This window comes from Actinoplanes campanulatus (assembly GCF_014647795.1).
In the GTDB taxonomy this organism is placed as follows: Bacteria; Actinomycetota; Actinomycetes; order Mycobacteriales; family Micromonosporaceae; genus Actinoplanes; species Actinoplanes campanulatus.
The window spans coordinates 57,672-115,342 of sequence record NZ_BMPW01000015.1; the positions used below are offsets into that span (position 1 = coordinate 57,672).

General features: G+C 70.0%; 43 protein-coding genes and 1 tRNA gene (2 of these 44 cut by a window edge). 21 read left to right on the top strand and 23 right to left on the bottom strand.

Going from position 1 to position 57,671, the window contains the following annotated elements; translation table 11 throughout:
- The 7 genes from IEZ13_RS27075 to IEZ13_RS27105 all read left to right on the top strand — a co-directional run.
- Positions 1–558 carry the end of a hypothetical protein gene (locus IEZ13_RS27075; protein ID WP_183218253.1) on the top strand. It extends 2,403 nt beyond the left edge of the window, so 558 of the gene's 2,961 nt are visible here — the last part of the coding sequence; the start codon falls outside the window, past its left edge; it ends in the stop codon at positions 556–558.
- A 199-nt stretch (positions 559–757) separates the two neighbouring features.
- Positions 758–1,807 (top strand): 3-oxoacyl-ACP synthase III family protein, encoded by a 1,050-nt coding sequence (locus IEZ13_RS27080; RefSeq protein WP_229795078.1) that lies wholly within the window; start codon positions 758–760, stop codon positions 1,805–1,807.
- Positions 1,808–1,809: 2 nt separating this feature from the next.
- Positions 1,810–2,700 (top strand): hypothetical protein, encoded by an 891-nt coding sequence (locus IEZ13_RS27085; RefSeq protein ID WP_203833871.1) that lies wholly within the window; start codon positions 1,810–1,812, stop codon positions 2,698–2,700.
- The gene (locus IEZ13_RS27090) at positions 2,700–4,541 is read left to right on the top strand and encodes a fatty acid CoA ligase family protein (RefSeq protein ID WP_183218252.1); all 1,842 of its coding nucleotides are present in this window, start codon (positions 2,700–2,702) and stop codon (positions 4,539–4,541) included. Before IEZ13_RS27085 ends, IEZ13_RS27090 begins: the two co-directional genes overlap by 1 nt.
- Positions 4,538–5,569, top strand: a complete 1,032-nt coding sequence (locus IEZ13_RS27095) for an NAD-dependent epimerase/dehydratase family protein (protein ID WP_183218250.1) — start codon at positions 4,538–4,540, stop codon at positions 5,567–5,569. Before IEZ13_RS27090 ends, IEZ13_RS27095 begins: the two co-directional genes overlap by 4 nt.
- A complete protein-coding gene (locus IEZ13_RS27100) occupies positions 5,566–6,702 on the top strand; it encodes a condensation domain-containing protein (RefSeq protein WP_183218248.1) in 1,137 nt (378 codons plus the stop codon). Before IEZ13_RS27095 ends, IEZ13_RS27100 begins: the two co-directional genes overlap by 4 nt.
- Positions 6,703–6,743: 41 nt before the next feature.
- Positions 6,744–7,304, top strand: a complete 561-nt coding sequence (locus IEZ13_RS27105; protein ID WP_183218246.1) for a GNAT family N-acetyltransferase — start codon at positions 6,744–6,746, stop codon at positions 7,302–7,304.
- 50 nt (positions 7,305–7,354) lie between these two features.
- Here IEZ13_RS27105 and IEZ13_RS27110 read toward each other — a convergent pair whose 3' ends face one another.
- Positions 7,355–9,205 (bottom strand): two-component system sensor histidine kinase NtrB, encoded by a 1,851-nt coding sequence (locus IEZ13_RS27110; protein WP_183218245.1) that lies wholly within the window; start codon positions 9,203–9,205, stop codon positions 7,355–7,357.
- Positions 9,206–9,605: 400 nt separating this feature from the next.
- Here IEZ13_RS27110 and IEZ13_RS27115 point away from each other — a divergent pair, with 400 nt between their 5' ends.
- Both IEZ13_RS27115 and IEZ13_RS27120 read left to right on the top strand, forming a co-directional pair.
- Positions 9,606–11,183 (top strand): methyl-accepting chemotaxis protein, encoded by a 1,578-nt coding sequence (locus IEZ13_RS27115; RefSeq protein ID WP_183218243.1) that lies wholly within the window; start codon positions 9,606–9,608, stop codon positions 11,181–11,183.
- Between the two features lie 162 nt (positions 11,184–11,345).
- Complete coding sequence (locus IEZ13_RS27120; protein ID WP_183218241.1) at positions 11,346–12,770, top strand: WGR domain-containing protein; 1,425 nt, start codon at positions 11,346–11,348, stop codon at positions 12,768–12,770.
- 51 nt (positions 12,771–12,821) lie between these two features.
- Here the strand turns inward: IEZ13_RS27120 and IEZ13_RS27125 are convergent, their stop codons facing one another.
- Together IEZ13_RS27125 and IEZ13_RS46830 are read right to left on the bottom strand one after the other, a co-directional pair.
- Positions 12,822–14,513, bottom strand: a complete 1,692-nt coding sequence (locus tag IEZ13_RS27125) for a cellulose binding domain-containing protein (protein WP_183218239.1) — start codon at positions 14,511–14,513, stop codon at positions 12,822–12,824.
- A 457-nt stretch (positions 14,514–14,970) separates the two neighbouring features.
- Positions 14,971–15,570, bottom strand: coding sequence for a PH domain-containing protein (locus IEZ13_RS46830; protein WP_203833872.1), 600 nt, complete (start codon positions 15,568–15,570; stop codon positions 14,971–14,973).
- 247 nt (positions 15,571–15,817) lie between these two features.
- Between IEZ13_RS46830 and IEZ13_RS27135 the strand changes: the two genes are divergently transcribed.
- On the top strand, positions 15,818–17,248 hold the full coding sequence (locus IEZ13_RS27135) for a sigma-70 family RNA polymerase sigma factor (protein ID WP_183218237.1): 1,431 nt from the start codon (positions 15,818–15,820) through the stop codon (positions 17,246–17,248).
- A gap of 53 nt (positions 17,249–17,301) precedes the next feature.
- Here IEZ13_RS27135 and IEZ13_RS27140 read toward each other — a convergent pair whose 3' ends face one another.
- Positions 17,302–18,789: a non-reducing end alpha-L-arabinofuranosidase family hydrolase gene (locus IEZ13_RS27140; RefSeq protein ID WP_183218235.1), complete on the bottom strand. Its 1,488-nt coding sequence runs from the start codon at positions 18,787–18,789 to the stop codon at positions 17,302–17,304.
- Between the two features lie 284 nt (positions 18,790–19,073).
- Positions 19,074–19,520, bottom strand: coding sequence for a MarR family winged helix-turn-helix transcriptional regulator (locus tag IEZ13_RS27145; RefSeq protein ID WP_183218233.1), 447 nt, complete (start codon positions 19,518–19,520; stop codon positions 19,074–19,076).
- A 42-nt stretch (positions 19,521–19,562) separates the two neighbouring features.
- On the opposite strand from IEZ13_RS27145, the gene IEZ13_RS27150 reads away from it, so the two are divergent.
- Positions 19,563–20,195 carry an MBL fold metallo-hydrolase gene (locus tag IEZ13_RS27150; RefSeq protein WP_183218231.1) on the top strand — a complete coding sequence of 211 codons (633 nt, stop codon included), beginning with the start codon at positions 19,563–19,565 and terminating at the stop codon, positions 20,193–20,195.
- 21 nt (positions 20,196–20,216) lie between these two features.
- Here the strand turns inward: IEZ13_RS27150 and IEZ13_RS27155 are convergent, their stop codons facing one another.
- The 6 genes from IEZ13_RS27155 to IEZ13_RS27180 form a co-directional block, all read right to left on the bottom strand.
- Positions 20,217–21,431: an ABC transporter permease gene (locus IEZ13_RS27155; protein WP_203833873.1), complete on the bottom strand. Its 1,215-nt coding sequence runs from the start codon at positions 21,429–21,431 to the stop codon at positions 20,217–20,219.
- Positions 21,428–22,099: an ABC transporter ATP-binding protein gene (locus tag IEZ13_RS27160; protein WP_183218229.1), complete on the bottom strand. Its 672-nt coding sequence runs from the start codon at positions 22,097–22,099 to the stop codon at positions 21,428–21,430. The genes IEZ13_RS27155 and IEZ13_RS27160 overlap by 4 nt, the downstream gene beginning before the upstream one ends.
- Entirely contained in the window at positions 22,096–23,286 is a 1,191-nt protein-coding gene (locus IEZ13_RS27165; protein ID WP_183218227.1) for a peptidoglycan-binding protein, read from the bottom strand. The genes IEZ13_RS27160 and IEZ13_RS27165 overlap by 4 nt, the downstream gene beginning before the upstream one ends.
- A complete protein-coding gene (locus IEZ13_RS27170; RefSeq protein WP_183218225.1) occupies positions 23,276–24,190 on the bottom strand; it encodes a hypothetical protein in 915 nt (304 codons plus the stop codon). Before IEZ13_RS27170 ends, IEZ13_RS27165 begins: the two co-directional genes overlap by 11 nt.
- Before the next feature lie 102 nt (positions 24,191–24,292).
- On the bottom strand, positions 24,293–24,715 hold the full coding sequence (locus IEZ13_RS27175) for a hypothetical protein (RefSeq protein ID WP_183218223.1): 423 nt from the start codon (positions 24,713–24,715) through the stop codon (positions 24,293–24,295).
- Between the two features lie 95 nt (positions 24,716–24,810).
- On the bottom strand, positions 24,811–25,596 hold the full coding sequence (locus tag IEZ13_RS27180; protein ID WP_183218221.1) for an AfsR/SARP family transcriptional regulator: 786 nt from the start codon (positions 25,594–25,596) through the stop codon (positions 24,811–24,813).
- Between the two features lie 169 nt (positions 25,597–25,765).
- On the opposite strand from IEZ13_RS27180, the gene IEZ13_RS27185 reads away from it, so the two are divergent.
- Complete coding sequence (locus IEZ13_RS27185) at positions 25,766–26,602, top strand: DUF1028 domain-containing protein (protein ID WP_183218219.1); 837 nt, start codon at positions 25,766–25,768, stop codon at positions 26,600–26,602.
- A gap of 3 nt (positions 26,603–26,605) precedes the next feature.
- Here IEZ13_RS27185 and IEZ13_RS27190 read toward each other — a convergent pair whose 3' ends face one another.
- Genes IEZ13_RS27190 through IEZ13_RS27205 form a run of 4 tightly spaced genes read right to left on the bottom strand, consistent with a single transcriptional unit; the run spans position 26,606 to position 31,710 of the window.
- Positions 26,606–28,570 carry a right-handed parallel beta-helix repeat-containing protein gene (locus IEZ13_RS27190; protein WP_183218217.1) on the bottom strand — a complete coding sequence of 655 codons (1,965 nt, stop codon included), beginning with the start codon at positions 28,568–28,570 and terminating at the stop codon, positions 26,606–26,608.
- 34 nt (positions 28,571–28,604) lie between these two features.
- Positions 28,605–29,429, bottom strand: coding sequence for a carbohydrate ABC transporter permease (locus IEZ13_RS27195; RefSeq protein ID WP_183218215.1), 825 nt, complete (start codon positions 29,427–29,429; stop codon positions 28,605–28,607).
- Positions 29,430–29,431: 2 nt separating this feature from the next.
- Positions 29,432–30,418 (bottom strand): carbohydrate ABC transporter permease, encoded by a 987-nt coding sequence (locus IEZ13_RS27200; protein WP_183218213.1) that lies wholly within the window; start codon positions 30,416–30,418, stop codon positions 29,432–29,434.
- Positions 30,419–30,420: 2 nt separating this feature from the next.
- Positions 30,421–31,710, bottom strand: a complete 1,290-nt coding sequence (locus tag IEZ13_RS27205; protein ID WP_183218211.1) for an ABC transporter substrate-binding protein — start codon at positions 31,708–31,710, stop codon at positions 30,421–30,423.
- 251 nt (positions 31,711–31,961) lie between these two features.
- Here IEZ13_RS27205 and IEZ13_RS27210 point away from each other — a divergent pair, with 251 nt between their 5' ends.
- A complete protein-coding gene (locus IEZ13_RS27210; protein WP_183218209.1) occupies positions 31,962–33,482 on the top strand; it encodes an alpha-N-arabinofuranosidase in 1,521 nt (506 codons plus the stop codon).
- A gap of 55 nt (positions 33,483–33,537) precedes the next feature.
- Here IEZ13_RS27210 and IEZ13_RS27215 read toward each other — a convergent pair whose 3' ends face one another.
- Together IEZ13_RS27215 and IEZ13_RS27220 are read right to left on the bottom strand one after the other, a co-directional pair.
- Positions 33,538–34,755 (bottom strand): pectate lyase, encoded by a 1,218-nt coding sequence (locus tag IEZ13_RS27215; RefSeq protein ID WP_183218207.1) that lies wholly within the window; start codon positions 34,753–34,755, stop codon positions 33,538–33,540.
- A 154-nt stretch (positions 34,756–34,909) separates the two neighbouring features.
- Positions 34,910–37,216: a glycoside hydrolase family 9 protein gene (locus IEZ13_RS27220; RefSeq protein ID WP_183218205.1), complete on the bottom strand. Its 2,307-nt coding sequence runs from the start codon at positions 37,214–37,216 to the stop codon at positions 34,910–34,912.
- 179 nt (positions 37,217–37,395) lie between these two features.
- Between IEZ13_RS27220 and IEZ13_RS27225 the strand changes: the two genes are divergently transcribed.
- Positions 37,396–38,436, top strand: a complete 1,041-nt coding sequence (locus IEZ13_RS27225; protein WP_189285754.1) for a GH12 family glycosyl hydrolase domain-containing protein — start codon at positions 37,396–37,398, stop codon at positions 38,434–38,436.
- 9 nt (positions 38,437–38,445) lie between these two features.
- Here the strand turns inward: IEZ13_RS27225 and IEZ13_RS27230 are convergent, their stop codons facing one another.
- Positions 38,446–38,709, bottom strand: coding sequence for a hypothetical protein (locus tag IEZ13_RS27230; RefSeq protein ID WP_229795080.1), 264 nt, complete (start codon positions 38,707–38,709; stop codon positions 38,446–38,448).
- Between the two features lie 177 nt (positions 38,710–38,886).
- Between IEZ13_RS27230 and IEZ13_RS27235 the strand changes: the two genes are divergently transcribed.
- Positions 38,887–39,975 carry a hypothetical protein gene (locus IEZ13_RS27235; RefSeq protein WP_183218199.1) on the top strand — a complete coding sequence of 363 codons (1,089 nt, stop codon included), beginning with the start codon at positions 38,887–38,889 and terminating at the stop codon, positions 39,973–39,975.
- A 220-nt stretch (positions 39,976–40,195) separates the two neighbouring features.
- The gene (locus IEZ13_RS27240; RefSeq protein ID WP_189285755.1) at positions 40,196–41,656 is read left to right on the top strand and encodes an MFS transporter; all 1,461 of its coding nucleotides are present in this window, start codon (positions 40,196–40,198) and stop codon (positions 41,654–41,656) included.
- A gap of 576 nt (positions 41,657–42,232) precedes the next feature.
- Here the strand turns inward: IEZ13_RS27240 and IEZ13_RS27245 are convergent.
- Complete coding sequence (locus IEZ13_RS27245; RefSeq protein WP_183218195.1) at positions 42,233–44,392, bottom strand: TerD family protein; 2,160 nt, start codon at positions 44,390–44,392, stop codon at positions 42,233–42,235.
- An 84-nt stretch (positions 44,393–44,476) separates the two neighbouring features.
- Positions 44,477–44,605 (bottom strand) — tRNA-OTHER (locus IEZ13_RS27250).
- Positions 44,606–44,735: 130 nt separating this feature from the next.
- On the opposite strand from IEZ13_RS27250, the gene IEZ13_RS27255 reads away from it, so the two are divergent.
- A complete protein-coding gene (locus IEZ13_RS27255; protein ID WP_183218193.1) occupies positions 44,736–47,822 on the top strand; it encodes a DUF4132 domain-containing protein in 3,087 nt (1,028 codons plus the stop codon).
- A 171-nt stretch (positions 47,823–47,993) separates the two neighbouring features.
- On the opposite strand, the gene IEZ13_RS27260 is transcribed toward IEZ13_RS27255, so the two are convergent.
- Complete coding sequence (locus IEZ13_RS27260; RefSeq protein WP_183218191.1) at positions 47,994–49,715, bottom strand: hypothetical protein; 1,722 nt, start codon at positions 49,713–49,715, stop codon at positions 47,994–47,996.
- Positions 49,716–49,802: 87 nt separating this feature from the next.
- Positions 49,803–51,197: a M28 family peptidase gene (locus IEZ13_RS27265; RefSeq protein ID WP_229795082.1), complete on the bottom strand. Its 1,395-nt coding sequence runs from the start codon at positions 51,195–51,197 to the stop codon at positions 49,803–49,805.
- Positions 51,198–51,530: 333 nt separating this feature from the next.
- On the opposite strand from IEZ13_RS27265, the gene IEZ13_RS27270 reads away from it, so the two are divergent.
- From IEZ13_RS27270 to IEZ13_RS27280, 3 genes are all read left to right on the top strand, one after another.
- Entirely contained in the window at positions 51,531–52,493 is a 963-nt protein-coding gene (locus IEZ13_RS27270; protein WP_183218190.1) for a pectate lyase family protein, read from the top strand.
- Between the two features lie 1,066 nt (positions 52,494–53,559).
- Entirely contained in the window at positions 53,560–55,455 is a 1,896-nt protein-coding gene (locus IEZ13_RS27275; RefSeq protein ID WP_183218188.1) for a Pr6Pr family membrane protein, read from the top strand.
- 265 nt (positions 55,456–55,720) lie between these two features.
- On the top strand, positions 55,721–56,335 hold the full coding sequence (locus IEZ13_RS27280) for a hypothetical protein (RefSeq protein WP_183218186.1): 615 nt from the start codon (positions 55,721–55,723) through the stop codon (positions 56,333–56,335).
- On the opposite strand, the gene IEZ13_RS27285 is transcribed toward IEZ13_RS27280, so the two are convergent.
- Positions 56,336–56,869: a TetR/AcrR family transcriptional regulator gene (locus tag IEZ13_RS27285; RefSeq protein WP_183218184.1), complete on the bottom strand. Its 534-nt coding sequence runs from the start codon at positions 56,867–56,869 to the stop codon at positions 56,336–56,338. It lies immediately after the preceding gene.
- A gap of 87 nt (positions 56,870–56,956) precedes the next feature.
- Here IEZ13_RS27285 and IEZ13_RS27290 point away from each other — a divergent pair, with 87 nt between their 5' ends.
- A protein-coding gene (locus tag IEZ13_RS27290; protein WP_183218182.1) for an FAD-dependent monooxygenase crosses the window boundary here: on the top strand, positions 56,957–57,671 show its 5' portion. Its footprint extends 485 nt past the window's final position; only the first 715 of its 1,200 coding nucleotides appear in the window; the start codon lies at positions 56,957–56,959; its stop codon lies off the right edge, out of view.

Sequence of the window (57,671 nt, forward strand, 5' to 3'; positions counted from 1 at the left end):
CGTGACCCGTACGCGCTGTGGACGGTGATCGGCGGTGTGGCGCTGCTCCGCACGGTTCTGCTGCTGGCCGTGCTGGCGGTCCGCGGCCCGGGCCTGTACTGGTTCCAGTTCTGGACCGATCCGGTCGCGCGGACGGCGTACGTCACCGTCGCTTTCGCATCTTTCGCCTGGCTGTTCGTGGCCGTCGGCTCGGTGCTGCGCAGCCGCTACGGCTGGTCGCGCCGCCGGGTCACCGGCGGCGTCATGCTCGCGGCGGGCGTTCCGGTGCTCGCGGTCGGCGCGCTGATCCGGTCGGTCGGCTTGGAACGCGCGCTCAGCGCCTGGAACGACCAGATGGCGCTGCTGCCGTGGGGCCTGCACCGGATCCTGGGCATCGTGACGTTCCTCGACATCCCGCCCGCGCTGCCGACCTGGATCATCGTGACCGGCGCCGCCCTGTCGATCATCGGCGGCCTGACCGTCGCGGTCGGCGGTGGCACGGCGCAACCCGACCCGCGTACGCCCACCCCGCCGGTCGCGCCCGAACTCGACAGCGCGACTTCGTCATCGCCGAGTTGACGTCCGGCCCCGCCGTAGCCGGAATACGGTTTCCTGCACGTGTCGCGGTGGCGGCGTGCGAGTTTCCGGCACGAATTTCGGCATGACACATCTCTCATTCGCTTGATTGGATGAATGCCTGGCGAAAGCATTGCTCACAGTCAATTCGCGGGACCTCAGCGCGGCCATCCGGGGTGGCCGCCCATCCGAAGGTGTTCTGGTGATTCACACCCGTTTCGAATCGGTCGGCGCCTACCTTCCGACGGCCGTCGTCACCACCCGGGACCTCGTCGCACAGATGAGCTACCAGCCACCGTTCGACCTCCAGAGCATCACCGGAATCGCGGAACGACGGGTTCACGACAAGCGCCCGGAGACCTTCGAGGACTCGTTCGTGCTGGCCCGGCGAGCGGCCGAGGACTGCCTGTCCCGCTCGCGGTACGCCGCCGCCGACCTCGATGTGATCATTTCCACGTCGATCACCCGGTTCAAGGACGGTGACGACTTTCATTTCGAGCCGTCGTTCGCCCACCAGCTCGCCCGGGCGCTCGGCGCCCGGCGGGCGATTCACTTCGACGTCTCCAATGCATGCGCCGGAATGATGACCGGCGTCGCGATCCTGGACCGGATGATCAAAGCAGGAAACATTCGTAACGGAATCGTCGTCAGCGGTGAACGGATCACCGCGATAGCGGAAACCGCGGTCAAGGAGATCGGCGAGGTGTACGACCCGCAGTTCGGCTCGCTGACCGTCGGCGACTCCGGGGCGGCGGTCATCGTCGACGAATCCACGTCTGAGGCCGACCGGATCCATTATGTCGAGCTGATGACCTGCTCGGAGTACTCGCACCTGTGCATCGGCAAACCGAGCGACCGCAACCAGGGCATCGCCCTTTACACCGACAACCATCAGATGCACAAGGAAGAACGCTCCCGGCTGTGGACCCGGTTCCAGAGTGACTTCCTGGCCAAACGCGGGTCGAGCTTCGCCGCCGAAGACTACGACTACGTCATCCACCACCAGGTCGGCAGCAAGTTCATCCGCAACTTCAACGGCCACGGCGAGGCCGCATTCGGTACGCCGATGCCCGAGTCGCTGTCCGTGGTCGAGAAGTACGGCAACACCTCCACCACCTCGCACTTCCTGGTCCTGCACGACCATCTGCGCAAAGCCGGGGCCCGGGCCGGGGCGAAATACCTCTTCGTGCCGGCCGCCTCGGGTGTGGTCACCGGTTGCGTCTCCGCCACCATCAGCTCGCTGGAGGTCTGAGCATGCCCACCGCCATCGTGTCCACGGCCGTGAGCACCGACCCGCACCTCGGCGGCTCCGTCGCGCACGCCTCGGCCGCCGCCACGGCCTGCCTCGAACGAGCCGGCATCGGCCCCGACCAGGTGGACCTCCTGATCAACGTCGGTGTCTACCGCGACGAGAACATGGCCGAACCGGCGATGTCGGCGCTGATCCAGAAGAACGTCGGCACCAACCTGGACTACCTGCGCTCGGGCCGCGCGGCCCTGTCCTTCGACCTGATGAACGGCGCCTGCGGGGTACTCAACGCGGTGCAGGTGGCCGGTGCGTTCCTGGACACCGGCGACGCCGAGTTCGTCCTGGTCGTCTCCGGCGACGCACACCCGTCCGGCCGGCCGGACCCCGGCTTCGGGTATGCCTCGGTCGGCGCGGCGATACTGCTGTCGCGCACGACCGATGCCGGCGCCGGGTTCGGCCGGGTCGGCACCGCGGCCGATGACGGCGACACACCGGGCGTCGTCGGCTACATCGACCTCGACGCGGTCGGGACGCTGGGACGCGAACGGATCACGGTGGAACGCGACGCCGACTACACCGACCGGCTGGTCGAGTTCGCGGCGGCTGAGGCGGCCCGGTACGCCGCCGCGGAAGGCATCGACCTGTCGGAGGTCCTGCTGGTCGCGTCGCAACCGACGCCCACGTTCGCGGCCGAGCTGGCCGGACGCCTGGGGATCGCGCCGCCGGCCGTGGTCACCGTGCGGGGCGTCGACGCGGACCCGCACTCCTCCGCGCTGACCTTCGCGTACCACCAGGCGGTCAGCACCGGCCAGGCAGCCGCGTACCCACAAGCACTGTTCGTGGCGGCCGGCGCCGGTCTGTCGGTGGCCTGCTCGGTCTACCGCGGCGTCCGCTGATGGCCACCTCGACCGTGGCCGGCGTCGCCGCCCGGCTCGCCGCCCACGCGGGTGACCTCGGCACCCGGGACGCCGTGATCCGGCCCGGCCACGGCCGGCTGACCTTCCGCGAGCTCGACGAACAATCCGACACGTACGCCGCCGGCCTGCACGCGCTGGGCATCGGCAAGGGCACCAAGACCGTCCTGATGCTGCGCCCGGGGCTCGAGCTGTTCCCGGTGCTGTTCGGGCTGCTCAAGCTCGGTGCGGTGCCGGTCGTCGTCGACCCCGGCATGGGCGTACGCCGGATGCTGCACTGCTACCGCAGCGCCGGGGCCGACGCGTTCATCGGCATCGGGGCCGCGCATGTGGTGCGGTTGCTGAACCGGCGCGCGTTCGCCGGGACGCGCATACTCGTCACCGCCGGACGGCGCTGGGGCTGGGGCGGGACCACGCTGCGTGCGCTCGCCACCCACCGGAGCCCGGCGCCGACCGTCCCGCCGGACGCCGGCGACCTGTTGATGATCGGCTTCACCACCGGCAGCACCGGGCCGGCCAAGGGCGTCGAGTCCACCCACGGCGCCCTGGAGGCGACGGTCGAGCAGGTGATCGCCGCACACGGCCAGTCGGCCGACGACGTCGCGCTGGTCACCTCGCCGATGTTCGGCGTCCTGCACCTGCTGATCGGCTCCACCTGCGTACTCGCCCCGATCGACCCGGCCCGTGTCGGCGCCGCGGCCCCGGCAACAATCGCCGACACGATCGAGGAATACGGCGTCACCACCATGTTCGCCTCTCCGGCACTGCTCGGCCCGTTCGGCCGGTACCTGCGCGACACCGGGCGACGGTTGCCGTCGCTGCGCACCCTGGTTTCCGGTGGCGCACCGGTCCCCGATCGGCTCGTCCCGCTGCTGCACCGCCATGACCTGCGGTTCCACACCACCTACGGCGCGACCGAAGCGCTGCCGATCGCCTCGATCGAAGCACGCGAGATCCTGCGCGACGCCGGCGCCGGCAGCCGCGCCGGGGCGGGAACGTGCGTCGGCCGTCCGGTGGACGGCATCGAAGTGCGCGTCGTGCACATCACCGACGAGCCGATGCCGGTGTGGCGCGAGGACCTGCGTACGGCGCCCGGCGAGATCGGTGAGATCACCATCGCCGGCCCCACCGTCAGCCCTCGGTACCATCGGCTGCCCGAGGCCGACGCGGCCGCCAAGATCGCCGACGGTGACCGGCGCTGGCACCGTACCGGTGATCTCGGCTGGATCGACGACCAGGGCCGGATCTGGTTCTGTGGGCGCAAGAGCCAACGGGTCGGTGACCTGCACACCGTGCAGTGCGAGGGCGTCTTCGACGCCCACCCGGACGTGCACCGCACGGCTCTGGTCGAGGCCGACGGCCGTCCGGTGGTGTGCGTCGAGGCCGGCCCCGGCGTCGCCGATCACGACCGGTTGCGCCGCGAACTGCACGAGCTGGCGCAGAGCCAACCGATGACGAAAACCCTGGACACGTTCGTGTTCCATCCGTCCTTCCCGGTCGACATCCGGCACAACGCGAAGATCAACCGGGAGTACCTGTCGCGCTGGGCGGCACACCGGCTGCGGCCGAACCGCCGGCGCGACCTCGCACCGCGCCTCCTCCCGCTGGCCGGCTGGGCATTCCTCGGGTACGGCCTGCTCGGGCCGATGCCGCACCCGGCGCTGTGGGCACTGTGGTGGATCGACGCGTTCCTGAGCATCGTCGTGCACCTCATGCAGCTCCCGGTCGTGCTGCCCCGGGCCCGCCGGGCCGGCATCACCCGGGCGCGCGCCGCCGCGATGACCGTCGTATTCGGCGCGACCTGGTGGCGAGGTCTGCCGTGAAGGTCCTGGTGACCGGCGCCTCCGGCTTCCTCGGCGGGCACCTCGCCGAGGCGGCCGTCGCGGCCGGCGACGATGTACGCGCCCTGCTGCGCCCGGGTGCGACCCTGTCCATGGATGTCGGCGCGCATCGCGTCGAACCGGCGAGCGGGGATCTGTCCGACCCGGCGTCACTCGACGCGGCGACGCGCGAGGTGGAGGTCGTCTACCACTCGGCGGCGCGGGTGACCGATCACGGCACCCGGGCACAGTTCCACGACACCAACATCGCCGGCACCGAACGGCTGCTGGCGGCGGCTCGCGCCAACGGCGTACGCCGGTTCGTGTTCGTCAGCAGCCCGAGCGCCGTGATGGACGGCGGCGATCAGGTCGCCATCGACGAGAGCACGCCGTACCCGGCCAGATATCTGAACCTGTACTCGGAGACCAAGGCGGCGGCCGAACGCCTGGTGCTGGCCGCGAACGCGCCCGGGTTCACCACCTGCGCGCTGCGCCCGCGCGGCATCTGGGGGCCGCGTGACTGGTTCGGCTTCATGCCCCGGCTGATCGCGAAGCTGCGTACCGGACGCCTGCCCGACCTCTCCGGCGGGCGCGCCGTGCACGCCTCGCTGTGCCACGCCACCAGCGCCGCCCGGGCCTGCCTGCTCGCCGCGGGTTCGGACCGGGTCGGCGGCCGGGCCTACTTCGTGACCGACGCCGAGATCACCGACGTGTGGGCGCTGATCGCACAGGTCGCCCGGCTGTTCGACGCGGCGCCACCGACGCGCCGGGTGCCGCCGGCCGTCCGCGACGCGCTGGTCGCAACGGTCGAGACCGTATGGCGCATCCCGTACCTGCGCCATCGGCACTCCCCGCCGCTGTCGCGGTACTCGGTCGCGCTGCTGACCCGATCGAGCACGTACGACACGAGCGCCGCTACCCGCGATTTCGGGTACGCCCCCGTGATCGACCAGCAGACCGGGCTCCGGCAGTTGCGCGCGTGGGCCGACGGCATCGGTGGCGTCGACGCGTTCACCAGGCACGTCCGGTGAGCCGCTACCAGCGGCCGGTGTCGCCGACCGAATGGTTCTACCTGGCGGCCGAGCGCGCCATGCCGCCCTTCGCCGTCCAGCTCGTCGTCGAAGGAGAGGGACGCCTCGAACCCGAAGCGCTGACCCGGGCGGTGCGGGTGGCGTCGGCCGCATGCCCGGGAGCACGCCTGGCCCGGCACGGCCGCGCCTGGGCCGACACCGGGCAGGCCCCGCCGGTGACCGTCGCCGACGGCACTTCGCGGTGGACCGATCACGCGTCCGCTCCGCTGGAACGCACCTGTGAGGTCGTGACCGCCGAGGGCGGGGTGCTGTTCCGGGTGTCGCACACCGTGATGGACGGCCAGGGCGCGCTGACCTGGATCGCGGACGTGTTCCGGGCGCTACGCGGCGAGCCGCCGCTGGGCGCCCCGGCGGCGGTCACCGACTACGAGCTGGTCGAGCGGCTGGGCACGCCCGGCCGGCGGCCTCGCACGAGCCTCGGCTGGCGCTCACCCGTCGCCGGGCCACCCGTCGAACCCCCGGCGGCGCGGCACTGGGCCCGGCGAACCATCGACGGCAACCATCCCGGACTGGTCGCAAAGCTCGCCGCGGCGGTGGCCGCGTTCACCGGCGCCGGCCGGTCCCGCTTCATGGTGCCGGTCGACCTGCGCCGGCACGACACGGCGATGCGCAGCACCGCCAACCTGAGCCTGCCGGTGTTCCTCGCCGCGGGGCCGGACGAGACGTGGCAGGACCTGCACAAACAGATCCTGCGCGCCCTCGTCGAGCGCCACGAGGTCACCGGCGGGGCACTGGAACGGGCCGCATACCGGCTGCCGCTGGGTGTGCTCTCCCGGTTCTTGACGGTGGCCGGTGACCGGCACCTGTGCTCGGCGATCCTGTCGCACCTCGGTCGCGTCGATCCGGCCGACTTCAGCACCGGCGGATTCCGGGCGTCGACGGTCTTCGCCCTGCCGACGCACGCGCCGATGGCCCCACTGTCGATCGTGGCGACGGCGCCACCCGGGCATACCGAGCTGACCGTGGCCCACCACGGCAGGCCCGAAAGCGCCGAGGCGCTGCTGGACGCGGTCGAGGCGGCGCTCTCGCCGCACCGGCTCCGGCCGGGCGCGACCCCCGTCACGTACGGATAATCGGGTGTGCCGCCGTGGTGTGTTCACTAACGTCCCGCCGCATGGGGAACGACATTCTGCGCACCGAACGCCTGGAACTTCGCCCGGTGTGTGACGAGGACATCGACCGGATCCTGGAGTATCGCAATCTGCCGGAGGTCACCCACTGGCTGTTGCGCACGAATGTGGACCCGGAGTCCTTCCGGGCGGCGTGGCGGCGCGCGGTGGCGGACCCGGACGACCACAGCAAGGCGGTCGTGCTGGACGGTGTGGTGATCGGAACCGTCTCGCTCGAGGCTCTCGACGGCATGGGGCAACCCGGCATGCCAACGAGGACGGAGGCCCTGCTCGGCTACACCTTCGATCCGGCCTTCGGCGGCCGGGGTTACGCGACGGAGGCGGTCACCGCGATGGTGGCGTACGCGTTCGAGCGGCTCGGTATTCGACGGATCACCGCCGGCTGTTTCGCGGACAATCTCGCCTCGGTGCGGGTCCTCGAAAAGGTCGGCATGCGTCGTGAGCAGCACGGAGTCGGCGATTCCTGGCACGCCGAGCTGGGCTGGGTGGACGGGTACACATACGCCCTGCTCGCCGGGGCCTGGCTTCGGGAGGCAGCCCCGTAGGCGTTGCACCGGGCCGGGCCGGCGGGCCGCGATCAGGTCCGGGTCGCCGATCATCCGCTGCCCGTCCGACGACCAGCCGCTATCGAACTGGTGCGGTGGTCCGGCGCCGGCTCCGGCCGGACGAACGGTGACAGGGGCAGTAGGATGCGAAAGGTGGTGCCGGCGCCGAGCGTCGAGTCCACGGTGATGGCGCCTCCGGCGTCGCCGACGATGCCGTAGACGGTGGCGAGCCCGAGACCGGTGCCCTGGTCTGCCGGCTTGGTGGTGAAGAAGGGCTCGAAGAGGCGGTCCTTGACCTCCGCGCTCATGCCGGTGCCGTTGTCGCTGACCGTCAACTGGGCGTAGCGACCGGCCGGCAGGCTCTGGGCCGGATCTTCCGAAAGCTCGACGACGCTGGTCGCGATGGCTACGAATCCACCGCCGGGCATCGCGTCACGGGCGTTGATGACGAGGTTGAGCAGGATCTGGTCGAGGCGGCTGCGGTTGGCGTACACCGGCAGGGCCTTGGAACAGGTGTGGCACCGCAGGGTGATGCCGGCGCCGATGGCCCGGCTCAGCAGGTCGGTGGCGTCCGTGACGACCGTGTTCAGGTCGACGATCTCGACGTGGGTCGGCTCCCGTTTGGCGAACAGCAGTAGCTGGCTGGTCAGTTCCTGGGCCTGGTGGGCGGCGTTGCGGATCCGGGCCAGGTCGTCCGCCACCTCGGTGCCGGTGTCCTCGGCGATGAACTCGACGCAGTTGAGGATGATGGCGAGCAGATTGTTGAAGTCGTGTGCCACGCCGCTGGCGAGCTGACCGAGGCTCTCCAGCCGGGCGGCCCGGGCCGCGCGGCTGTCGGCGACCTTCTGTTCGGCCTCCCGCTGTCTGCGGGCGGTGACGTCGCGTTCGGTGGCCGCGCCTCCGATGAGCTTCCCGTCGTCGTCGCGGATCGGCCAGACGTTTGTCGACACGAAGATCTCGCTGCCGTCCTTGCGCCGTCGTGGCGTCTCCTCGAACTGGAACTGGATGCCGTCGGCCAGACCTTTGAGCACCCCGGCGTGCCGGGCTTCGCCGTCGGGTTGCAGCAGCATCGCCACGCGACGGCCGATCGCCTCGTCGGCGGTGTAGCCGTAGAGGCGCTCAGCGCCGCTGTTCCAGGTCGTGATGGTTCCGTCGAGAGCGAGCGTGAGGGTGGCGTCGGCGGACTGTTCGACGATGGCGGCCAGTATCGCCTTGTTCCGTGCCCGGTCCACGAGGTTGCGTGCCGCCGTCCAGGTGAGCACCGTGGCGATCACGAGACAGGCGACACCGACCACGACCATGAGCGTCAACCCTCGGGTGCTGGTCGTTCGTGCCGCGGCGGCGTCGCTTGCGGTGTCGGCCTGCGCCTGCATGGCGAGTTGATCGACCGCGGCGGCGGCCTGGTCGAACCAGTGCAGTGCCTCACCCGCGACCAGGTCGTTGGACGCCGCGATCGTGGCGGGCGTGCCGGCCCGGTACCCGGCCACGATCCGCTCGTCTATTGCCATGAAGCGGTCGAAGGCGTACTCGGCTTCGGCCAGTAGCCGCCGCTCGTCCACGCTGAGGTCATGGGTTCCGATCCGGGCGAGATCCTGCCTGAGGGCCTCCGCTGAGGTCAGGAACTTCGCGCGCAGACCGACCGCGTCGGTGGTGGCGCCCGGCACACCCCGGATCGCGTTGAACGCGTACCCGGTCTGCCAGCCGTTGAGGTCGGCGGCGCGGAATTTGGCCATCAGCGCGTCACGTTGCAGCGCCGCGGAGGCGGCCACGCGTTGGTCCGCGTGGCGCTGCGCGACGATGTTCCAGACGGCAGCACCGATCATGACGACCAGCAGTAGCGTGACCGATCCGAAAGTGGCGCTGAGTCGCGCGCCGACACGAACTCGACGCAACCTCTGCATGTCTCCACTCCTGGGGAGGTGTCACACATAAGGCCAGTTCACGTCGATTTCGCGATTCCGCGACATCGCGAGGCGCGTCTCTGGCTGTTTACCTCACATTAGCGGCAGATCGGCCACGGAAAGGGCGGATCAACCGCGCTGCCCGGGGTGATCGGCTCCGCGATCGAGGCCGGCATTCAACGCGCGGCCGCCTCCGGGTGGTCGCGTGGATCCGCTCACTGTGGACCGATCGTCGTCCGAATATTTCCTGCGCTGAAGTATTCAGCGTTTCCGCCGCCCATCCGATCTGTATCGCAACGTGGTGGGGGCCACACCCGGCTGAGCCGGTGTCGAGTACGGGGGTGTTATGAGCAGGTCGGACGAGGTACGTGGGTTCCGCGGCCACCGGTGGACGCGGCTGGTGACCGACCTGAGGGTCGGCACCAAGATCGGGATGGCTGTCGGCGCGATGGCGTTGGCGACCGCCGGGGTGGCCGGCGTCGCGCTGACCAAGATGAGCGATATGCAGAGCCAGTCCGACTACATGTACGGCCAGACACTGGTGCCGATCACCGACCTGACCCGCATGCAGCACGCGGCCGATCTCCTGCAGAACCGTCTGCTCAACGCCGCGGTATCCACCGACCCCGCCCAGGTGCGCTCGTACCTGCAGGCCAGCCAGGACCAGGACGCGCTCTTCGACCAGGCGTTCGCGGCCTACACCGGCACGGACATGACCGGCCGGGAGGAGGCGGTGGCCCAGGTCGAGCAGGCCGTCGCCGCCGTCCGGCAACTGCGCGACACCAAGCTCGGCCCGGCCGCCGAGAAGGATGATCGGGAGGAATTCGGCCGCATCCGGGACGAAGAGGCCAAGCCGATCCTCACCGACCTCAACGATGGGGTGCAGAGCCTCATCGAGATCGAAGGCGCCGCCGCCCGCGCCCGCAACGACGAGTCGCGTGCCACCTCCGACAGCGCCCGAACCACGGTGACCGTGTTCGTCATCCTCGGGGTGCTGCTGGCCGGCGCCGCCAGCTGGCTCATCGCCCGCGGGATCACCGGCCGGCTGTCACGGTGCGTATCGGTGCTCACGCGGGTGCAGGGCGGGGATCTCACCCAGCGGACCGGGCTCACCGGCCGCGACGAGGTGGCACAACTGGCCATGGCTCTGGACGCCTCGACGGGGTCGACGGCGGCGATGGTACGTGAGGTGACCGACAACGCCACCCAGGTGGCGGCGGCCGCAGAGGAGTTGTCAGCGGTGTCGACGCAGCTGTCGGCGTCGTCGGAGGAGACGTCGGCCCAGGCGGGGACGGTCTCGGCGGCCGCGGACCGAGTGTCGGGCAACGTGCAGACGGTGGCGGCAGGCGCGGAGCAGATGTCGGCCTCCATCGGTGAGATCGCGGGCAATGCGGGTGAGGCGGCGAAGGTGGCCACCGAGGCGGCCGAGGCGGCCGCCCGGACCAACAAGATCGTGGCGCGGCTGGGGCAGTCCTCGGCGCAGATCTCCGGCGTGGTGCAGCTGATCACGTCGATTGCCGAGCAGACGAACCTGCTGGCGCTGAACGCGACGATCGAGGCGGCGCGTGCGGGTGAGCACGGCAAGGGATTCGCGGTGGTGGCGACCGAGGTGAAGGACCTGGCGCAGGAGACGGCGCGGGCCACCGGTGACATCGCGGCGCGGATCTCGTCGATCCAGGACGAGACCACACAGGCGATCTCGGCGATCGGGGAGATCGCGGAGGTGACCGGCCGGATCAACGACTACACGTCGACGATCGCCGCGGCGGTGGAGGAGCAGACCGCGACGACCAGCGAGATGGTACGGAACGTGGCGCAGGCGGCATCGGGCACCGGGGAGATCGCCGGGAACATCGCGGGGGTGGCGACGGCGGCGGATTCGGCGGCGTCGGGCGCGTCGGAGACACAGGCGACGGCGAACAGCCTGGCCGCGATGGCGACGGGGTTGCAGCAGCTGGTCTCCACCTACCAGACATAGCGGTCGAACTCACACCGGTGGCCGGGCCTGAACAGGTCCGGCCACCGGCTCGTCTGCGCGACGGAACACTTCATTTACCCAAGCAGTTCGCGCTGAGCCGAGAATGTCGTACCCCCTGGCTATGTTCGTCGGCGTTCCCCCCTCTGCCGAAAGGTGGCCCGGATGCCGGCCGAAACGACGTACCTCGAGCTCTCCGAGGACAACGGGAGCTCCCACAAGTTCTACGAGGTGACCGTCGACGGCGCCGATCTCACCGTCCGCTACGGGCGGATCGGTGACCGGGGCCAGGTCAAGCAGTCGTCGTTCGCCAACGAGGACAAGGCCCGAAGCGAAGCGGCCAAGAAGATCGGCGACAAGGTCCGTAAGGGGTATGCGCCGGCGGTCATCGGTCAGCGGCAGCCTCGCTCGGTCACCCGCCGGCAGATCGTCAGCACCCGCTCGACCGCCAAGCGCGCCCCCGTCCTGTGGCGCTACAAGACCGGCAGTCCCGCGTTCGGTGTCTTCGTCGACGACGACGTCTGCATGGTCGGCAACGAGGCCGGCCTCATCACCACGCTGAACCACCAGGCCGAGGTGCAGCAGCAGTTCCGGCTTCCCGACGGCGTCAAGTGCATCGTCGCCGACGACCGCTGGATCTACGCCGGATGCGACGACGGCAACGTGTACGACCTGTCCGGCAAGGTGCCCCGCCTGGCGTACCGGATCGCACCGGAGATCGACATCTACTGGCTGGACATCCACGACGGTGTTCTCGGCGTCTCGGACGCCAACGGCGGCATCGCGGCCATCGACCACGAGGACGAGTTCCTGTGGCAGCGGCCCGGCCGCGGCTCGTCGGCCTGGATGGTGCGCTGCGACGACAACGCCGTCCACCACGGGCACAGCGCCGGCGTCACCAGCTACGACTGGCGCACCGGCCAGGAGCTGTGGCACACCGGCACCCGCGGCGCCGTCCTCTTCGGCTGGCAGGAGCGCGACACCGTCTACGCCGGCACGTCCGCCCGCCAGGTCGCCGAGCTCGGCAAGGACGGCCGGCACCGCCAGACCTACCAGTGTGACGCCGCCGTGTTCTCGTGTGCCGCCGCCGAGGACGGCCGCTATGTCTTCGCCGGTGACAGCGCGTCCTCGGTCTACTGCTTCGACGCCGCCGGCACCCGCCTGTGGAAGCTCGCCACCGGTTGCGGCTCCGCGTATTCCATGCAATACCACGGCGAGCGCCTCTACATCGTCACCACCGACGGCTCGCTGGCCTGCATCGACGCCAGTGAGCAGGCCATCCGGTCTGCCGTCGACGGCACGGTCCCCGTGGTGGTGGACGTCAAGGCCCCGCCTCGCATGGCGGAGGTGGCTCCCTCCACCACCGTCGAGATCGTCCACGACCCGGCCGACGGCATCGTCGTCGAATGCGTCGAGGAGTCCGGCCGCCTCCGCATTCGCGTGGTGTCCGCCGGTTACCACCACGACTGGCAGGTCCAGTTCCCCAAGGGCATCCGGGAGAGCGGCACCCGCTACGTGGTCACCGGGATCCGGGAGGCCTCCCGCGGCGGCTTCTACCGCGCCTACGGCGACATCCGCCGTCTCGGCTGACAGAGATCCGGCCGGGTGTCGCTGCCGCGCAACCCGGCCGGAGACCTGCCGTCAGGGGGTGAGAACGATGGTGGAGATGCTGCGGGCGGGGACATTCACGGTGACCTGTCCGCCGTTGACGGTGGCCGGCTGGCTCGCGGCGTTCGCGTTGAGCGAGGTCACGTAGTAGTCGGCGCGGCTGATGTTCTGCGGCGCCTGGATGACGGCGTTGTTCACAGCGCCGGCCGAGCGGTTGAGGACGACCAGGGTGATCTTGCCGCCGCCCTGGTAGGCGGTGATCTCCAACGGCGACGCCTTGGTGCTCTTGGTCAGGGCGACACGCTGGTAGCCGGGGCGGACGTACTTGGCGAACTGGGAGAACGCGTAGCCGCGTTTGAGCGGGGCGCCGGCCGTGGTGCCGTAGGCGGCCTCGCCGTCACCGATGAACGAGTAGAAACGCTTGCCGTACCACCAGATGTAGGCGCTCCAGTTGGATTCCATCGACCTGTGGACCGTACGCATGATGTCATCGAGGGTTTCGTTCCAGACCGTCTGGTCGGCGGGGTTGCCCCAGATGTCGGAGCCGCTGCCGTCGGCCTCGTGGAAGTTCCATTCGGTCATCCACACCGGTTTGCCGTTCTGCGCGGCGAGCGGGTAGTCCTTCAGGCGGCCGGACGCCTCGGTGCCGTAGAGGTGGCCGCCGATGTAGCCGATGTTGTCGCGGGCGACCGGGTCGTTGAGGGTCGGATCGGTGTAGCCGTAGTTGAGGTTCACCGCCTCGGCGACCATGAGCTTGGTGTTCTGGACTTTGGCGCCCTGGTCACGGACGAAGTCGCGCAGTTCGGTGCCGCTCCAGTCCATCGAGTCGTAGTCGGGATGCCAGTCCGGCTCGTTCTGGATTGACGTGACGTCAATGGTGACGCCCTGTCCACGCATGTACTGGACGTAGCTGTTGAGGTGGTTGGCGTAGTCGTCGTAGTAGTCGGTCTTGAGTTTGCCGCCGTTGACGCGGCTGTTGTTGGTCTTCCACGCGGCCGGGGCGGTCCAGGGCGAGGCGAGGATCTTGACGCCTGAGCCGTACGATTTCGCGGTCTTCAGTGCGTTGACCTGCGTGCCCCATTCGCCGGAGACCGGTGAGACGCCGGTCCGCACGATCGACAGGCCGAACTGGTTGGCGCCCAGGCCGACCAGGGTCTGTGTCTCGGCGGTCGACCAGGCGCTCCCCCAGATCGACACCGCCGCCCCGAAACCGTCGACGGTCTGATATCTGGTCGCCGTGTTCACGGTGATGTCCGGTGTGGCGCCGGGCGGGGCGCTCGGCGAGGTGGCCGGTGAGGATGGCGGCGTGGTGCCACCGGTGCAGGCCACCCCGTTGACGGCGAAGCTCACCGGTGCCGGGTTGGCGGCGGTCCATGTGCCGTTGAAGCCGAACGAGACGCTGCCGTTGGTGGCGATCGCGCCGTTGTAGCTGACGTTCCTGGCGGTGACCGCGGCGCCGTTCTGGGCCACCGTCGCGTTCCACGCCTGGGTGACGGTCTGCCCGGCGCTGTAGGACCAGGTCAGCGTCCATCCGTTGATCGCGTCGCCGAGGTTGGTCACGGTCACGGCGGCGCCGAATCCGCCCGCCCACTGCGACGACACCGCATAGTTCACCGAACAGCCCGCGGCCGCGGCGGCGGGGAGCGCCACCACGATCGCCGTCGAGCCGGCCAACAGGACGCCACCCAGCGCGGCGCCCAACCGGGCGCCTTCGACTCTGCGCATGCTTCTCTCCTGACGGGGGACAACGGCTTGACGATCGCGGGGATCGATCGTTTTGCATGAGCTGAAAGCCGTTTTCCGCATGCTACGGGAGCGCTCCCAAGCATTCAAGGAATCGCTTTCGCCCCCTTTTGATCAGCGAGTCCGCGCGACCGAGAGCGCCATCGACTTTCCGCGCGAAGAAATCTTCATGGAAAGTGTTATGTCGAGAACCGCGGGATGGTCCGCCGCCATGAGCGCCCGATCCCCTTGAAATCCCTGGAAACCCTCTGGCAACATTCCGCTCTATCGATGCATCTCACGCCTTGCGTCGTCGGCGATCCAAATTGTTAGCGATAACAGGAAGCGGTCCCACTATGAGGAGCATGCTGAGAACCCTGGTGGCTCTCCCCACCCAGGCTCTCGGCCGCTCGGTCACGGTCACGTTGTTCCAGATGACCGCCCCATGAGCGTTACCGCACTACGCGAGCAGTTTCGCCTTGGCCGCGGTGAACTCCTCGTCGGTGAGAAGGCCGGCGGTCTTCATCTCGCCGAGCCGGACGAGCTGTGCCATCAGGTCGCCCGTGGCAGCGGCGGGCTCAAGCGCCGGCGCCGGGGCGGTGACGGGAGCGGGGACCACGGCCGGGACGACGACGTTGGTCGAGGTCGCGCCGGCACGGCGGAGTTCGACGTCGCGCTGGTAGTAGTGCTGGGACCAGTACTGGCGTACCGCGTTCGCCTGCCGGAGGATCAGATCGCGTACGGCGGCGGGGTTCTCGATGGCGAGGAGCGTCAGCACACGCTGTCCGAACCTGCCGGCGTGCGCCGGATCCAGGCGGAGGGTGAGGTCGCCGACGCCGCGCATCCGCTGCGTGATGTGCTGGGTGATGTCGGCGTCCACGACCATCCAGATCGGAATGATCTCCTCCCGGGTGGAGATGACGCCGGACGCGAACCGGATGGCGTCCTCGGTCACCGTGTAGGAGCCCGTCTGCACCCGGCCACCGGTGGCGATCGACGTGAGGTCCTGAGAGGACCCCGACCACAGCACGTTGACGCTCTCCGGGTGCATCTCGGTCATCCCCGTCATCGTTTCCTCTTTCTCGATCGCCGGTGGGCAAGGCACGATATCCGGCCCGCCCCGATCGGTAAATGGCCAGGTCACCGACCCGCGGGTATCTCGCTGATATGCCCGGAAACTCCCGAGGCGACAACAGGCCCGGCGAACCGCATACATTGACTCTGTGAACAGGGTCGTCCACAGTCAGAGGCCCGCCCGGAAGCGTCCGCACGCCGTCGGGCCACGCACCCACGGGCGGTGACGACAGATGCCAGCCACGCGTACGGACGGCACCACGCTTGTCCGCGCCGCGCGGGCCGGGGACCGGGATGCGCTCGAGGAACTCGTGTCGGCGCACCTGCCGATGGTCTACGCGCTCACCGCGCAGGCGCTCGACGGGCACCCGGATGTCGACGACGTGGTCCAGGACGTCATGGTGCGCGCCCTCCGGCAACTGCCGTCGCTGCGTTCCCCGGAGAGCTTCCGCCCGTGGCTGGCCGCCATCGCGTTACGCCAGATCAGCACCCACCAGCTGCGGACGAGGCAGGCCGCCGAGCGCAGGGCCGCGGTCGACGAGGCGGACCTGTTGCCGGGCGCGGGCTTCGAAGGTCTCACCCATCTGCGCCTGGAGCTGTCCGATCAACGCCGTCAGGTACGACAGGCGGCGCGCTGGCTCGACACCGGCGACCGGGCGCTGCTGGCGCTGTGGTGGCTGGAGGTCGCCGGCCGGCTGTCGCGATCGGAGCTGGCGGAGACGTTGGGCGTGACGGTGAGCCATGCCGGGGTGCGGATCCAGCGGATGCGCGGTCAACTCGATCTGGCCCGGGGCGTCGAGGCGGCCCTCGCCGCCCGGCCGATCTGCGCCGGCCTGGCCGGCGAGACCACGGGCTGGGACGGTGTCGCCGGGCCGCTGTGGCGCAAGCGCCTGGCCCGGCACCTGCACTCGTGCCGTTCCTGCCGCCGTGCGGCGGACGATCTGGTGCCGGCCGACCGCCTGCTGGCCGGTCTGGTCCTGATCCCGGTGCCGGCCACGGTGACCGCGGCGGTCCTCGCCAACTGGACGCCGGAGAACGTGGTCGCCGCCCTCGCCCGGCCGGCGGCCTCCGCTTCCGGTCCGGCGGCGGACCGGGTCCGGTGGCTCGGCGCACGGGTACGCCCGACGGTCATCGCCGTGGTCGCGGGCGCCTTGGCCATCGGTGCGGCAGTGGCCGTGCTCACCACCCCCGACGAGCCGGAGGCGACGACGCCGTCCGCGCTCACCACCTCCGAAAGGCCGGGGGCGGCGATGCCGGACGGTCCCGTCTCGCTGGAGTCGGCGAACGCCGCGGGAAGATACGTGACCGTCTCCGATGAGGCCGGTGTGCTGGCCACCGCGCGGGAGCAGGCCACGTTCCAGCCGGTCGCCGGACTGGCCGATCCGGATTGCTTCTCGTTCCGTACGGCGGACGGCAGCTACCTGCGGCACGCGTCGTGGCAGTTGCGAGCCCACAAGGACGTGGGAACGAACCTGTTCCACGGGGACGCCACGTTCTGCGTCCGGGCCGGGTCGATCCCCGGTTCGGTGGCGCTGGAGTCGTCGAACTACCCCGGTTGGTTCCTGCGGCACCGCGGTGACGAGCTGTGGGTCGACCGGTCCGACGGCAGCGCCGCCTTCCGCGCCGACGGCTCCTTCCTGATACGGCCGGCGTCGCAACGCTGAGCACAGCGAGGAACACGGCGAGGGGCGGGCCGGCCCCTCGCCGTGCGGCGGTGTCAGCGCTGGAGCGTCAGCAGGCCCGGCCGGTACGGCAGGAGCCCGTAGTCGCCGCCGGAGCTGGGCGAACGGCCCTGGTAGAGCAGCTTCAGGTTGCAGGGGTCGATGGTCATGGTCTGGTCGGCGCCGGTCCGGATCAGCTCGCCGTGGCTGATGTCGTTGGTCCAGGTGGCGCCGCTGTTGGCCTTGCCCGCGAACGGGTTGCTCTCGGTGGCGGCCTGCGGGGTCCACGTGCCGCCGAGGCTGCTCGCGGTGAAGGACCGGAAGTAGCGTCCCTGGCTGCCGATGGCTTCGACGATCATGAGGTATTGGTTCTGGCCGGCCACCTTGTAGACCTGGACGGCTTCGAACAGGTTGTTGGTGGTGTCGCTCATGACCACCGTCGAGGTGCTGCCGAAGGTGCCGGGGAAGTTCCCGATCGGCATGCTCGCCCGGTAGATCTTGCCGTTGTCGCCGGCGAAGAACAGGTACATGTTCTGCGAGTCACCGATGACGGCCTGGTCGATCGGGCCGGTGCCGGAGCCGGAGATGCTGCCGGAGAACAGCGTCTGCGCCGACGACCAGCCGTTGGCGTTGGTGGGGTCGCTGGAGGTCCGGTAGGAGAACGCCGGCCCGCCCCACTGGTAGGCGAGCACCCAGATGTTCTTCGGCGCGAAGTAGAACAGCGACGGCGCCACGGCGGAGAACGACGTCATCGTGTTCTGGCTGGCCGAGGCCATGTCGGACCAGTTGGTGAACAGGCCGAAGTTCATCGACCCCCACTTGGTGCCGGTGTCGTGCGTGGTTGCGTAGACCAACTGCCGGCCGTTGTAGGGCGCGTGGGTGAAGTCCTTGAGCGACACCCATCCCGACTTGGGGGTCGCGAGCTGGCCGGTTGACGACCAGCGATAGCTCGACGGCAGCGTGCAGGCGCCGCCGGTCGGGGTCGTCGTGGGCGTGGACGTGCCGACCCGGACGAGCTGCCACTGCTGGTTGGCGCCGTTCCAGTCGGAGTACTGGACGATGTTCGCGCCGTCCGCGGTCGAGGCGCCCTGCACCTCGACCGCCTTGCCGCTGTTGCCGTTGATCAATTGGATGTAGCCGTCGACATCCTCGATCTTGAACTGCTGATTCGTGGTGTTGTTGTCGGTCCACTGCACGATCGCGCCACCGTCGGCCGTCGACAGGTTGTAGACGTCGAGCACCTTGCCGGAGTGCTTCGACCTGAGCCGGTAGAAGCCGCCGCCGGAGTCGACGAACTGCCACTGCTGCTGCGCCTGATCGTTCCGCGTCCACTGGGTGATCCGGCCGCCATCGGCGGTGGACAGGTTGTAGACGTCCAGCGCCTTGCCGCTGGTGCGGTTGACCAGCACGTAGGAGGCGCTGGTGTCGATCGTCGCGGCGGACGCGGCGGACGCGGTCACCGCGACGGCGCCGCCGGCGGCGAGCAGGACCATCGCGGCCAGAGCGCCACGCCACCTGCTGCGGCGAGCCCGGGTGGATGTCATGGGCGGTTCTCCAAAAACCTCGGGGATGTACGGGGAACGCTCACCTGACGCGGGCGAGCTGAACTGCCGTCCGGTGGCCGTTCGGAATGCGGGTCGCGCCTCAAAGGGGTGGTGAGGCCGAATTCATGACCACCGAGAATTCAGTTCCCGGGAACGCTACCAAAGCGTTCAGCGATATCGCCAGAGCCAATCAATACGGCTGCGACCAGGCAAGACGGGTCCAGATAACAGTTTCTGGAACCGATTCTCTCAATATGCTGATATCGCTAACATGAAGGCGCCCACTATCGGTCCGGGTGCTGCTCGATGGCGGCCGAGAGCCGGTCCAGCAGCAGCGGCACGACGTTGAGCATCTCCCGCTCGGCGGGACTCAGCCGGGTCGTGACGGCGTCGGCCATCAGCCGCCGGCGGGTCACCCGGTCGGACTCCAGCGCGGCCGTGCCGGCTTCGGTCAGGGTGATCACGACGGCCCGGCCGTCATCCGGGCTGGCCGCGCGCCCGACCAGGCCGAGCGCTTCCAACTCCCCGACGGTGCGGCTCATGCTCTGATGCTTGACGCCGCGCCGGGCGGCCAGTCGGGCGATGGTCTGCGGCCCCTCCCGCAGCAGGACGCCCAGCGCCTCCGCCCGGGTCGGGGGCAGTGTGTCGGCGCCCGCCCGGGTGGTCCGCACGAAACGGCCGATCGACTGCCGAAGCCGTTCGGCGAGTTCCTCTGCCGGGTGCGCGCTCATACCGAAACAGTACAGTGTCGCTGTACAAATCGAGGAGGCGACATGCAGCTGACCAAACACGCCCACGCCTGCGTCACGCTCACCGGCTGCGACGGCACGCTGCTCATCGATCCGGGGACGTTCACCCCGGACGCGGCGGAGCTGATCGCGGCGGCGACCGCGGTGCTGGTGACCCACGAGCACTTCGACCACTTCGACGAGGCCGCACTGGCGGCGGAGTTGGACCGGCGGCCGGAGCTGCGCGTCCACGGCCCGGCCGCGGTGCGGGAGAGGCTGGGCGGGCGCGCCGTCACCGTCCGGTCCGGCGACCTCCTCGAGGTGGCCGGTTTCCAGGTGGCGGTGCACGGCGAGCGGCACGCCCTCATCCACGAGGACATTCCGCCGGTCGACAACGTCGGCTACCTGATCGAGGGGCGGGTGTTCCACCCCGGCGACTCGTACCGGGTGCCCGAAGCACGCGTCGAGACGCTGCTGCTGCCGACCAGCGGCCCGTGGACGAAGTTCGGCGAGGCCGCCGAGTTCGTCCGGGCGGTCCACCCGGCCCGGATGATCCAGGTGCACGAGCTGATGCTCAGCGAGCTGGGGCAGAACTCGGCACGCATGCTGCTCGGCGAGAAGGGCCTCACCGGCCTGCCCCTGGAGATCCTGCCCGCCGGCGAGTCCACCGACGTCTGACAACACAGCAAAGCTGTGTAGTCAGCGGCGGAGGGCGTCGGCGGGTTCGATCCGGGTCGCCCGCCACGCCGGGTAGAGACCGGCCACGAGACCGGTGAGCGCGCCGACCAGCGGGGCGGGCAGGACCGTGGCCGGCTGGAGGATCGGGGTCCATTCCCGGAAGAAGGCGACGGCCACCACGGCGGCGACGCCCACACTGGTGCCGATGAGGCCGCCGATCAGGCCGAGGGTGCCGGATTCGGCGAGGAAGTGGGCGGCCACGTGGCGTCGGCGGGCGCCGAGGGCACGCCGCAGGCCGATCTCGCCGACCCGTTCCAGGACCGCCACCAGGGTGGTGTTGGCGATGCCGACCGCGCCGATGAGCAGGCAGACGGCGGCGAGGGCGAGGAACAGCGTGCCGAGGTCGGTGTCCACGCCCTCCCGCAACTGGCGCGGGTCGGGCGGCGTGACCGTCCTGAACCGGCCCGGGTCCTCGGGCCGCAGGGCCAGCGGCGCCTCGTCACCGACCTGCCGGGCGGCGCCGATCTCGGTGTCGATGATCGCCCGCGCCCCGGTGCCCGCGCCCCAGACGGCCTCCGCCGTGCCGGCCGGGACCACGGCCCCGAGCAGGGTGCCGGCTTCACGGTCGACGTCGTCGACGATGCCGATGACGGTGAACGGGGTGCCGCCGATGAAGACCGCCGGCTGTTCGTCGATCCAGGTGACGCCCAGCCGGCCGGCCGCGCCGGAGCCCAGCACCACGACCCGCTGGTGTTCGGCGTCGTGCCAGGGGTCGAAGATCCGGCCGGCGGCGAGGCGCGCGTGGATGGCGCGCAGGTATCCGGGTGAGGCGGCGAGCACCTTCACGTCCTCGCCGGGTTCCGGGGCGGTCGGCCGGCGGGCGCCGAGCGGTCCGGCATCCGTCACCTCCCACACCACACCGGCGCTGTGCACCCCGTTCAGCGCGGTCAGCCGTCGTTCCGCGTCGTCCGGGAACGCCGGTCCGTCATCGGAGCGGTCGGCGGTGTCCTGAACGATCACCTCGGTGGCGACCAGCGCGGTGAAGCGGTTGCTGATCTGCCCCTCGACGGTGGTGGTCAGGCCGAGGACGGTGACGAACGCCGCGACGCCGAGCAGGGTGCCGAGCACGGTCAGGGCGGCCCGTCCCGGCCGGGCCAGCATGCCGGCGACGGCCTCGTCGATCACGTCCAGCGGGCTCAGCCGGGTGGCCGGCACCATCCGCTTCGCCCGGCTCACCGGAGGACCCCGTCCTTGATCAGGACCGAGCGGTACGCCCGCGCCGCGACCTGCTGGTCGTGCGTGACCATGAGGACCGTCAGGCCGGCGCCGTTCAGTTCGCCGATGAGCGCGAGCACGGCCGCCGCGTTGGCGCTGTCCAGGTTGCCGGTCGGCTCGTCGCAGAGCAGCAGGGACGGGCGGTTCACCAGGGCCCGGGCGATCGCCACCCGCTGTGCCTCGCCGCCGGACAGGTGACCGGCCCGGGCGTACGCCCGCTGGGTGAGACCGACCCGGTCGAGGGTCTCGAGGGCGAGGCCGGTCCGGGCCCGCCGGCTCACCGCCGTGTAGATCATGGCCAGCTTGACGTTCTCCAGCACCGACCGGTGCCGCAGCAGGTGGAACGACTGAAACACGAAGCCGATGCGCCGTCCGCGCAGCGCGGTCCGGTCGGCGTCGGGGAGGGCGGCGGTGTCGATGCCGTCGAGGCGGTACACGCCGCCGTCCGGACGGTCGAGTAGGCCCACCAGGTTGAGGAAGGTGGACTTGCCGGAACCGGACGGGCCGGTCACGGACACGTACTCCCCCGCGGCGACGGTCAGGTCGGCCTCCCGCAGCGCCAGCACCGGGGGTGGGCCGGGATAGGAGCGGGTCACCCGGGCGAACTCGACGACCGGCGGCGCCGTCACCCCGTACCGTCCGGAATGCCGCCGACCGCGACCCGGTCGCCTTCGGTGAGCCCGTCGCCGCTGACCTCGACGAATCCGCCGGCGGACGCGCCGGTCCGGACGGTGACCGAACGGCGCCGGTCGCCCTCCGGCACCCGGAGCACCTGGGTCGAGCCGTCCGCGGCCGAGAAGATCGCCGAGACCGGTACGACGAGGACGGCCTGCCCGGTGGTGGCGGCGGTGACGGTGAGGCGTACGTCCTCGCCGGCGAAGTTCGACGGGAGCGCCTTCGTGGCGCCCACCGTGATCGGGTGGCCGGCCTCGGCTCCGCCGCCCGGCCTCAGGTCGCCGATCGACGCGACCTCGCCGGTGACGGTACGCCCGGTGGTCTCATTGAGGATCTGCACCGGCATGCCGGTCTCCACCAGTTCCCGGTCGGCGGGCGCGAGGCTGCCGCGGACCACCATGTCGCCCACCGAGAGGGTCAGGATCGCGTCCCGGACCTCGGCGCCCAGCCCGGCCTTGACCGCGGACACCCGGGCGGGCAGCGACCTGACGTAGTAGACCTCGCTCATCGGCAGGTAGGCGGGGCGGCTCGCGGCCGTCGTGGGTGACGCGCTCGGCGCCGCGGTCGGGTCCGGCTGTTCCGCCTCCTCGACCGGCGGGTCGTAGTCACGAGCCTGGTACATCTTGCGGATCGCGCGTTCGGTGGAGGCGCCGAAGACGCCGTCCCGGTCGGTGACGCGGTAACCCAGCCCGCTCAGCGCCGCCTGCAACTGGTCGACGTCCGAGCCCTTCATTCCCCGGTGGATGTCCCGGTACGGCGGCACGACACCTTTGAGGGCGATGACCGGCCGCCCGGAGATCTCCGCCAGCACCGTGCCCGCCTCGACCCGGGCGCCCGCCTTGACCGTGCGCCGTGAGATGACGGCCCGGCCCGCACCGGGCACCGGCCGGACGTCGAGCGCCCGATCCGGTTCGACGGTGCCCCGCAGCACCACCGCCTGCCGCAGCACGCGCCGTTCCACGGTCGCCGTGATCAGGCTCGGCCCGGGCGGGGCGGCCTCGGCGGCGGCCTGCTGCGGCGACTTGATCAGGGTGGAGGCGCCCAGACCGGCGATCGCCATCACCACCGCCCCGGTGACCACACCGATCAGGAACCGGCGCCGCCCGCGCAACGGTTCGGCGGGAGCCGGGCTACCGTCCACTCAGCACCGCCGCCGCGTTCTTCAGCGCTTCCTGGGTGTGCTGGTGGGCGGTCTCCAGCCGCTCCGCGTTGACCTCCACGATCTGCTGCTGGTAGGCGCTCAGGATCGAGGTCATCTGGTCGAGGTAGCCGACCTTCCGCTTGCAGCGCACGTCCGCGACAGCGGTGCTGATCTCGGCTCTGGAGGCGGCGCCCTTGTCGTCCTTCCACCAGCGCGCGTCGTTGTTCGCGTCGTCCGGCTTGGCGTAGCGGTAACCGGACGTCTTCATGCAGGCGCTCCAGGCGGCGGCCACCTTGAGCGCGCGATCGTCGGCGAAGGTGCGCGCGGCCGCCTCGTTCGTCAGGTCCTCGAGCCAGGCGTCCTCGTCGAGGTTCCAGGCGATCTTGCGGTGACCTTCACCGAGACAACCCCCTTCCGGTACGCCGTCCGGCGCCTTCTCGCCCGGTGTGGCGCCCAGCAGGACGATGGCCTGGTCGTCGCTGAGGGTCGTGCGGTCGCGGTCGGTCTGCGTGTAGTCGCCGGCGCGCTCGGGATCGTCGTGATACCCGGCCCGCTTCGCCACCGCCTCGTCGATCAGGCCCAGCCGGTTCGTCCGGTCCCGCAGCGCGTTGAGCTCGGCGCGCTCACCGAACTTCCAGGTGATGCCGAACCGTTTCATGCAGTCCGCGGCCACCGCCTTGGAGGCGTAGTCGAGGTCGATCAACTGGTCGATCGTCGTGGTGTAGCGGTCCAGCGGCAGCTTCACGTCGTTCAGGTTCGACACCGACGGCGTGGCGGTCACCGTGGGCGGCGGGAGCGAGGCGGCGGACGCCGGCGACCCGTCCCGGCCGTCCCGGTCACCGGAGCATCCGGCGGTCGCCAGGACACCGGCCGCCACCATGGCCGCGGCGAGAACACGTTTCATCGGTACGCTCCACTCGTCGTTTCCCGTTCTTCCCGCCTCGGTCGCCGGCGGGACGGCGCGTGTGCCACCCCGCCGGCTTCCGTCACTGTCGCGGCCCCGCGATCAGCACGACCACGTGTGCGTGGACATGACCCTGTCGTAGGTGGTGTCGATCAGGGTCCGTCCCACACCGCCGGGGACGATCCTGATGACCTTGGTGCTGTTGGAGATGCTGCCGTAGTTGTTGCCCCACGCCGCGGTGCACGAGCTGCCCCTGGACGTGAGCCCGCGGCTGTTGTTGTCGACCAGAGCGCCGGTTCTCGGGTAGTAGTTGTTGCTGAGGTTCGTGTCGGTGCCCTCGTAGTCCCAGCCGGCGATCTCCCAGATGTCGCCCTGCCAGATGCAGGACTCGGAGGGCTCGCAGGTGCCGTTGAAGTTGGTGTTCGCGGATGCCGGTGCCGACGTCGCGAACAGGACGGCGCTGGACGCCAAGCCGGTGACGGCTGCCGCGCGCACCCAGCGCGCGGTCGAACTGACCTGAGACAACCTGTCTCCCTTCCCCGTGCGGAGCGGGTCGCTCCGCCTTCCCATGAGCCTCGGACCGCCCCGTAGGTTCCGCGGCAAGCCGGGCATAAGTAACGTCAGGCGACGCTGCGCGGGCTCTGGGTGATCAAATTCAGGAGCTGCTCGGTCGACCGGCCGCCCCGGAGCAGTTCCCGCTGGAGCCGTTCGAGGCCCGGCGCGTGCAGGCCGGTCTCCTTCACCAGATGGTGGCGGGCCTGCCGGAACGTGATGGAGGTGGCCTCCACCAGCCGCCCGCTGAGCGCCTCGGCGACCATCAGCTGCAACCAGAACCGTTCGCGGTTCGGATGGAGCTCGGCCAGCCGCCGGGCCCGGGGCAGGGCGAACTCGGTCTGCCCCGACTCCAGGCTGGCCAGTACCAGCGTCTCCTCCGCCTGGAAGCGCAGTTCCTCCAGATAGGCGGCCTCGGCGCGCAGCGAATGCACCTCCACCACGTCCGGCATGGCGTCGGCGCCGCGCCACAGATCGAGCGCCGCGTGGGCGGTTCGGGCCGCACCGGCGGGATCCCGTGGCCACCGGCGCCGCGCCTCGTCCAGCAGCTCGCGGAACCGGTAGGCGTCGACGGCGCACCGGTCCGGTGCGATCCGGTAACCCGCCGCGCTCGTCGGCAGAGTCCGCTCCGTCTCGTGCCGCAGGGCGCCGCGCAGCACCCGGATGTGCGAGCGCACCATCTGCGGCGCGTGGGACGGCCGGCTGTCGCCCCAGATCGATCGGACCAGCTGGCCGGTGGACACCGGCCGCCCGGCCGCCACGACCAGGAGCGCCAGCACCTTGCGGCACTGCAACTGGAGGCCGACCTTCACCCCGTTGGGCCTCAGGATCTCGACCGGTCCGAGAATCCCCACGTCAAGCCGTTCTTGATCCCCGTTCATCGTGCAGACTCCAGCCTCGATAGGCATCGATGTGCACATCGAGCACGGAGAATACACAGAGGACGGCCGCCGTGGTGACCCGTCGGTAACAGAGCATCACGCGAGCTGTTCCCGTCGATTCCGGTGCGGCTACCGTCTCGGCATGACCTTCTCGATCGTTGCCCGCTCCGCCGACGGCACCACCCTCGGCGTCGCGGTGGCCAGCAGATTCCTCGGCGCCGGTGCGGCGGTTCCGGCCGCCCTCGCCGATGTCGGCGCGGTCGCCACCCAGTCGTACGCGAATCTCGCCTATCGCCCGCAGGCGCTGGCGCTGCTCGGCACCGGCGTGGCCGCGACCGGCACGGTGCGGGCGCTGATCGCCGGCGACGCCGGCCCGGTCGGGCACCGGCAGGTCGGCGTGGTCGGCACGGACGGGCCGGGCGCCACCTTCACCGGTGACGACTGTCATCCGTGGGCGGGCGGCGTGGCCGGCGACGGCTACGCGATCCAGGGCAACATGCTGGCCGGGCCGCGGGTGGTCGCCGACATGGAGGCCGCCTGGCTGGGCGGCGCGGCTCAGCCACGGTTCCAGTACCGGCTGTTCGGCGCGCTGCGCGCCGGTGACGTGGCCGGCGGCGACCGGCGCGGCCGGCAGAGCGCCGCCCTGCTCGTCGTGGCGAAGGGCATGGGCTACGGCGGCACCAGCGACGTCCTCGCCGACCTGCGCGTCGACGACCACCCGGATCCGGTCGCCGAGCTGGGCCGCCTGCTGGAGCTGCACACGCTCTACTTCGAGCGCCCCGACCCGGCCACGCTGATCCCGCTCACCGGTGACATCGCCGGCGAGGTGCGGGCGCGGCTCGCCGAGGCCGGTCACACCGGGGCCGACCTGGACGAGGCGCTGGCGAGCTGGGCCGGCATCGAGAATCTCGAGGAGCGGATCGTGGCGGGCGCGATCGATCCGCTGGTGCTGGCCCAGCTCCGCGCGGGCGGGGTGTGACGGTCACCAGACGCGTAGGCGGCCGCTTCCCGCGGTGAGGCCGGCGAGCGGGCCCGCCGCGTACGTCCGGCCCTGCTCTTTGCGAAGGCCGGTCAGGTCGGTGTCGATGACGGCGGGGGTGCCGTCCCGCTCCTCGAACTCGGCGTCGGCGAACCGGGCCCGTTGCAGGTCGCGGCCGCCGATCGGGGCGAGGCCTGCGCCGTCGAAGCCGTCCGGCAGGTCGGTCACCAGGTAGACCTCGTCGCCCTCGGTGACGACCGTGGCGGACGCGCCGCCCAGGGTCACCGGGTCCCGTTCACCGGCGAACGGGCGGGCGCCGGCGGCGTAGACGTTGCTCCGGGCGTACACGGCCTGTTTGATGTTGAGGAATTTCTGGTGGTCGCCCTGCGGCTGTTCGTCGATGCGCTGGAGGTACTCCTCGAACGACGCCGGACAGGCGTCGTAGCCGACGGTGCCGGCACAGGCCGGGGACATGCCTTCGGGCAGGGCACCGTACGCCGTGTCCGGGTCGCCGCCGACGAACAGGTTGCCGATCCACCGGTCGTCGCCGCCGACGATGAACGCGTAGCCGGCCACCTGCGTGCTGTGTGGCCGGTGGTAGGGCGTGGCCCGGTCCATCACCGGCTCCACCCACACCGTGCCGCAGAGCAGGTTGTTGACGAACGCCCCGCCCTGGCTCCACAGCTCCAGCGACGCGGGCGACGCGAGGATGTTGTGGTCGACGAGGTACGGCCCGTGGCTGACCTCGATGAACAGGTCCCGGTTGTTGTCGTGGTAGACGTTGCGGGAGACGCGGGTGCCCTGGGTCTGCCAGTCCAGCCAGGTGCCGAGCGAGCAGTCGTGGATCCGGTTGTGGCGGATCTCCACGTCGATGGCGGCGTGCAGTTTGATGCCGCCGATCTCGTACCCGTAGAACTCGCGTTTGATCGCGATGTGGTGGATGTGATTGTCCTCGATGGTGGAGAAGACGCAGCCGAGGTGACCGACGATGCCGTTCTGCCCGCAGTCGTAGATGTGGTTGCGGCGGATCACGTGCGAGCCGATGTGCTCTCGGTCCCAGCCGATCTGCCGGGCCGAGAAGACCGCCTCCAGCTGGTACTGGTAGCCGGGCTTGTCGCCGCGTTCGGTGGCCCAGTTGTGGCCGGTGGAGGCCTCCTTGCCGATCGAGATCGCCGAGCATTTCGCGTCGTGGATGACGTTGTCCTCGATGATCCAGCCCTTGGCCCAGTTCGGGCCGATGAGGCCCGGCTGGTCGGCGGTGGGCGGCGTCCACGGGGTGGCCGCCTGCGCGAGTTCGAAGCCGCGCACGGTGATGTAGTCCAGGTGCGGCACGAGCGGGTAGAACACCGACCGGCGTACGTTGATCTCGACGAGTTCGGTGTTCGGGTCCGCGCCCTGGAAGTTCGCCCAGATGGTGGTGGTCTCGGTGCCGACCTCGGCATACCAGACCAGCAGGGTCTGCTCCGGGTTGCGGACCCGGTCGGTGACGCTGGTCCAGTTGTCGATCACCTCGGTGCGCTTCTCCGGGGCGGACACCTCGGCGCGTGAGCCGGCCTCGTAGAAGCTGAGGCCGTTGAGGTAGACGTCGCCCAGGTGCTTGCGGGGCTCCTTGCCGTCGTGCACGACCCAGTCTCCGGCGAGCTCCTCGGCGTACGGATTGAAGTCGCCGAAGAGCGTGTTGGGCACGCTCGCCCGCCACACCGTCCCGCCGTCGTTCTCCCAGCCGGTGATCCGCTCGGAGCCCTTGATGACGACGTGCTCGCCGTCGGCGGCCTGGTAGGTGATGCGGCGGTTGTCGCTGAGGCCGCCCCGCCGGGGTGTGACCCACTCGCGGTACTCGCCGGCGTGCACGATCACGGTGTCGCCGGGCCGGGCCAGGGCGGCGGCCCGGTTGATGCTCCGGAACGGCCGCTCCGGCGAGCCGTCACCGTCGTCGGATCCGGTGGTCGCCACATGCAGCGATGTCATGTCGGATGCCTTTCTGTCGTCAACTTGGGTCGGCTCATCCCTTGACCGCGCCGGTGAGGCCACCGACGATGCGGCGTTCGAAGAGGCTGAAGAACACCAGCGCCGGAATCATCGACAATGAGGTGAACGCGAGAACCTTGGCCGTGTCGACCGAATATTCCGACGCGAACGCCTGCACGCCCAGGGGCAGGGTGAAGGTCTCCTGATCGTTCAGGATGAACAGCGGCAGCAGGTAGCTGTTCCAGCTGTTCACGAACGCGAGGATGCCGGTGGTGATCAGGCCCGGCACCGAGAGCGGGAGCACCATTCGCCAGAAGAAGCCGAGCCGGCTGCACTGGTCGATGGCTGCGGCCTCCTCGATCTCCCGGGGGATGGCCCGCAGGAACGGGACCAGGATGATGATGGTGGTGGGCAGCCCGAAGGCGATCTGGGGCAGGATCACGCCGGGCAGCGTGTTCACCAGGCCCAGGTTCTTGATCAGGATGTAGAGCGGCGTGATGGCGACCGTCGCGGGGAACATGAGACCGGCGGCGAACAGGGCGTACATCACTCCCCGGCCGCGGAACCGGTAGCGGGCCAGCACGTAGCTCGCCATCACCCCCAGCCCGACGACGCCGATGGTGGTGATGACCGCCGCGATCGTCGAGTTGCCGACCTGGCGCCAGAAGGTCTCGCCGGCCAGCACGTCGGTGTAGTTGCTGAACACCCACGGGTCCGGCAGGCCCGCCGGATCGGTGGTGATCTGCGAGTTGGTCCGGAAGCCGCCGATGATGATGTAGAGGACGGGCCCGAGCATCAGCCCGATGAGCATCAGGACGCCGACGTAGACGGCCGGATTGCCCTGCCGTGGCTTGGCCATTGCTACCGTCCTCCGGTGAGCGCGCCCTCGGTGTCCCGGCGCAGGACGAAACGCTGGTAGACGAGGGCGATGAGCATCGAGATGAGGAAGAGGACCACGGCCACGGCGTTGCCGTACCCGTAGTTGCCGGCGTTGCGGCCCTCGGCGACCATGTACGTCGCCATCGTCGAGGTGCCGGCGGTCGACGCGACGTACTGGCCCCAGATGATGTAGACGAGGTCGAACAGCTGTAGGGCGCCGATGATCGACAGGAACGCCCAGATCCGGATGGTCGGGCCGAGCAGCGGCAGGGTGACCCGCCACTGCGTCTGCCAGTAGGTGGCGCCGTCGACCGCGGCCGCCTCGGACAGCTCCTCCGGGATGTTCTGCATGCCGGCCAGGAAGAGGATCACCGCGAATCCGATGTACTTCCAGGTGAGGATCAGCATCAGGGTCCAGAGGGCGAGTTCGGGATTCGCGAGCCAGTCCTCGGCCAGCCAGCCGAGGCCGATCGACCGCAGGACGTCGTTGACGGCGCCGTTGGTCTGGAGCATGAGACTCCAGGCGGTCCCGACGATGACCTCGGAGATCACGTACGGGACGAAGATGAGGATCCGGATGATCGACTGGCCGCGCATCCGGTGGTTGAGCAGCAGGGCGAGGCCGACGGCGATCGGGCCCTGAATCAGCAGCGACAGCACGACGATCTGGCCGTTGTGCAGCAGCGCCTCGTGGAACGCGGTGTCCGCCAGGATGGTCCGGTAGTTGTCGAGGCCGACGAAGTCGGTTGGCGGCCCGAAGCCCTTCCACCGGTAGAAGCCGTAGTAGGCGGCCATCAGCACCGGGAAGATGACGAAGCCGGCGAACATGAGGATCGCGGGGCCGGAGAGCACCGCGATCTCGAGTCGCTGAGCCCAGCCGATGCCGCGCCGGCGGGGCCGCGCCGGGGGCGCCGGCTTTACGCCGCCCCCGTCGCGGACCCGGTCGGCGACTGTGAAGCTGCCGGCCACTATCAGCCCTTCTTGGCCGCGTCGTTCACGGCCTGGATGATCCCGGCGACGTCACCCTTGCCGGCGAGCAGGTTGACCACGCCGACGTTCAGGGCGTTGCCCACGTTCTGGCCGTAGATGGTGTCGAGCCACAGCGAGACGAACGGCGCCTTGTTGTAGGCGTCGAGAACGGCCTTGAGGTAGTCCTCGGTGACCGCGCCCTGGGCCTCCTTGCTGACCGGCAGCGCGTTGAAGGCCTTGTAGTAGCCCTCCTGCACGTCCTTGGTGAGGATGTAGTTGAGGAAGTCGGAGCACTCCTTGGGCGCGTCGGCCGAGCAGGAGTAGCCGTCGGTGCCGCCCATGATCGCGGCCGGGTCGCCCTGGCCGCCGGGGACCGCCGGGAACGGGAAGAAGCCCAGGTCGGGCAGCGGCTTGGTGTCCTTGGTGAGCGACGCGATGACGCCCGGGTCCCACGCGCCCATCAGTTCCATGCTCGCCTTGTAGTTGGCCACCAGGCCGGCCGAGCTGCCCGCGCCCTGCTGGGCGGAGGTGGTCAGGAAGCCCTCGTTGAACGGTTTGGTGTCGGCGAACGCCTTGAGGTTCTCGCCGGCCGTGGTCCAGCAGGGATCGCTGAAGTTCTTGTCTTTGGCGGCGGCGTCGAGCGCGGCCGGCGCGCAGGCACGCAGCGCGAAGAAGTAGTACCAGTGGGCGGCTGGCCAGGCGTCCTTGGCGCCGAGGGCGATCGGCGTACCGTTGGCCTTGAGCTTGGTGACGGCCTGGTTGAGCTCGTCGAGTGTGGTCGGCGGGGTGGTGACTCCCGCCTTCTGGAAGACGTCCTTGCTGTACCAGAGACCCCCCGGCAGGATCGATACCGGTACGGCGTACGCCTTGCCGTCGACCTGCCCGGTCTTCAGGGCTGCCTCGCCGACCGCCTGCTTGGTCTCGGCGGTGATGTCGGCGGTGATGTCCTTGAGCTGGCCCGCCTCGACCATCGCGGCCATCTTGCCGCCGCCGCGCTGGAGGAAGATGTCGGGCGCCGAGCCGGAGTTCAGGGCGGTCTGGAGCTTGCCGTCCAGGTCCTCGTTCTGCACCTGCTGGATCTTGATCTTGACGTTCGGGTGGGCGGTCTGGAAGTCGGCCACCGTCTTGTCCCAGAAGGCCTTGCCGGGACCGGTGGTGGCGTTGTGCCAGAAGTCCATCGTGACGTTGCCGCCCGCGTCCGAGCCGCCGTCGTCGTCGCCGGTGCAGCCGGCCAGTCCCATGGCGGCCAGTGCTACCGCGGCAGCCACCGCGAGGGTCCTCTTATATGTCATGAAAGCCTCATCTCTCGCTACCGAAAGTTTCGGAGTAATTCCGGAAGATGCCGCCAAAGCTAGGAAGAGAGAGGGGCCCTGTCAAGGCGTTCAGCATGACCCGATGTCACACGTACGTAACGGCAATCGCCTGATTACCGCCGCAAATATGGCGCAGGAGAGAACCGGAGCCGCCGGAACCTGACGGAACTTTCGCTGGACTTCCGAAGGAAACGGCTTAAACTGAGTGCCACTCTCGCGGAGGGCAGCGCATGACCATCGAAGCCGTCATCAACGTGGACCTCGACGGCCCGAAGATCAACCGGCATGTGTACGGGCACTTCGCCGAACATCTGGGCCGCTGCGTCTACGGCGGGTTCTACGTCGGCGAGGACTCGGCCGTCCCGAACGAGGGCGGCATCCGCCTCGACGTCGTCGAGGCGTTGCGGGAGTTGGGCATCCCGAATCTGCGCTGGCCGGGCGGCTGTTTCGCCGACGAGTACCACTGGCAGGACGGCATCGGGCCCCGCTCCGAACGCCCCACGATGGTCAACACGCACTGGGGCGGCGTCGAGGAGAACAACCACTTCGGCACCCACGAGTTCATGGCCCTGTGCGAGATGCTCGGCGCGGAGCCGTACATCAGCGGAAACGTCGGCTCCGGAACCGTCCGGGAGATGAGCGAGTGGGTCGAGTACCTGACCCGCGACGGCGACTCGCCGATGGCGCGACTGCGGCGGGCCAACGGCCGCGACGAGCCGTGGCGGGTGCGGTTCTGGGGGCTCGGCAACGAGACCTGGGGCTGCGGCGGCAACATGAGCGCCGACCAGTACGCGTACGAGGCCCGCCGTTACGGCACCTACTGCCGGGATCACGGGGACAACCGGCTCTACAAGATCGCCGCGGGCGCCAACGCCGACGACTTCACCTGGACCGAGACGCTGATGAAGCAGATCGGGCACCTCGGCTGCAAGCGGGTCACGAGCACCGCCTTCCACGCGCTCTCGGTGCACTACTACACAGTCACCGGGCCGACCTGGGATCAGAAGGGCTCGGCCACGTCCTTCGACACCGGCGAGTACTACCGGACCATGGTGGCCGCGGCCAGGATCGAGGAACTGCTCGCCGGCCACGCCGCGGTGATGGACTGCTACGACCCGAACAGGACCGTGGGACTGGTCCTGGACGAGTGGGGCACATGGTTCGACGTCGAGCCCGGCACCAACCCCGGCTTCCTCCACCAGCAGAACACGCTGCGCGACGCGCTGGTGGCCAGCGTCCACTTCGACCTCTTCCACCGGCACGCCGACCGGCTCGTGATGGCGAACATCGCACAGACGGTCAACGTGTTGCAGGCGATGATCCTCACCGACCCGGACACGCACGCCATGGTCCTCACCCCCACCTACCACGTCTTCCGGATGAACCGCGGCCACCAGGACGCGACGTCGCTGCGGGTGGACCTCCGCGGCCCGCTGCCGTCTCGCCCGGTCGGCGACGCGACGCTGACGACCGTCTCGCTGTCGGCCAGCCGCAAGGACGGACGGCTGCTGATCTCGCTGTCGAACCTCGACGCGGACTCCCCCGCCGACGTGGAGATCGACCTGCGCGGCGGCACGGTCCACGACCTGCGCGCCCTGATCCTGACGTCCGCGGCGCCGCAGGACCACAACACCCCCCAGTCGCCGTCGGCGGTGGCGCCACGGCCGTACGACGGGGCGTCCGTGACCGGTGGCCGACTGCGGGTGCACCTGCCGCCGCACTCCTTCGTCACCGTGAGCGGCACCCTGTGAGCCGGGTCCGGTGAAACGGGCGCCCACCCGGCGGTGGGCGCCCGTTTCGCCTTGCCTACCTGCGGGTGATGTCGCTCTGGGTCACCTTGCAGTTGGCGTCGTTCCAGCCCTCGCCGAGGTACTTCGGCTCGCTGCCCTTGGCCACACCCTGGTACTTGCCGCACACCGTGGCGCTGGAGGCGTTGGTCAGGGTGACGCGGGTGATGGTGGCGGTGTCGCCCCAGTTGCTGTTGATGCCGGCAACCATGTCGATGTCGTTCAGCAGCACGTTGTCGATCTTGACGTGACGCTGGTACGAGTTGGTGCAGTTCCCGCAGCCGCGGTACAGCTTGCCGGAGCCGCTCAGGTAGAAGCCGGAGATGTTGACCGTGCCGTTGCCGTTGTGCTGGAAGGTCTTGTCGCTGCCGTTGCGAGCGCCGCCACCGATGACGTAGCTGGTGCCGCCGCCGGTGCCCTTGAAGGTCGCGGCGTCCTCGCCGATGTCGTTCCACCACACGTTCCGGATCGTGCAGGTGCCCTCGCAGTGCACGCCGTCACCGGCGGGCGAGCCGAGGATGACGTTCTGCAGGGTGCCACCGTTGGCGATCTTGAACATCGGGTCCTGGGACTCGCTCTGCGACCCGTCACCGATGCAGCAGTAGGTCTTCATGCCACCGTCGAAGGTGCCGGAGACGTTGACCGTGCCGGAGATCGACACCGTGCCGGCCGAGGACGGCCACGCGCCGGTCGGGGTGCCCGGGTTGCTGGTCGGGCCCGTGGTGGGACTGGTGGTCGGGCCCGCGGTCGGGCTGCTGGTCGGGTTCGATCCGCCGCTGGCGTACGTCTCGAACTCGGAGATCCGCGGCGCGGCGGACGCGCTGGTGATCTCGAAGGTCAGCTTCTTCAGCGATGTCGAGGAGAACGTGATGGTGCTCGGGCTGCCGCTGCCGCTGGCCAGGGAGGCGCCGGTGTCGGCGTTGAGCACGCGCCAGGCGCTGATCGAACCACCGCCGGAGGCCTGCCGGATGGTGGCCGAGGACACCGTCGTGGCGCTGCTCCACTTGACCGAGACGTAGCCGGTCGCGCTGGCCGGCGACCAGTAGGTGGCGGTGTCGCCGTCCCGGACGTTGCCGTAGCTGGTGCCGCTGGCCTTGCTGGAGCCGTCCGCACCCGCGCCGAGGCTGAGGTTGTCGGCGGCGAACGCCTGGACCGATGGCATCGCCAGCGCGATCGCGGCACTCGCGGCCGCGGTCGCTCCGACGGCTATCCACCGTACGACGACTGGACGTTTCATCAGTTGCTCACCTTCATCTGGGGATGGGGTCGCGCCTTCAAGCGGGGGGAAAGCGCTTTCCTCGGCACGATAGAGGCTGATCGATACAAAAGACAAGCGACGGCGGTGAGGGCCTTCCGGCCCTCACCGCCGTCGCTGATCAGTTTCAGACGTGTCAGGTCGTGGTGCAGACCGTGCCGTTGAGGGTGAACGCGGTGGGCGGCGGGTTCGAGCCGGTGTGGGTGGCATTGAAGCCGAAGCTGACGGTGCCGCCCGCGGGCAGACTCCCGTTCCAGGAGGCGTTCGTGGCGGTCACCTGGGTTCCGGACTGGGTGACCGTCGCGGACCAGGCCTGCGAGACCTTCTGGCCGGCGGAGTACGGGAAGGCCAGCGTCCATCCGTTGACCGCGGTGGACCCGTTGGTGATCGTGACGGTCGCGGTGAAACCGCTGCTCCAGTCGTTGGTGGAGTAGGCGATCCGGCATCCGGCGGCCGGCACAGACGGGGAGGCCGACACTGACGGGGAGGCCGACACCGACGGGGAAGGTGAGACCGACACCGACGGCGAGGGCGACGGGTTCGTGCCGTCCGGCACCGCGCCCCACACCAGCGCCGACCCGTCGAACAGCGGCACACCGGTGTTCGGCCCCGCCGCGGCCCGGTACGACGGATCGTCGGCCGGGTCCCACACCCCGCCCTCGGCGACACCGATCTTGAGCTGCACCTCCATCCGGTGGGCGGACTGCCCGGCCGGCGCGATGGTGTAGCCGGTGCAGTCCACCTCGACATACCAGACGTCACCGGAGTGCTGCTTCGCCGTGGTCGGTCCCGGACATCCCTGGGTGTAGGGCGAGCTGATCTGCAACGCCGACGCGTCGTCGCGGGTGAAGTAGTAGCGGAACTTCCCGGCGGTCAGCGCCCGGGCCGGGAACGCCGATCTGTTGTAGACGATCACCTTCACCCCGGTGGACCGGGTCTCGTTCTGCATGATCGTCGTCTCGACCGACAGCTCCGGGATGTCCGGCTTCTCAGCGACCGGGAAACCGGTCAGCGCCGCCCCGCCGTACTCGCCGTACAGCCGGGCCACGGCCGAGGTGAACCCGGCGTTGTAGTCGGTCGCCACCTCGTTCATCACGTAGTCGCCACGGTTGTCGGTGTAGGCGTCATCCGGTGAGGACGGTCCGCCGACCAGTGCCCCGTACAGGACATGTCTGGTCTCGACCGGCACCTGCTGGCTGTCCCACCACGAGCCGTGCGCCGTACGGTGATGGGGGTTCTCGGGGGAATTGGCGCCGAACCCGATCACGTAGCTGGAGCTGCGCGGGTTGTCGCCGAGGGCGTAGTTGATCTGCCGCACCGCGAAGTCGTGGTAGCGCTGCCTACGGGTGGCGTCGCTGAGGTGGTCGCTGTGCACGAGCGCGACGAACGCGGTGTTGGCGGCGTAGCGCAGCGCGCCCCACGAGTCGACGACCACCATGCCGCCCGGTGACGTGCGGACCTTCTCACCGTTGACGCCGACGGTGAACCAGTCGAGCCAGCGGTTCGCGTCGTCGAGGTACTTCTGCTTGCCGGTCAACTGGGCGAGCAGAACATAGTTGCCGTACTGCTTGTTGTCCCAGGAGATCGTCCACTTGTACATCTTGGTGGTGGTCTGGTTCTCGTTGCCCTGCGCGTCGTACCCCGCCTCGGCCTTGGCCAGGTAGGTCGCGTCGCCGGTGGCCCGGTGCAGCCAGATCGCGCCCCACACCAGCTCGTCGGCGTAGCCGCTCCAGGACCGGTAGAACGACGTCGCGTCGGTGATGCACTCGTGGTAGCTCTTCCGCACCCGGTCGGCGAAGGAGTAGAGCTGCTTGGCGTGCGTGAGCAGGGTGTCCGCATAGGCCGGGTCGGTCGGGCGGAAGACCATCGAGCTCGCTGCCATCGCGGCCGCCGTCTCCGCCGCCAGCTCACTGCCACCACAGGTCGCATCGATCTTGTACGCCGGGCGCGCCATCGGGAGCACCTCGGCCGGTCCCCACCACTTGTGGTCGTCGTCGCCCTTGCCGACCTGCCCGTACAGGACGTCGGCCGAGGGGTGCGCCTTGATGAAGTAGTCGTTGGGCACGCGCAGGTTGTCGAGCAGGTGGGTGAGCTGCCCGGAGCCGGCGTAGGCGTCCCGGTTCTCCACGGCGCCCCAGGCCAGCATGGTGGTGGTGAAGGCCATCGGGAGACCGAACTTCACGTGGTCGCCGGCGTCGTACCAGCCACCGGTCAGGTCGAGCCCGGCGCCGGCGCCGTCGGTCATCGCCGAGTCGCCGCGCCAGGACACCCGGTTCCAGGCCGGCTTCTTCCCGGACACCTGGGCCTCGTAGAACAGCAGCGATTTCTGGAGCACTTCGCCGTACCGGTAGGGCGCGGCGGCCGCATCGGACGGTACGGCGGTCCCGAGCAGACCGACGCTGAGCGCGGCGGCCGTCAGGACCGTGGCAAACTTCTTCAACATGGGCCCCCACCTCGCAAGACAGTGACCAATATCGTTGCATGGGAGCGCTCCCAATTTCAAGATTGTGTCCACGGTGTTAGCATCTGCCCACTGCCGCATAGACGTCCGTGAAAGTCGCTATCCCCGCGTCGAAGCGCTTCGACGACGCCGTGCGGTTCCCCCTCGGAGATGGGAAGCTCATGAGAAGACGCAAGATCGCGCTCTCCGTGACCGCCGCGGCGCTGCTCACCAGCGCGGCGGCCGTCGCCACCGCCCTCCCCGCGTCCGCCGCCGCCGGCTGCCGGGTCGCCTACACGGTGAGCAGCTCGCTCACCTCGTGGACGCTGGTCTGGTCCTACTCGGCCGGCCAGACGGTCACCCAGGCCTGGAGCACCAGCCTCACCCAGAGCGGCTCGACGGTCACCGCCAAGAACGCCGGCTACAACGGCTCGATCGCCACCAACGGGACCACCGGCAGCAACCCGGTGCCCACCGCCTTCACCCTCAACGGAACCGCCTGCACCGGCGGCGTGACCAACCCGACCACGTCGCCGACCACCTCGCCCACCACCTCGCCGCCGTCCACCGGTGTCCCGTCCGACGCGGTCTGGTCCGGCTCCGGGCAGTGGGACAACTGGACCAGCAACGGCTACACCGTCTACAACAACATCTGGGGATCCGGCGCCGGCACGCAGACGGCCTGGGCCCGGACGCCGAGCAACTGGGGCGTGATCGCCAACCACCCGCGCACCAGCGGCATCAAGTCCTACCCGAACGTGAGCTACACGCTCAACCGGACGCTGAGCTCGCTCAGCACGCTCAACAGCTCGTACAACGTGACGGTGCCGGCCAGCGGGGACTTCGTGACCTCGTACGACATCTGGGCCAACAACAACGCGTACGAGATCATGATCTGGACCAACAAGCTGGGCGCGGTGGGCCCGATCGCCGAGTCGTACGACTCCAACGGCGCGGTCCCGACCGCCCGGGACGTCAACGTGGGCGGCGCCACCTGGAACATCTACCGCGGCTCGAACGGCGTCAACACGGTCTACTCGTTCGTCCGCACGTCCAACAGCAACTCCGGCACGCTCAACGTGCTCGCCATGCTGAACTGGCTGCGCACCAACAACTGGTGGGGCGACGTGACCCTGGGCCAGTTCCAGTTCGGCTACGAGATCTCCGGCACCGCCGGCCAGGCCGCCTTCACCACCAACAGTTACAACCTGAGTTTCAGCTGACCCGCCGGATCAGTAGGCCCGCGGCGCTCCCATGCCGCGGGCTCCCCGCGTGCGTGAGTAGGCGCTGGCCACCAGATGGGTCAGGTCGAGCAGGCCGGCGAAGACCACCCAGAACCACTCCCAGCCGACGAGACCCACGCCCGGCGTGTAGAAGATGACGTAGAGCAGCGTGGCGAACGGGAAGAAGATCAGGCCCAGCAGCGGCCAGATCCACCCCTCGAAGGCGGCGTCGACCAGTCTCGGCCGCACCAGCCAGATGATGAACAGAGCCAAACGCGGAAAGATCCCCGCGAAGATGGCGAACAGGCATCCCATCTGAACCCCGCTTCCTCGAGGAGCCCAGACTGCGGGGGTCCAGGGTGGCCCGCCTCATTCGCGGCGGATGAGAACCGGTCACGTTCACCCCGTCCGGATGATCCGCGCATCGGGCCGGACCGATGTCATGGATCCGTGACAGCCTCTGCGACGACCGTTCTGCTGCTGGTGGTGGGTGCGCGCTTCCTCGTACCCCTGCTGATCCCGCGCTTTCCGCTGCCGGCGATCGTCGCGGCGCTGATCCTGGACGGCATCGACCAGACGGTCTTCCAGATGTTCGGGTTCGACCCGCCCGGCTACCAGGGCTACGACAAGGCGATGGACGTCTACTACCTGGCGATCGCCTACCTGTCGACGCTGCGGAACTGGGCCAACGGGCCGGCCGTGCAGGTGGCCCGCTTCCTCTACTTCTACCGGCTGATCGGGGTGGTCGCCTTCGAGTTGGCCCAGTTGCGGGCGCTGCTGCTGATCTTCCCGAACACGTTCGAGTACTTCTTCATCGCGTACGAGACGTACCGCCTCTTCTGGAACCCGGCGCGGGTCACGCTGCGCCGCTGGATCATCACGGCGGCCGTGATCTGGATCTTCGTGAAACTGCCGCAGGAGTGGTGGATCCACGTCGCACAGCTCGACTTCACCGACATGGTCGCCGAGGTGCCGTGGTTCGGCCCGGCGGTGGTCGCGGCCCTGATCCTGCTCGGCCTCGTCTACTGGTACGCGGTACGCCCACGACAGCCCGAACCGGACTGGCAGTGGCACGTCGCCGCCGACCCGCTGCCCCGCGGAGCCGTCACCGTGGCCGACCGCAACCGGTGGGTCGCCGAGCACGGCCGGCTCCTGTCCACCGCGACGCTGGAGAAGGTCACCCTCATCGGCCTGCTGTGGGTGATCTACGCCCAGGTGCTGCCCGGCACCACCGCCACACCGATCGAACTGTTCCTCGGCACCAGCGTGATCGTCCTCGCCAACGCCGCCGTGAGCCTCCTCGTCGCCCGGTCGGCGCGCGGCATGGAGCGTACGCTGCTGGCGTTCGGCGTACGCGTACTGATGAACGTGGGTTTGATGTTCGTCGCCGAACGGCTGCTCAGCGCTGACGGCCGGCAGTTCGACTCGGCGGCCGCGCTCTTCTTCGTCCTGCTGGTCAGCCTGCTCACGCTGCTCGACGACCGCTACCGGCCGATCTACGAGATGCGCTTCGCCACCCCATCCACCCGCGTCCCCTAGCTTCGCTCGCGTCCCTGGCTTCACGCCGGTCCCTGGCTTCACGCCCGTCCCTGGCCTCACCCACGTCGCTAGCCTCACGGCCGTCCCTAGCCTCACCGCGTCCCTAGCCTCACCGCGTCCCTAGCCTCACCGCGTCCCTAGCCTCACTCGTGTCCCCTAGCGGAACGCCGTTTCCCAACGCTATTGTGCCCGCATGATCGGCCGAGCCAGGCGGACAATCGTGAACCTCGACGACGAATCTGAGCAGATCAGGCAGGTGACGGCCTACCCCGGGCACCCGCCGGTCAGCGTGCGCCGCGGCGCCGGGGCGCCCTTCGGATGGTGGCCCGCCATCTGCATCGCCCTCGTCGCCGCCATCGACCGGGTCGAATACAACCTGCTGGCCGGTGCGCTCCCGACGATCCAGAGAGAGTTCGGCTTCAGCGACAGCGAGGGCGGCGCGATCGCCACCGCCGGCGCGATCGCCGCGATCATCCTGCTGCTGCCCGCCGGAAAACTCGCCGACACCGGCAAACGCACCTGGACCGTCTCCGCGATCGTCGCCGTCTGGGCGCTGCTCACCATCGGCACCGGCCTGGCCGGCTCCTACGCCGCCCTCTTCGCGGTCCGGGTGCTGCTCGGCGCGGCCGGCCAGCTCTACAACCCGCCGTCATCCAGCCTGCTCGGCGACCTCTACCCCGGCCCCGGCCGGGCCCGCGCCTACGGCTACGAACGCATGGCCTACTTCGCCGGCCTGCCCATCGGCGTCATCGCCGGCGGCGCGCTCGCCCAGACCGTCGGCTGGCGCACCGGCTTCTTCCTGGTAGCCGTCCCCGGCATCATCATCGCCGCCCTCGTACTCACCGTCCGCGAACCGGCCCGCGGCGTCGGCGACCAGCTCTCCCGCTGGTACACCGACAGCTCCACCGAGCAGTCCTCATCCGCTCCAGCCGCCCCGATTCCGTCCCCTCCAGCCGCCGCGATTTCATCCGATCCAGCAGCCCCGACTTCATCCGATCCAGCAGCCCCGACTCCATCCCCTCCAGCGGCCACGACTTCATCCGCTCCGACCGCGCCGATGCGGATCCAACTGGCCGCTCTGCTCCGCATCCGCACGCTGCGCTCGGTGATCACCGGCCTGAGCATCCTCTTCTTCGGCCTGGGCGGCCTCTTCTTCTGGATGCCGTCGTTCTACGCCCGCGTATTCGCCCTGCCCGAAGCCTCCGCGGCGGCCATCGGCGGCGGCACCGGCCTGGTCGGCATCGTCGCCGGCATCCTCACCGGAAGCTGGCTCGGCGACCGCCACCACGGACATCGGGTCGCCATCGGCGGCTGGTCACTGCTGTTCGGCACGGCCTTCCTCGCCGGCGCCGTCAGCGTCCCGGTCCTCGCACCGCAGGCGATCTGCTTCACCCTCGCCAACGTCGGCTTCGCCGCCGCCATCGCCAACCTGACCGCCGCCAACGCCGACGTCGTCGCCGCACATCGCCGCGGCCTCGGCTTCGCCGTGCTCCAGATGTTGGTCACCCTCGGCGGCGCCCTCGGCCCATGGTTGATCGGCCTGGCCTCCGACGCCAGCGGCTCACTGCGCTGGGCCTACACCGTCGTCCTCCTCCCCCTGGTCATCGGCAGCCTGATCGTCTTCCGCGGCCAACGCACCTACCGCCAAGACGCGGCCGCCGCCCTCGGCACCGACCGATAAGGATCAACCCCATATGCCCACCTGGCTGCCTGGTCACCCTGCGCCCCTCCCGGGGAGAACGGCCTGCGTGCCCACGCACCCTCACCCCAGCGGCTGACGCCGCACCCCAGCCCGACGAGTTCCGGCGCACAGAACCGCCCGGCCGACCACGTCATCCCAGCTCAGTTCTTCATGCGCACCGACCCACCGAACCCGCCGGTCCGCAGCGTGCGCCCAGACCCACCGAACCCGCCCGCCCACAACGTGCGCCCAGACCCACCGAACCCGCCCATCCACAGCCTGCGCCCAGACCCACCGAACCCGCCCGCCCACAACGTGCACCCAGACCCACCGAAACCGCCCGCCCACAACGTGCACCCAGATCCGGCCGAATCCACTGGCCACACGACCAGTCTGGTGTGTGCACTGGGTTGGGCGAGAGCCGCAGCGGGTGCACACGCCAGGTGCGGCGTGTGCACCCGCCCGGGCTGGACCGAGGAGGGCGCGGGCGCTATCTGCCAGGATCCCCGCTCGCGCGGGGACACCCGAATCGAACGGAAGTAGGAGGAAGCGCTCGCATGGCCTCGGCTGTCGTCGTTACGCGGGGATCAGTTCGGCGAGCCGATCCAGGGTGTACACCTCCGAGCCGGCTGGCAGGCCCTCGGGCGCGTGGATGCCGATGAAGGTGACCGGCTCGTCCGGTGGCGAGCCGTCCCACAGGGTCACCTCGGTCCGCTCGCGCCAACGGTCGACGAGGTAGGACATGGTGAGGTAACGCCGCTCCATGAGGGCGCGCACCCGGTGGGCCGTGGTGAACGTGTTCTCCTCCAAGCGGTTGAACGACGGCCAGCCTCGCAGGTAGAGGTGCAGCCACACCGCCTGCCACCCCTGCTCGGTCTTGACGAACACCACCGGCAGGGCGATCCGGCCCCTCCCGCGCATCTGCGACCGCGACCGCACGGTCCGCGCGTCGAACGGGGCGCCCTGCTGCTCCGGCGACCGGCTCTGGTAGCCGAACATCGACTCGGCGACCTCGTCGAACGACTCCCCCGCGTAGATGTTGACCTGGGGAACCACATACCGCCCGGCGATGCTCAGCGGCACGTCGATGAACTCGGTCGCGCCGTTCGCCGCCTCGGTGAGATCGCCGGAGTGCACCACCCCGTCGTGGCGGTAGTTCGTCCAGGAGACCTGGCCCGCAGTCTGGAAGTCGTCGTCGAGCAGCTGGACCGACAGGTCGTAGTCGGTGCGCCGGCTGTCCTGCCGCCAGTACATGAAGAACCGCAGCAGCTCACCGGAGACCGTCGCCCGCGAGCCCCGGGGAAGCACCGCGAAGCCGCCCTCGGACGCCTTGCCGGACAGCGGCAGTGCGACGTCGAGCACCTCCGGGTCGACCACGAGTGGCCGCTCCCACGCCGGCAGCCGAGCACCGATCTCCGCGTCGAGCAACGCCGACAGCTCCGTCACCAGGTCGGCCGGCAGCGGTGGCCGCCGGTCCGGCCCGACCCACGCGCTGCGCGACCGGCTCGCGTACATCCGGGCCGACGCCGGCGTCAGCCGGTTGCCGACGTGCTCACGCAGCGAGCACAGCACCCGGGCCGACGCCGAACCGAACGCACCGGTGACGGCCTCGACCACGGCGGCGCGCTCCGCCGGCGGCGCCAGACGCAGCAGCCGGTCGGCGGAACGCAGCAGCAGACCCGGCGCGGACGACAGCACCGATGCCGCCGAACCGACGGCCCCGGCCTGGATCGCCGACTCGGCACGCCCGGCGAGATTGCGCACCTTGCGCTCGCCGCGCGCGACGGCGAACACCTCACGGGCGTGCGGCCACTGCTCGTACTCATGCGGGTGCAGCCGCTCACCCAGCCGCTTCCACCGCTCGGCATAGCGGCCGATGTCGCCCAGCTTGGCCGGGCTCGCGGCGACGACCTGGTCGAGCGCGGCCAGCAGGACCCGCCGCTCCGGGCGCCGGAAAGACCGGAACCGGGTGGCGGTCGCGAGCGAGACGTCTCCACCGGACACGTGGCAGGCCAGGCGCAGCACATCGGTCGTGCTGTCCACACCGACCAGTTGCCGGCCGAGGGCGAGCCGAACCCCGTTGAGCACCGCACGGTTCTCCCGCACCGGGATCTCGGCCGGCTGGGCGGCGTCCGTGCAGGCGGACGCGAGTTCACCGAGGATCGACAGGTCGGCCTCGCCGAGCGGGGTCGTGCTGCCGGCCAGCGCGAGGTAGAGCCGCTCCGCCTCGACCTCGGCGGTGTCGCCGAGCCGCAGCAGGGTGACCCGGTCGCCGGCTCCGGCGATCAGCTCGTCGCGGACGGCGAGCATGTCCGCCCAGGTGTGCTGGTAGGTGCCGTAGCCGGGGAGATCGAGCAGGTTGATCCCGCCGGAGCGGACCGCGTCGCGCAGCTGCTCGTCGGTCGCCGTGCCACCGCCGGTGAGAACGGCGGCCCGCAGCCGCTCGGCCCAGAACTCGATCGTGTCCGGCACGCCCTCCGGGAAGCCGATGAAGTAGGGGTTGTGCCGCACGTGGTCGCCGGCCAGCTCCCGGACCGCGGACACGACCGTGGCGGCGAGGTCCATCGCTGGGCCGGGCGCCAGGGCGCCGAGGTGGTCGAGCAGGTCGCGCGACGCGGCGAACCCGACGTCCAGCAGTGCCGCGTCCAGCTGCCGGGCGACGCCCGACCCGTCGCCTGCCGTGCCGGTGCCCGCTGGCACGCGCAGGGTCTTCTGGATGATCAGCTTCTCGAGCATGCGGCCCTCCGTTCCGCTGGTGGTGGCCCTCGACAGGGCAGCAGACCGGACGCCGGAGACCGGCGGCCTACAACTGCGTGACAGTGGGTCGCCGGGGACTCGAACCCCGAACCCTTCGATCCCGAGAGAGAAGGAAGCGTGCCCATGACCGCACGAGACGGAAAGCCGGCACGCTAGAAAGCCGAATGCTCTAGCCAGTTGAGCTAGCGACCCAGGCGCCGATCATTGCACGGCCCGAGTCGCCGCTGCCAACCGTTTTGCCGCCTGTGGACAACGCCCGTTCCTGTCGTACCGGGCGGCTAACCTTCGCGGCACCGGAGACGGATCTGGGAGAGGATTCGCGATGCGTAGGTTCGTCATGCCCGATGAGGACGCCTGGGCGCTGCCCGAGGTCTGGCGCCGGGAGCTGCGCCCACGCCGGGGTGGGCCGGCCGTTCCCGGCCACGAGATTCCCGGCGACGCGGTCGACCGGTTACGCGCCTCACTGGCGAGTCCCGACGTGGTGCAGGCGCTGCAACGGGTCCGCGACCGGGCGGTGATCTACGACGCGGAGCTGCTGGCGGCCGGCGAGGCGCATCTGGACGGCTGGCGCGCCCCCGGCGGTCCCGGTGGCGAGCCGGACCCACGTGCGGCCGCGGCGGCCGCCCTGCTCACTCGCCCGACCATCTACGAGATGGGCGAGCGGCTCGTGCACGCGTGGGTGTCCCGGTTCGGGCTCGTGTTCGCGGTTCGGGCCGCCGGGGAGATGACACGGCTGGTCGCCGACGGCGCGCTGTGGACGATCGACCCCGCTCCGGAGAAGACCTACGAGCGGCTGTGGCGCGGCGACGACCTGCATGACCTCGCACGCGTGGCGCGCGTCCTGCGGGCACAGCTGGCGACCGCGACCGACAGCGACTACGAGGAGGCCTGCCGGCTCCTCTCCCGGTGCCGGACCTCCCCTGTCGGGCGGATCGTGACGTCCTACCTGGTGCCCACACAAACAGCCTGGGTGGAGGAGGACTGCGCGGCGGCCGCCGCGGGCTGGCCCGGCGCACCGGACCACGGTGAGGAGTTCAGCTGGGGCGATCACCGATACCTGTCCGACCTCCTGCTCCTGGCCGTCGGCACCCTCGACCAGCTGGTCCTGCTCAGCGGAGCCCTGGCCGGACGCTTCCACGGCTACCGGGACCACAGTGTGGTCGGCACGGTGCTGGACGCGGTCGGGCCCGCCGCCGTCGTCGTCCTGCTCGGCGATCAGTTCTATCGCAAACTGCTGCGTCTCCACGAGGACGGGTGGATCAACCGGGAGCGGCTCCACCCGGACGCGGTCCGCCTGCTCGCCGAGGTGCCTTCCGATGACGCCATCCGGATGGTCTTCCGGGAGGTCGTGATCCTGAAGCCACGTCCGGGGCTGGCGCTGAAGACGAAGGTGCTGACCCGGTTCCCGGTGCGGGCGCTGCGGGTCCTCGCCGAACTGGAGGCCGGGGAGGGGCATCCGGTGTTCACCGGCATCCTCGGGTTCCACCTGCTCACCGAACCACGACTGCTGCCAGCCGTCGCCGGTTCCCTGCCAGCAGCTGCACGGGCCCGCGCCGAAGAGATCGTGGCTACCGGCGGCGCGGGCATCGGAGCGGCCTGGGCGGAGGTGCTCGACAACCACGAGCGGTGGGACCGGCCCAGCCTCGACAGCGCCGATGAGCTGAAGAAGGTGATCAGCACGCTGGCCGCGATCCCGACCGAGGAGGCTCTGGGCCGGATCGTCGACCGCGTCGAGCGGAGACACTTCCGGTCGGCGCTGCTCACCGCCGCCAAGCGGGATCCGGGGTTGGCGCTGCGGGTGCTGGCGGCCAAGGCAGCCGACGAGACCGTCGCCGAGCTGCTGCACAACCATGTGCTCGCCTATCCGCAGGCGGTCGTGGAGACACTTCCCGACCTCGACGACGAGGCCCGCGCCCGGGTGGAGGCGATCACCGGCCCGGTAACGAGCAGCCCGGCGACATCGAGCGGTCCGGTGCTTGTGGCGGGATCGATCGTGACACCGCACGTGCTGGCGGGGCCGCCGCGCCGTGCTGACGGCAGGCCGATACGGGCGACGGGCCTGCCGGAGTGGCTGGTTCAGCCGATCCTGCCCGTCGTGACGTTGCGCGATGGCGGCGGGCAGCTCTCCCCCGACGCGGTGCGCCATCTGTGCGGGCTGGTCACCGCTTCGAAGATCGCCGCGGCGCACCCTGGGATCACCGAGGTCCGTGCGGCGTGCGAACGGGCCTCTCTGGCCGCGTTCGCGTGGGCGATCTTCGAGCAGTGGAAGGCCGCCCAGTACCCGGCACGGAGCAACATGGCGATGGTGGCTCTCGCCGTGCTGGGCGACGACGACATCGTGGCGCCGCTGGTGGCGCACTTCGCGGAGTGGACGGGCGCCACCATGCGGGTCCGCACCGGCATGGCGGTGATCGCCGCGATCGGCACCGACACGGCGCTCACCCAGCTCGACCGGCTGGCGCGCAAGGCGAAGAGCAAAGGTTTCCGCAGGTTCGCCGCGGAGCACCTCGACGAGGTGGCCGCCGCCCGTGGGCTGCGGCCCGAGGAGCTGGCCGACCGGATCGTGCCCGGTCTGGGTCTCGACGCGGACGGTCGTGCCGTCCTCGACTACGGGCCGCGCCGGTTCACCGTCGGCTTCGACGAGCAGTTCCAGCCGTCCGTCACCGATACCCACGGCAGGCGGCTGACCCGGCTGCCGCGCCCGGCCGCCGCCGACGATGCGGAGCTCGCAGCCGCCGCCCAGCGCCGGTTCACCGAGCTGAGGAAGGACTTGCGGACCATCGCCGGCGAGCGTGCCCGCGCCCTCGAGGAGGCGATGGCGATGGGCCGTCGCTGGACCGGCGCCGACTTCCACCGGCTCTTCGTCGACCACCCGCTGCACTGGCAGCTCACCCGCCGCCTGGTGTGGGCGGCCTTCGACGGGCAGGGCCGGGTGGCAGCCACCTTCCGTGCGGCTGAGGACCGCACCTTCGCCGACATCGATGACAAGACGTGGACCCTCGATCCGGCCGCGACCGTCGGGGTGGCGCATCCGTGGCACTTCGGCGCCGACGGGGCGGGCTGGGCGGAGATCTTCGCCGACTACGCGATCATCCAGCCGTTCCCGCAGGTCGGCCGGGAACTGTTCACGCTCGGCGACCTCGATGTGGACGCCGCTGTCGGCAGCACGGTCGAGAGCCGCCGGATCTACGCGCTGACCGCCCGCGGCTGGCGTTTCGGCCACGGCCACGGCTCGCTGCTGCGCGACTGGCCCGGTGACGTCACGATCGAGCTGGCGTTCGGGCCGGGCTACCACTGGCAGGAGCCGGACCTGCCACAGAGCCTGACCGCCATCAGCGGCGACCTGACCGCCCTCGATCCGGTCGGCGTCTCGGAGGTGGTCCGCGACGTCCAGTCGCTCCTGACCTGACACCCCCGCCCGGCCCGGCCCGGCACGATCGATTGCGGCCTCGACGCCCGCGCCGCCGGCGGGAGCCGGAGCGCGCGAGCCGGAGCGCGCGAGCCGGGACGCGCGAGCCGGAGCGCGCAAGCCGGGACGCGCGAGCCGGAGCGCGCGAGCCGGGACGCGGGAGCGGTCGGGCTACCTGGTCAGGCGGGTGCTGCTCAAGGTCTGCGGCTCGTCGGAGACCACGCGGAGGAAGGCGGGCTCGACCGGGGGGATCTTGACGGCCTTGTCCTTCTTCGACGGGGCCAGGGTGTAGGTGGCGGTCTCCCCCGCCGGGAGCGTTTCCGGGCCGGTCTGGATCTTCCAGAAGTCGGCGATCGTCACGCCGGTCACCACCGAGAAGTGCGGGGTCACCGGGGCGGACGAGCGGTTCGTGACGTCGACCGTGAGCGCGTTCAACGTCTCGCCCGCCACGACCGGGGTCTGCACCCGGAAGGTCAGCGGCTGCGGGGTGGCCACGGCGATCACGAAACACGCCGCGGCGGGCAGGAAGAGGGCGGCCGTCACGGCGGCGCGGGCACGTACCGAGGACGGGAGGCGGAGTTGGTAGGCGTCGGCGAAGTCGGCACGGGACGTGGTGACCAGGGCGACCAGCCACAGGGGCATGGTGAGCAGCCAGTAGCCGTCCTGGGAGCGGGTCGACACCATGAAGATCACCCACGGGAGCACGGCGATCGCCGGGCCGATCCTGCGCAGGAACAACGCGAAGGTGACCAGCAGCGCGGCCAGCAGCAGCTGCGTGGCGCGGCCGTAGAAGTCCAGGCCGCCGCTGCCGCCGACGACGTAGTGGGTGATACCTGCCAGGCCCTGACCGTGCGGGACGGCGTGCTGCAACAGCGGCTCGAACACCCCGGTCAGCCACGCGTGCGGCGTCTTGATCGCGAACGGCAGGCTGGACAGGGCGAAGACGGCGAGCGCTGTTCCCCCGTACCGCAGAAGCAACAGGAAGGTGCCGCGCAGCCGCAGCGTGGGCAGGCGCAGCATGATCAGGCCGACCACCAGGAACAGCGCGAGGAACCAACCCAGCTGATGGATCGAACAGGCCGCGCCGAGGGCCGCGGCGCGGCCGAGGCCGAACCGGCCGAGACGCCCGTCGCGGCCGATCGACGGCCAGCTCCACAGGGCCAGGCAGAGGAACGGCAGGGCGATCACCGACGGGTAGGCGTTGTCCGCGTACGCCGTGAACGTGCCCAGCCCGAGCACCCCGAGCGTCGCGATCGGCCGCAACGGCCGCGGCGCCACCAGGAAGATGAACAGCACCGTGGCCAGCAGCGCCAGCCAGGAGACCAGCACGATGCCGACCAGGTTCGGGAAGATCCTCTGCACGACGGCGCCGATCTCGACACCGAGCGGCGGATAGCCGAAGTCGAAGACCGTCCGCCCGTCCATCAGCTGTGTCGGCAGGCCGGGCTCGATGCCCTTCCACGTCGCCGTGTACGGGTTACGGCCGTCGGCCAGCCCGCGGGCCGCCGCGTCCATCAGCATGCCCTCGTCGACCGTCAGCTTTTTCAGCCCGGCGACACCGCCCCACGCGCCGACCGACTTGATCGTGATCGCGGTCACCAGCACACCGATGTCGAGCCGGGCCAGCGTCCGCCGGTGCGCCGCACACAGCGTGATCACCGCGAAGACCAGCATCGCCAGGTAACAGCCGGTGATCAGCAGCGCCAGCCACGGACGGGTCAGAGCATGCGCGTTCCAGAACGAGCGGGTGTTCACCACCAGGCCCATCACCGCGGCGAGGCTCAACCCCCGGTGCAACCACAGCACCAGATCAGGCCCGGCCGGAGAACTCACCCGCTCCAACCGCGCCGTAACCGCCTCGCCCCACGAGGGCTCCTTCACGTCCTGAATCACCGGCGCATCGTACTAGCAGGTAGGGCGGAATCCGCCGGGGCGGCCGACATCTCGCGATGGCCGGCCGCCCGACGGGCCGGACGAACGTCAGGGCTTGAGCGCGGTGGCGTACGCCGCCGAACCGATCAGCTCGAGCGACACCTGCAACCGCTCCAGGCTGATGTTCTTGGCGATGGTGTCCTCCGGGCTGTGGTAGGGGGGTTCGAGCAGCGCCGGCGACGCCTCGCCGCGCCAGGAGAAGTTGGCCGCCGCGATGCCGACCTCCTGGAACGACTGGTGGTCGCTGGACCCGCGCAGGGTGACCGGGGAGATCCGCGGGTCGTAGCCGAGCCGCACCGCGGCCGCGGTGACCTCGTCGGTGGCCCGGTTGGCGAGCCCGGTGAAGGACAGCAGCCAGTACCGGGTGGCCGGGTCCCAGCTGGTGGCGACCATGTCGTTCTGGTAGACGCAGACGATCCGGTCGCGTTCCTCCTGCGGCAGCTGGGCCACGTAGTAGCGGGAGCCGATCAGGCCCTGCTCCTCGGAGCCCCACAGCGCGAACCGCAGCGATGCCTCGGTGCGCAGTCCGCGCAGCGCCCGCGCCAGTTCCAGGTTGAGCACGGTGCCGGAGCCGTCGTCGTTGGCGCCCGGCGACCCGATCACCGAGTCGTAGTGGGCGCTGACCATGACCACCTTGCCGGTGGTCGTACGGCGGCTGTCGGCGATCACGTTGTGCGAGGTGAGGCCGCGGTGTGCGGTGGTCTTGACGGTCAGTTTGAGGCGTCCGGCGGCGAGCAGTTCGCGGAGCCGGTGCTTCTGCGCCTGGGCGACGCCGACGACCGGGATCGGCGCCGGGTTCTCCGCGAGGCCGGGCAGCTGGGGGCTGAACGCCGACGCGCGGCGCGGTTCGACCAGGTCGACGGGGAGGAAGATGACGGCCGCGGCGCCCTGGGCGACGGCGGTGGCGACCTGTGTCTCGCGGTCGGCGAGCGTGTAGTCGACCAGCACGATCTTGCCCTTGACGTCGGCCGGGTAGTCGGCGGCGGCGCCGGCCTTCACGTCCACCACCTCGCCGCGGACCCGGGTGTCGAGCGCGGCGTGCGGGGAGGCGCCGGCCTGCCAGATGAGGTCCTTCGGCAGGCCGCGGGGCGAGTCGAGCTGGGCGAGGAACTTGTCGGCCACCGGGAACGGCTGCAACGTCACGTGGTAACCGAGGAGGTCGAGCACCCCGGCGATGTAGTCGGCCGCGATCTTCTCGGAGCGGGTGCCGCCGATGCGCGGGCCGATGCCGAGGGACAGCACCTTGAGGTGCTGGAGCGCGCGTTCGGCGGAGACGCGCTTCGCCACCTGGTGATCGCCACCGGTCAGCGTCGGTGGGCGGACCGCTCCCGGGCGCTGGTCGGTGACCGCCCAGGCCGGGGCCGGCAGCGCGACGGTGGCCGCGCCGCCCATGGCGATGGTGAGCATCCGGCGGCGGCTCAGTGAGGTCTTTGGTGTGTCCAAGGCTCCCCCTCGTGGCGGGGGACCGGCGCTCCGGTCGGAAGGCCGGTCCACATTAGGGGGAAGACTATGATCTATATAGCTCAGTTTCAATGACGTGCCGGTTCCGCCCCGTCATCGGAACGTACGTGGCCATCGCCCGACATGCGGCAAGATCCCCAGGTTGATCAACCTTTCGTGCGGTCCAATCCATTGACAGTGTTCGATTGCAGCGCTTACCGTCAGCCGAGGAAAGCGCTTACCCGCAGCTTGCGGCCCGGACCACCGACCGGACCGCGAGTCACCGTCGCCTACCCCGGGCGGCGCCGCCATCCGTCCCCCAACGGAGGAACCCCCATGTCCCCGTCACGCCGTACCGTCCTGTCCGCACTGTCCGCCGGTGTCCTGGCCACGGGCGGCCTCGCCGTCATCGGCCCGGCCGCCCCCGCCTGGGCCGCCGAGTCCAGTCCCGTCGGCTACGCCAGCATGAACGGCGGCACCTCCGGCGGCTCGTCCTCGACCGTGGTCACCGTGACCACCGCGGCCGCCCTCAAGTCGGCGCTCAGCTCCGGCACCTCGCAGACCGTCCGGGTCTCCGGATTGATCACCATCTCCGGCATGTACAGCGTCGCCTCGAACAAGACGATCCTGGGAGTGGGCTCCAACTCCGGCATCACCGGCGGTGGCCTCAACCTCTCCAGCGTCCGCAACGTGATCATCCGCAACCTGGTGTTCCGCAACGCGAGCGACGACTCGATCAACGTGCAGGAGGGCACCACCAACGTCTGGATCGACCACAACGACCTGGCCAGCGGCTACGACGGCCTGATCGACATCAAGCGCGGCTCGGACTTCATCACAGTCTCCTGGAACCGGCTGCACAACCACGACAAGTCGATGCTGCTCGGCCACAGTGACGACAACGCCTCCCAGGACACCGGGAAGCTGCGGGTCACCTACAAGCACAACTGGTTCGAGGGCACCGGCCAGCGGCACCCGCGGGTCCGCTTCGCCAACCCGGTGCACGTGCTGAACAACTACTACAGCAACATCGGCTCCTACGGCGTCGCCTCCACCGAGAACGCGGGCGTCTACGTCGAGCGCAACTACTTCGAGAACGTCGCGACCCCCACGGTCACCCAGACCGGCGACTCCGACCCGGGCAACCTGAAGGTGCTCAACAACTACAAGGTCAACTCCGGCACCGAGCAGGTCCGCAACGGCGCCAGCGTCGCGGCGATCCCCTACTCGTACACCCCGCAGGCCAACAACACGGTCAAGGCCACCGTCGTGGCCGGCGCGGGCGTCGGCAAGATCTGACGAAAGCACCCCGATGGCGCTCGCCCTCCGCGGGTGGGCGCCATCTCTTTCTTTCTTGTACGGGCTACGAGTCCTCTTCTTGGTTGTGGCGTGTTTCGTCGTCAGTTCGCCTGTCAGGGTGATTCGGCAACGGCTCTTCGAGAGATCGACGGCCCGCCTGGCCAGCCCTGGATCTTGGGCGCTGCTCTCCCGTTAGTGCGATCTTGAACGTTGATCCCCACCCCGGAGTCTTTGCTGGTCAGCCGCGGTCTGACGTCAAGCACCGCATCGGGTGAACCGCCGCCGAGGTACGGGGGAATATAGCGCAGAAAGCGCCTTTCATCCTCACGTCAGCGCCTCATCGAGTCCGTTTTACGCGCTTCGCCCCGCAGCTTTTCGCGATCTTGGTGAGTTGACCACCTCCCGAGGTGGGCAACTCACCAAGATCTGGCCCCGCTGCCCTTTCCTCGGTTGAGGAATTGCGGAAATGGGCGCGGACAGCCAAGAAAGAGGCTCCCCGGCACCAACGGAGACCCAGGAACGACTTCGGCGGCCTGATCTTGGGTTTCCGTTGCCCTCGAGCAGGCAACGGCGCTCGAGATCGCACCTGAGGTGGAACCGCGCTCGAGATCATCCGGCGAGTGGGTTGAGCCTGGCGTGGAAGCCGTCGAGCATTGCTTCCAGGCCAGCCCCGTACCACTGCTGGTAGTAGTCGGCGGCAGCTGTGACGGGGCGTGGACGATGGCCCGGCGTCGGGCGGCGTACCGACCTGGGCAAAGCCTGCCCGAGCGTGTAAACGGTTACGAGGCAGTCAACTGACCCAGAGTCCTCCGTACAGACCTACGAATTGCCTGGTCACTTGTACAGAGGACTTCGGACATTGGCACCGGGCGCCACTTCCGCCGGGCTTTGCGATGTGGTCCATCGAACGGGCGCCCTCGCCGGGCAGTGACTCGTCACCGCGAGTCCACCCGGCGACCTGGTGATCAACTCCCGAACCGGCCGTCGAGGTGGCACAGCGTTCGGTGAACCCGATCCGCCGCCACGACGTAGCCGGAGGAAAGGGCCATTCGCGGAAGGGGACCGAATGAAGGCGCTCGCGAGTCCGCAGTCCCTCTGGCGCGTCCTGATCATCCTGGTCGCGGTGGCCGGCCTGTACGGCGACTACCACCGCATCATGGAGTACACGACCCAGAGCGCGGTCCTCGTGATCGGCTACTACGTGGTGGCCCTCCATCTGATGGCCCGCCGTACGACGACCGAGGCACCCGCCCCTCGCCTGCGCACCGCGATCCTGTCCTGGATCCTCCTGGACGCCGCGATGCTCCAGATCCTCACCGGCGGCTACAACCCGCTGCCCGGCCTGGCCCACACCGAGGCCCCCGGCGACTACCTCGGCACCGCCACCACCGCACTGATCGCGAACTGGTCGTTCTTCCTGCTCCACTACGTCCTGCCGCTGATGGTCCTGGTCGACTGGCTGGCGTTCCGCCCCTACGGCGCCACCCGCTGGCGCGACCTGCCGATCTGGCTGCTCTACCCGCTCGGCTACTCCACCGTCACGGTCGCCCGCAGCGCCCTGTTCCCGCTGGCCGAGTACAGCGCCCCGTACCGCTACCTCGACCTGGACCGCGGCTTCCCGGCGGTGGGCTCCTGGGTCCTCACCCTGAGCCTCGCCTACCTGGCCGGAAGCGCGATGCTCATCGCCGTCGACCACTCCCGCGCTCCCCGCATCCCGTCCGCGTGGCCGCCCGAAACCACCCCGGACGACACCGGCCTCGATGACGCCTGGCAGCACACCGCCGACCCCGACGACCCGTGGAGGCCGTCCGAGGATCAGCCGGCACCAATCCCAGGACCGAGCATCCCAGGATCGAGCCCAGAACCAGGCCCAGGACCAGGCCTAGGACCAGGCCCAGGACCAGGCCCAGGACCAGGCCCAGGACCAGGCCCAGGACCAGGCCCAGGACCAGGCCCAGGACCAGGCCCAGGACCGGGCAACCCAGGACCGGGCAACCCAGGACCGTCCAGCCGAAAACCGGGTATCCCAGGAGCGGGCAGCCCAGGAGCGCACGATCCGCGGAGGCCGGCTGCCGATCCACGGGAACCCACCACCGCGACGCACGGCCCGACCGAGACGACGGCCAGGTCCCATCGACCCGGCCAGAGAACCTCCGAAGACCGGAACCGGCGCGAGCAGGCTGCTGCGGCACCTTCTTCCGGCTGGCCGCCCGCCTCCGCGGATTCCGGCCCCGCTCGGGAACCCGCGACCGCCACCGGCTGGCAGTACAGCCCCGCCGAACCCACCGCTCCCTGGGTGGGCACATCGGTGCGGTCACCCGCCGATCGACGGCAGGCCCGGGTAGAGCCCACCGCTGACCGCCGACAGGCCCCGATAGAACCCACCACCGACCGACGGCAGACCCCGATAGAACCCACCACCGACCGACGGCGCGCCCCGATAGAACCCACCACTAACCGGCGACAGGCCCCGATAGAACCCACCACCGACCGACGGCAGACCCCCGTGGAATCCAGCGCCGACCGGCGCGGCGTTCCCGCTGGGCCCGGCCCCGCATGGGCCGCGCCTCCGAGTGGTGCCGGCCCGGCCCGGGCGACCGTGCCGGTGGAGGCCCGGCCCAGCGGGCGACGACCGTCCCAGACGCGCCGGCCGGGCGACCACGTGGACGACCGAAACGACCGATCCCGCGGCCACGCGGGAGGCGACAACGCCTGGCCCCGCGGCCATACGGAAGTCGACAGCCCCTGGCCCCATGGCCGCGGGGAAGAAGACAACCCCTGGCCCGATGGCCGCCGGGGCGAGGGCAGCCCCTGGCCCAGCGGGCCGCGGGGATCGGAATCGGTCTGGCCGGGTGAGGTGACGGACGGTACGGCCGGCTCGCGCGGGTCCGTGGGTGGGACCGGATCCGATGTGCCTTCGGAGGAACCCGAGGGTGTGTGGAAGCCGCCCCGGCGGGTGTGAGTGTCCTTTCCGCGCCCGTCGGTGGCCTCAGCCACCGCATCAGCCCGGTGGTCGCGCTGCGGCCCGGAGTGGGCAGGCGGTCGCGGGGAGCCGCGGTTCGGGGATGGTGCGGTTGCCGGGCGCTCAGTCCCGTACCGCAAAGTCGGTGTTGATCTCTGGTTGTTATCTTTCCGTTACCGATGGTTCAGAACCTCGGTGGGTGGGCGCGCATCGCACCTGATGTCAGCATGGGGCGGGAACGGAATCGGGGAGTGAGATGCGCAAGGTGGGGCTGGCCGCGGTGATGGTGGCTGCGGCTTTCGTGACGGGCGCCTGTGGACAGGGCGTGGAGCGGCTCGACGGGGCTGCCGCTCCGGATGGTGTCGGGGCCACTTCTCCGTCACCATCCGTAACACCGTCACCGTCGCCGTCGGTGTCGTCGGCTTCACCGAAGCCGTCGCAGACCTCGGCGGCGCCGCTGGTGCTGGGGCCGCGGGGGCTCGGGAAGCTGCGGCTGGGCATGACCGTGGAGGAAGCGCAGGCGACCGGGATGATCACCGGCTACCGCGTCGAGGAGTACCTGCACAACTGCGGCTACGCGAAGATCGAGGCCGGCAACGGGACAGGCAGCGTCCAGTTCACGCCGAACGGGTTGGGGCTGTCCAACATCCACGCCTACGGCGGCATCAGCACGCCGGAGGGGATCCGGCTGGGGAGCACCTACACGGCGGTGAAGAAGGCTTATCCGGATTTCGTGTTCGTGATCGACGACCGTGCGACCGAGGGTAATGGAATCGCCGACACGCCGGGTAACAGCAAGGCCCACTACTCGATCACCATCGACGACGGCGAGGTCACCGCGCTGGAGCTGGGCGCCGATGGTCAGCTCTGCCAGGAGTGATCAGCGGCGCAGCATGTCGCAGGCCGCGTCGAGGACGGCCTCGCGCAGTGGGGCGGCCGGGGCGTCGGGCAGGACCACCGTGCAGTCGCCGAGGCCGCCGATCGCCATCTGGACGCGGACCACGTCGGCGAGAGCCGGATCAGAACCGGTCAGCATGGTCACCATGCGGCGGCGCCAGTCGCCGACCGCGGACGCCAGGTCGACCATCGCCAGGATGCTCGGGTCGCGCATGATCATCGCGGTGACGTCGCGGTTGCGGTACGCCACGTCGAAGTAGGCGCCCAGCAGTTCCCGGGCGTCGGCGCCGGGGCCGAACCGGGCCAGCGCCTCCTCCACCTCGTCGATGAACGGCTGGACCAGGCTGCGGACCAGCTCGTCGCGGGACGCGAAATGGTAGTAGAGCGCGGGCTTGGTGACGCCGACCCGCTCGGCGATCTCCCGCAGGCTGACCTGGTGCACGCCCTTGGCCGCGATCAGCTCGAGGGCGGCGGCGCGGATCCGGTCGGCGGTCTCGGTGGTTCGGGCGCGGGGCACGTGCCGAAGTCTACTTACCGGACGGTAAACGTTGACACCCGGTGTTTTACTTACCGATAGGTCAACGAACGACCTCGGGAGGTCGCCGTGCACGCACTGATCTCCGGCGCCAGCGTCGCCGGGCCCGTTCTCGCCTACTGGCTGCGCCGGCACGGATGGCGGGTCACCGTCGTCGAGAGGGCCGCCGACGCGCGGGCCGGGGACGGTGGGCACGCGGTCGACCTGTTCGGGCCGGCCGTCGACGTGATCGAGCGGATGGGGCTGCTCGACCGGGTGCGCGAGGCGCGTACCCGCAACGACACGATCACCCTGTTCCGGGACGGGCGCGCGCCGATCACCCTGGCCACCGCCGACCTGGCCGCCGGGGTCCCCGGACGGCACATCGAGATCATGCGCGGCGTCCTCGCCGGGCTGCTGCACGAGGTCACCCGCGACGACGTCGACTACCGGTTCGGGACGGTGATCGAGCGGCTGGACGGCGCCACGGCGGTGCTGTCCGATGGGGACATCGTCGACGCCGACCTGGTGGTGGGCGCCGACGGGCTGCACTCCGGGGTGCGGGCGCTGGCCTTCGGGCCGGAGGAGCGGTACCGCCGGTTCCTCGGCGCCCACCTGGCCGTCTACACGCTGCCCGACGTGCTCGGGACCGGGCCGACGGTGGCGGCGTTCACCGCGCCGGGGCTGGCCGCCACCGTCTACCCGACGCTCGTGCCGGGGCTGTCCCGGGCGCTGTTCCTCGTGCGTACCGCGGAGATCCCGCACGACCGGCACGACCGGGACGCACAGAAGGAGATCCTTCGGG

Excerpts from the sequence above, each read along its gene's own strand:
- IEZ13_RS27085 (WP_203833871.1), top strand. The coding sequence starts at position 1,810 with ATGCCCACCGCCATCGTGTCCACGGCCGTGAGCACCGACCCGCACCTC.
- IEZ13_RS27090 (WP_183218252.1), top strand. The coding sequence starts at position 2,700 with ATGGCCACCTCGACCGTGGCCGGCGTCGCCGCCCGGCTCGCCGCCCAC.
- IEZ13_RS27105 (WP_183218246.1), top strand. The coding sequence starts at position 6,744 with ATGGGGAACGACATTCTGCGCACCGAACGCCTGGAACTTCGCCCGGTG.
- IEZ13_RS27110 (WP_183218245.1), bottom strand. The coding sequence starts at position 9,205 with ATGCAGAGGTTGCGTCGAGTTCGTGTCGGCGCGCGACTCAGCGCCACT.
- IEZ13_RS27120 (WP_183218241.1), top strand. The coding sequence starts at position 11,346 with ATGCCGGCCGAAACGACGTACCTCGAGCTCTCCGAGGACAACGGGAGC.
- IEZ13_RS27125 (WP_183218239.1), bottom strand. The coding sequence starts at position 14,513 with ATGCGCAGAGTCGAAGGCGCCCGGTTGGGCGCCGCGCTGGGTGGCGTC.
- IEZ13_RS46830 (WP_203833872.1), bottom strand. The coding sequence starts at position 15,570 with ATGACCGAGATGCACCCGGAGAGCGTCAACGTGCTGTGGTCGGGGTCC.
- IEZ13_RS27135 (WP_183218237.1), top strand. The coding sequence starts at position 15,818 with ATGCCAGCCACGCGTACGGACGGCACCACGCTTGTCCGCGCCGCGCGG.
- IEZ13_RS27140 (WP_183218235.1), bottom strand. The coding sequence starts at position 18,789 with ATGACATCCACCCGGGCTCGCCGCAGCAGGTGGCGTGGCGCTCTGGCC.
- IEZ13_RS27145 (WP_183218233.1), bottom strand. The coding sequence starts at position 19,520 with ATGAGCGCGCACCCGGCAGAGGAACTCGCCGAACGGCTTCGGCAGTCG.
- IEZ13_RS27150 (WP_183218231.1), top strand. The coding sequence starts at position 19,563 with ATGCAGCTGACCAAACACGCCCACGCCTGCGTCACGCTCACCGGCTGC.
- IEZ13_RS27170 (WP_183218225.1), bottom strand. The coding sequence starts at position 24,190 with ATGAAACGTGTTCTCGCCGCGGCCATGGTGGCGGCCGGTGTCCTGGCG.
- IEZ13_RS27185 (WP_183218219.1), top strand. The coding sequence starts at position 25,766 with ATGACCTTCTCGATCGTTGCCCGCTCCGCCGACGGCACCACCCTCGGC.
- IEZ13_RS27190 (WP_183218217.1), bottom strand. The coding sequence starts at position 28,570 with ATGACATCGCTGCATGTGGCGACCACCGGATCCGACGACGGTGACGGC.
- IEZ13_RS27195 (WP_183218215.1), bottom strand. The coding sequence starts at position 29,429 with ATGGCCAAGCCACGGCAGGGCAATCCGGCCGTCTACGTCGGCGTCCTG.
- IEZ13_RS27205 (WP_183218211.1), bottom strand. The coding sequence starts at position 31,710 with ATGACATATAAGAGGACCCTCGCGGTGGCTGCCGCGGTAGCACTGGCC.
- IEZ13_RS27210 (WP_183218209.1), top strand. The coding sequence starts at position 31,962 with ATGACCATCGAAGCCGTCATCAACGTGGACCTCGACGGCCCGAAGATC.
- IEZ13_RS27215 (WP_183218207.1), bottom strand. The coding sequence starts at position 34,755 with ATGAAACGTCCAGTCGTCGTACGGTGGATAGCCGTCGGAGCGACCGCG.
- IEZ13_RS27220 (WP_183218205.1), bottom strand. The coding sequence starts at position 37,216 with ATGTTGAAGAAGTTTGCCACGGTCCTGACGGCCGCCGCGCTCAGCGTC.
- IEZ13_RS27225 (WP_189285754.1), top strand. The coding sequence starts at position 37,396 with ATGAGAAGACGCAAGATCGCGCTCTCCGTGACCGCCGCGGCGCTGCTC.
- IEZ13_RS27245 (WP_183218195.1), bottom strand. The coding sequence starts at position 44,392 with ATGCTCGAGAAGCTGATCATCCAGAAGACCCTGCGCGTGCCAGCGGGC.
- IEZ13_RS27255 (WP_183218193.1), top strand. The coding sequence starts at position 44,736 with ATGCGTAGGTTCGTCATGCCCGATGAGGACGCCTGGGCGCTGCCCGAG.
- IEZ13_RS27270 (WP_183218190.1), top strand. The coding sequence starts at position 51,531 with ATGTCCCCGTCACGCCGTACCGTCCTGTCCGCACTGTCCGCCGGTGTC.
- IEZ13_RS27275 (WP_183218188.1), top strand. The coding sequence starts at position 53,560 with ATGAAGGCGCTCGCGAGTCCGCAGTCCCTCTGGCGCGTCCTGATCATC.